This is a genomic window from Sphingomonas sp., assembly GCF_029239295.1.
In the GTDB taxonomy this organism is placed as follows: domain Bacteria; phylum Pseudomonadota; class Alphaproteobacteria; order Sphingomonadales; family Sphingomonadaceae; genus Sphingomonas.
Genome location: NZ_JAQZBC010000001.1, coordinates 111,728 through 168,705, shown reverse-complemented (window position 1 = coordinate 168,705; position 56,978 = coordinate 111,728). Strand labels below are relative to the sequence as shown.

At 65.2% G+C, this 56,978-nt stretch carries 53 protein-coding genes, 2 tRNA genes and 1 pseudogene (2 of these 56 running past the window's edge); 35 read left to right on the top strand and 21 right to left on the bottom strand.

Annotated elements, in window-relative coordinates; translation table 11 throughout:
- On the top strand, positions 1-362 hold the 3' portion of the coding sequence (locus K0S66_RS00850; RefSeq protein WP_301073180.1) for an MFS transporter. It extends 898 nt beyond the left edge of the window; the window shows 362 of its 1,260 coding nt (coding positions 899-1,260); the start codon falls outside the window, past its left edge; its stop codon occupies positions 360-362.
- Here the strand turns inward: K0S66_RS00850 and K0S66_RS00845 are convergent.
- From K0S66_RS00845 to K0S66_RS00820, 6 genes are all read right to left on the bottom strand, one after another.
- On the bottom strand, positions 349-885 hold the full coding sequence (locus K0S66_RS00845) for a (2Fe-2S)-binding protein (RefSeq protein WP_301073179.1): 537 nt from the start codon (positions 883-885) through the stop codon (positions 349-351). The two genes, K0S66_RS00850 and K0S66_RS00845, sit on opposite strands and share 14 nt — an antisense overlap.
- 71 nt (positions 886-956) lie before the next feature.
- Positions 957-2,078, bottom strand: coding sequence for a CaiB/BaiF CoA-transferase family protein (locus K0S66_RS00840; protein WP_301073178.1), 1,122 nt, complete (start codon positions 2,076-2,078; stop codon positions 957-959).
- A gap of 107 nt (positions 2,079-2,185) precedes the next feature.
- On the bottom strand, positions 2,186-3,298 hold the full coding sequence (locus K0S66_RS00835) for a CaiB/BaiF CoA-transferase family protein (protein ID WP_301073177.1): 1,113 nt from the start codon (positions 3,296-3,298) through the stop codon (positions 2,186-2,188).
- A gap of 10 nt (positions 3,299-3,308) precedes the next feature.
- The gene (locus tag K0S66_RS00830; RefSeq protein WP_301073335.1) at positions 3,309-4,493 is read right to left on the bottom strand and encodes an acyl-CoA dehydrogenase; all 1,185 of its coding nucleotides are present in this window, start codon (positions 4,491-4,493) and stop codon (positions 3,309-3,311) included.
- A gap of 139 nt (positions 4,494-4,632) precedes the next feature.
- Positions 4,633-4,977: a DUF6285 domain-containing protein gene (locus K0S66_RS00825; protein ID WP_301073176.1), complete on the bottom strand. Its 345-nt coding sequence runs from the start codon at positions 4,975-4,977 to the stop codon at positions 4,633-4,635.
- The gene (locus tag K0S66_RS00820; RefSeq protein ID WP_301073175.1) at positions 4,974-5,990 is read right to left on the bottom strand and encodes a phosphotransferase family protein; all 1,017 of its coding nucleotides are present in this window, start codon (positions 5,988-5,990) and stop codon (positions 4,974-4,976) included. Before K0S66_RS00820 ends, K0S66_RS00825 begins: the two co-directional genes overlap by 4 nt.
- A 90-nt stretch (positions 5,991-6,080) precedes the next feature.
- Between K0S66_RS00820 and K0S66_RS00815 the strand changes: the two genes are divergently transcribed.
- The 3 genes from K0S66_RS00815 (at position 6,081) to K0S66_RS00805 (ending at position 10,814) form a co-directional block, all read left to right on the top strand.
- Positions 6,081-7,448: an acyl-CoA dehydrogenase family protein gene (locus K0S66_RS00815; RefSeq protein ID WP_301073174.1), complete on the top strand. Its 1,368-nt coding sequence runs from the start codon at positions 6,081-6,083 to the stop codon at positions 7,446-7,448.
- Between the two features lie 154 nt (positions 7,449-7,602).
- Positions 7,603-8,598 (top strand): nitronate monooxygenase family protein, encoded by a 996-nt coding sequence (locus K0S66_RS00810; RefSeq protein ID WP_301073173.1) that lies wholly within the window; start codon positions 7,603-7,605, stop codon positions 8,596-8,598.
- 80 nt (positions 8,599-8,678) lie between these two features.
- Positions 8,679-10,814, top strand: a complete 2,136-nt coding sequence (locus tag K0S66_RS00805; protein WP_301073172.1) for a histidine kinase dimerization/phosphoacceptor domain -containing protein — start codon at positions 8,679-8,681, stop codon at positions 10,812-10,814.
- A 42-nt stretch (positions 10,815-10,856) separates the two neighbouring features.
- On the opposite strand, the gene K0S66_RS00800 is transcribed toward K0S66_RS00805, so the two are convergent.
- From K0S66_RS00800 to K0S66_RS00775, 6 genes are all read right to left on the bottom strand, one after another.
- On the bottom strand, positions 10,857-11,372 hold the full coding sequence (locus K0S66_RS00800) for a biliverdin-producing heme oxygenase (RefSeq protein WP_301073171.1): 516 nt from the start codon (positions 11,370-11,372) through the stop codon (positions 10,857-10,859).
- 45 nt (positions 11,373-11,417) lie between these two features.
- Positions 11,418-11,504 (bottom strand) — tRNA-Leu (locus K0S66_RS00795).
- Positions 11,505-11,630: 126 nt separating this feature from the next.
- Positions 11,631-12,002 carry a PilZ domain-containing protein gene (locus tag K0S66_RS00790; RefSeq protein WP_301073170.1) on the bottom strand — a complete coding sequence of 124 codons (372 nt, stop codon included), beginning with the start codon at positions 12,000-12,002 and terminating at the stop codon, positions 11,631-11,633.
- Positions 12,003-12,145: 143 nt separating this feature from the next.
- Positions 12,146-12,607, bottom strand: a complete 462-nt coding sequence (dksA, locus tag K0S66_RS00785; protein WP_301073169.1) for an RNA polymerase-binding protein DksA — start codon at positions 12,605-12,607, stop codon at positions 12,146-12,148.
- Between the two features lie 424 nt (positions 12,608-13,031).
- Entirely contained in the window at positions 13,032-13,580 is a 549-nt protein-coding gene (locus tag K0S66_RS00780) for a hypothetical protein (protein WP_301073168.1), read from the bottom strand.
- Between the two features lie 319 nt (positions 13,581-13,899).
- Positions 13,900-14,409, bottom strand: coding sequence for a host attachment family protein (locus tag K0S66_RS00775; protein ID WP_301073167.1), 510 nt, complete (start codon positions 14,407-14,409; stop codon positions 13,900-13,902).
- A gap of 137 nt (positions 14,410-14,546) precedes the next feature.
- Here K0S66_RS00775 and serS point away from each other — a divergent pair, with 137 nt between their 5' ends.
- From serS to K0S66_RS00750, 5 genes and pseudogenes are all read left to right on the top strand, one after another.
- On the top strand, positions 14,547-15,824 hold the full coding sequence (gene serS, locus K0S66_RS00770) for a serine--tRNA ligase (RefSeq protein ID WP_301073165.1): 1,278 nt from the start codon (positions 14,547-14,549) through the stop codon (positions 15,822-15,824).
- A gap of 22 nt (positions 15,825-15,846) precedes the next feature.
- Positions 15,847-16,914: a M23 family metallopeptidase gene (locus tag K0S66_RS00765; RefSeq protein ID WP_301073164.1), complete on the top strand. Its 1,068-nt coding sequence runs from the start codon at positions 15,847-15,849 to the stop codon at positions 16,912-16,914.
- Positions 16,915-16,971: 57 nt separating this feature from the next.
- Positions 16,972-18,198 carry a tyrosine--tRNA ligase gene (gene tyrS / locus K0S66_RS00760; RefSeq protein WP_301073163.1) on the top strand — a complete coding sequence of 409 codons (1,227 nt, stop codon included), beginning with the start codon at positions 16,972-16,974 and terminating at the stop codon, positions 18,196-18,198.
- A 145-nt stretch (positions 18,199-18,343) separates the two neighbouring features.
- Entirely contained in the window at positions 18,344-18,691 is a 348-nt protein-coding gene (locus K0S66_RS00755) for a metalloregulator ArsR/SmtB family transcription factor (protein WP_301073334.1), read from the top strand.
- Positions 18,645-19,150, top strand: a pseudogene (locus K0S66_RS00750) (rhodanese-like domain-containing protein); the annotation flags it as partial. The gene K0S66_RS00755 and the pseudogene K0S66_RS00750, both read left to right, overlap by 47 nt.
- A 41-nt stretch (positions 19,151-19,191) precedes the next feature.
- On the opposite strand, the gene K0S66_RS00745 reads toward K0S66_RS00750, so the two are convergent.
- Both K0S66_RS00745 and recG read right to left on the bottom strand, forming a co-directional pair.
- Complete coding sequence (locus K0S66_RS00745) at positions 19,192-20,190, bottom strand: linear amide C-N hydrolase (protein ID WP_301073162.1); 999 nt, start codon at positions 20,188-20,190, stop codon at positions 19,192-19,194.
- A 168-nt stretch (positions 20,191-20,358) separates the two neighbouring features.
- Positions 20,359-22,413, bottom strand: coding sequence for an ATP-dependent DNA helicase RecG (gene recG / locus K0S66_RS00740; RefSeq protein WP_301073161.1), 2,055 nt, complete (start codon positions 22,411-22,413; stop codon positions 20,359-20,361).
- A 113-nt stretch (positions 22,414-22,526) separates the two neighbouring features.
- On the opposite strand from recG, the gene K0S66_RS00735 reads away from it, so the two are divergent.
- A complete protein-coding gene (locus tag K0S66_RS00735; RefSeq protein ID WP_046411778.1) occupies positions 22,527-22,811 on the top strand; it encodes a succinate dehydrogenase assembly factor 2 in 285 nt (94 codons plus the stop codon).
- A 93-nt stretch (positions 22,812-22,904) separates the two neighbouring features.
- Positions 22,905-26,360 (top strand): transcription-repair coupling factor, encoded by a 3,456-nt coding sequence (gene mfd, locus K0S66_RS00730; RefSeq protein WP_301073160.1) that lies wholly within the window; start codon positions 22,905-22,907, stop codon positions 26,358-26,360.
- Between the two features lie 9 nt (positions 26,361-26,369).
- Here mfd and mutL read toward each other — a convergent pair whose 3' ends face one another.
- Positions 26,370-28,175: a DNA mismatch repair endonuclease MutL gene (gene mutL / locus K0S66_RS00725; protein WP_301073159.1), complete on the bottom strand. Its 1,806-nt coding sequence runs from the start codon at positions 28,173-28,175 to the stop codon at positions 26,370-26,372.
- Between the two features lie 140 nt (positions 28,176-28,315).
- Here mutL and K0S66_RS00720 point away from each other — a divergent pair, with 140 nt between their 5' ends.
- From K0S66_RS00720 to K0S66_RS00655, 14 genes are all read left to right on the top strand, one after another.
- Positions 28,316-29,356 (top strand): rod shape-determining protein, encoded by a 1,041-nt coding sequence (locus tag K0S66_RS00720; protein WP_301073158.1) that lies wholly within the window; start codon positions 28,316-28,318, stop codon positions 29,354-29,356.
- 16 nt (positions 29,357-29,372) lie between these two features.
- Complete coding sequence (gene mreC / locus K0S66_RS00715; RefSeq protein ID WP_301073157.1) at positions 29,373-30,293, top strand: rod shape-determining protein MreC; 921 nt, start codon at positions 29,373-29,375, stop codon at positions 30,291-30,293.
- A gap of 71 nt (positions 30,294-30,364) precedes the next feature.
- Positions 30,365-30,799, top strand: coding sequence for a rod shape-determining protein MreD (gene mreD, locus K0S66_RS00710; RefSeq protein WP_301073156.1), 435 nt, complete (start codon positions 30,365-30,367; stop codon positions 30,797-30,799).
- On the top strand, positions 30,796-32,889 hold the full coding sequence (mrdA, locus tag K0S66_RS00705; protein ID WP_301073155.1) for a penicillin-binding protein 2: 2,094 nt from the start codon (positions 30,796-30,798) through the stop codon (positions 32,887-32,889). The genes mreD and mrdA overlap by 4 nt, the downstream gene beginning before the upstream one ends.
- Positions 32,886-33,998, top strand: a complete 1,113-nt coding sequence (rodA, locus tag K0S66_RS00700; protein ID WP_301073154.1) for a rod shape-determining protein RodA — start codon at positions 32,886-32,888, stop codon at positions 33,996-33,998. Before mrdA ends, rodA begins: the two co-directional genes overlap by 4 nt.
- A gap of 81 nt (positions 33,999-34,079) precedes the next feature.
- Positions 34,080-34,155: transfer RNA gene (locus tag K0S66_RS00695), tRNA-Lys, on the top strand.
- A gap of 570 nt (positions 34,156-34,725) precedes the next feature.
- The gene (locus K0S66_RS00690) at positions 34,726-35,955 is read left to right on the top strand and encodes an FAD-dependent monooxygenase (RefSeq protein ID WP_301073153.1); all 1,230 of its coding nucleotides are present in this window, start codon (positions 34,726-34,728) and stop codon (positions 35,953-35,955) included.
- A 3-nt stretch (positions 35,956-35,958) separates the two neighbouring features.
- Positions 35,959-36,306 carry a nuclear transport factor 2 family protein gene (locus K0S66_RS00685; RefSeq protein ID WP_301073152.1) on the top strand — a complete coding sequence of 116 codons (348 nt, stop codon included), beginning with the start codon at positions 35,959-35,961 and terminating at the stop codon, positions 36,304-36,306.
- 14 nt (positions 36,307-36,320) lie between these two features.
- On the top strand, positions 36,321-37,436 hold the full coding sequence (locus K0S66_RS00680; RefSeq protein ID WP_301073151.1) for an acyl-CoA dehydrogenase family protein: 1,116 nt from the start codon (positions 36,321-36,323) through the stop codon (positions 37,434-37,436).
- 34 nt (positions 37,437-37,470) lie between these two features.
- On the top strand, positions 37,471-38,718 hold the full coding sequence (locus K0S66_RS00675) for an acyl-CoA dehydrogenase family protein (RefSeq protein ID WP_301073149.1): 1,248 nt from the start codon (positions 37,471-37,473) through the stop codon (positions 38,716-38,718).
- A gap of 177 nt (positions 38,719-38,895) precedes the next feature.
- Positions 38,896-39,399, top strand: a complete 504-nt coding sequence (locus tag K0S66_RS00670; protein WP_301073148.1) for a homogentisate 1,2-dioxygenase — start codon at positions 38,896-38,898, stop codon at positions 39,397-39,399.
- A complete protein-coding gene (locus tag K0S66_RS00665) occupies positions 39,399-40,073 on the top strand; it encodes a peptidylprolyl isomerase (protein ID WP_301073147.1) in 675 nt (224 codons plus the stop codon). The genes K0S66_RS00670 and K0S66_RS00665 overlap by 1 nt, the downstream gene beginning before the upstream one ends.
- A complete protein-coding gene (locus tag K0S66_RS00660; protein WP_301073146.1) occupies positions 40,070-41,077 on the top strand; it encodes an NAD(P)-dependent alcohol dehydrogenase in 1,008 nt (335 codons plus the stop codon). The genes K0S66_RS00665 and K0S66_RS00660 overlap by 4 nt, the downstream gene beginning before the upstream one ends.
- Positions 41,078-41,174: 97 nt before the next feature.
- Positions 41,175-42,401, top strand: a complete 1,227-nt coding sequence (locus K0S66_RS00655; protein WP_301073145.1) for a M20 family metallopeptidase — start codon at positions 41,175-41,177, stop codon at positions 42,399-42,401.
- A 53-nt stretch (positions 42,402-42,454) separates the two neighbouring features.
- On the opposite strand, the gene glmS is transcribed toward K0S66_RS00655, so the two are convergent.
- Both glmS and glmU read right to left on the bottom strand, forming a co-directional pair.
- Complete coding sequence (gene glmS, locus K0S66_RS00650) at positions 42,455-44,272, bottom strand: glutamine--fructose-6-phosphate transaminase (isomerizing) (RefSeq protein ID WP_301073143.1); 1,818 nt, start codon at positions 44,270-44,272, stop codon at positions 42,455-42,457.
- Complete coding sequence (glmU, locus tag K0S66_RS00645; RefSeq protein WP_301073142.1) at positions 44,273-45,628, bottom strand: bifunctional UDP-N-acetylglucosamine diphosphorylase/glucosamine-1-phosphate N-acetyltransferase GlmU; 1,356 nt, start codon at positions 45,626-45,628, stop codon at positions 44,273-44,275.
- Positions 45,629-45,688: 60 nt separating this feature from the next.
- Here glmU and K0S66_RS00640 point away from each other — a divergent pair, with 60 nt between their 5' ends.
- Both K0S66_RS00640 and K0S66_RS00635 read left to right on the top strand, forming a co-directional pair.
- Entirely contained in the window at positions 45,689-46,360 is a 672-nt protein-coding gene (locus tag K0S66_RS00640) for an HAD-IA family hydrolase (protein ID WP_301073141.1), read from the top strand.
- Positions 46,357-46,713, top strand: a complete 357-nt coding sequence (locus K0S66_RS00635) for a hypothetical protein (RefSeq protein WP_301073140.1) — start codon at positions 46,357-46,359, stop codon at positions 46,711-46,713. Before K0S66_RS00640 ends, K0S66_RS00635 begins: the two co-directional genes overlap by 4 nt.
- Here K0S66_RS00635 and K0S66_RS00630 read toward each other — a convergent pair.
- The 4 genes from K0S66_RS00630 to K0S66_RS00615 are packed head-to-tail and all read right to left on the bottom strand — an operon-like array spanning position 46,655 to position 49,205.
- Complete coding sequence (locus K0S66_RS00630) at positions 46,655-47,704, bottom strand: nucleotidyltransferase family protein (RefSeq protein WP_301073139.1); 1,050 nt, start codon at positions 47,702-47,704, stop codon at positions 46,655-46,657. The two genes, K0S66_RS00635 and K0S66_RS00630, sit on opposite strands and share 59 nt — an antisense overlap.
- On the bottom strand, positions 47,701-48,549 hold the full coding sequence (locus K0S66_RS00625) for an HprK-related kinase A (protein WP_301073138.1): 849 nt from the start codon (positions 48,547-48,549) through the stop codon (positions 47,701-47,703). The genes K0S66_RS00630 and K0S66_RS00625 overlap by 4 nt, the downstream gene beginning before the upstream one ends.
- Positions 48,546-48,809 carry an HPr-rel-A system PqqD family peptide chaperone gene (locus tag K0S66_RS00620; RefSeq protein ID WP_301073137.1) on the bottom strand — a complete coding sequence of 88 codons (264 nt, stop codon included), beginning with the start codon at positions 48,807-48,809 and terminating at the stop codon, positions 48,546-48,548. The genes K0S66_RS00625 and K0S66_RS00620 overlap by 4 nt, the downstream gene beginning before the upstream one ends.
- A 3-nt stretch (positions 48,810-48,812) precedes the next feature.
- Positions 48,813-49,205, bottom strand: a complete 393-nt coding sequence (locus K0S66_RS00615) for a hypothetical protein (RefSeq protein ID WP_301073136.1) — start codon at positions 49,203-49,205, stop codon at positions 48,813-48,815.
- 201 nt (positions 49,206-49,406) lie between these two features.
- Here K0S66_RS00615 and K0S66_RS00610 point away from each other — a divergent pair, with 201 nt between their 5' ends.
- From K0S66_RS00610 to K0S66_RS00575, 8 genes are all read left to right on the top strand, one after another.
- Positions 49,407-50,645: an ATP-binding protein gene (locus tag K0S66_RS00610; RefSeq protein ID WP_301073135.1), complete on the top strand. Its 1,239-nt coding sequence runs from the start codon at positions 49,407-49,409 to the stop codon at positions 50,643-50,645.
- Between the two features lie 55 nt (positions 50,646-50,700).
- Positions 50,701-51,744, top strand: coding sequence for a substrate-binding domain-containing protein (locus tag K0S66_RS00605; protein WP_301073134.1), 1,044 nt, complete (start codon positions 50,701-50,703; stop codon positions 51,742-51,744).
- Complete coding sequence (pstC, locus tag K0S66_RS00600) at positions 51,741-53,117, top strand: phosphate ABC transporter permease subunit PstC (RefSeq protein WP_301073133.1); 1,377 nt, start codon at positions 51,741-51,743, stop codon at positions 53,115-53,117. Before K0S66_RS00605 ends, pstC begins: the two co-directional genes overlap by 4 nt.
- The gene (gene pstA / locus K0S66_RS00595; protein ID WP_301073132.1) at positions 53,110-54,360 is read left to right on the top strand and encodes a phosphate ABC transporter permease PstA; all 1,251 of its coding nucleotides are present in this window, start codon (positions 53,110-53,112) and stop codon (positions 54,358-54,360) included. Before pstC ends, pstA begins: the two co-directional genes overlap by 8 nt.
- Positions 54,357-55,115: a phosphate ABC transporter ATP-binding protein PstB gene (gene pstB / locus K0S66_RS00590; RefSeq protein ID WP_301073131.1), complete on the top strand. Its 759-nt coding sequence runs from the start codon at positions 54,357-54,359 to the stop codon at positions 55,113-55,115. The genes pstA and pstB overlap by 4 nt, the downstream gene beginning before the upstream one ends.
- Positions 55,116-55,126: 11 nt before the next feature.
- Positions 55,127-55,801 carry a phosphate signaling complex protein PhoU gene (phoU, locus tag K0S66_RS00585; protein ID WP_301073130.1) on the top strand — a complete coding sequence of 225 codons (675 nt, stop codon included), beginning with the start codon at positions 55,127-55,129 and terminating at the stop codon, positions 55,799-55,801.
- The gene (phoB, locus tag K0S66_RS00580) at positions 55,801-56,493 is read left to right on the top strand and encodes a phosphate regulon transcriptional regulator PhoB (protein ID WP_301073129.1); all 693 of its coding nucleotides are present in this window, start codon (positions 55,801-55,803) and stop codon (positions 56,491-56,493) included. The genes phoU and phoB overlap by 1 nt, the downstream gene beginning before the upstream one ends.
- Before the next feature lie 156 nt (positions 56,494-56,649).
- A protein-coding gene (locus K0S66_RS00575; RefSeq protein WP_301073128.1) for a hypothetical protein crosses the window boundary here: on the top strand, positions 56,650-56,978 show its 5' portion. 13 nt of this gene lie beyond the right edge of the window; only the first 329 of its 342 coding nucleotides appear in the window; its start codon is at positions 56,650-56,652; its stop codon lies beyond the right edge, outside the window.

Genomic DNA, 56,978 nt, shown 5'->3' with positions numbered 1-56,978 from the left:
GCATCCTGGGTTGCCTGCTCACCTATCCGATCTTCGTTGCGCTTGAGACCGCGCGCAATCCGATCGTTGCAGGGCTGCTCGTGATGGCGGCGTTGGTGATCGTGACGGGGTACACGTCGATCAATGCCGTCGTGAAGGCTGAGCTGTTCCCCGCCAACATCCGCGCGCTGGGTGTCGCCCTGCCCTATGCGCTGGCGAATACGCTATTCGGCGGGACCGCGGAATATGTCGCGCTAAAGTTCAAGGACCTCGGATGGGAACGCGGCTTCTACTGGTATGTGACGGGAATGATTGGAGTATCTCTGATTGTCTACCTGCGTATGCGTGACACGCGCGCGAACAGCAGGATCACCGAGGACTGAGGGCCGGGATTGAACGTGCGGCCTCCGCCGGGTCCACTCCAGGGCGGGCGCCGGCGTTGATCGTTTCGTCGCCACGGGCAACGCGCGCCGCCTTTTGAACGGCCTCGACGAGGCGGGGATAGATGCCGCACCGGCACAGATTGGTGACCGACCGGCGAATATCGGCCTCGGACGGATCACGCCTGTCCTTGATCAACACCGCCGCGGCCATCACCATGCCGGGAATGCAGAAGCCGCATTGCACCACGTTGCCGTCGAGCATCGCCAGCTGAACCGGATGTGCGCGATCGCGGGACAAGCCCTCGATCGTCGTGACGAAGCTTCCCTCCACTTGCGCGATCGTCACCTGACAGGACCGTACCGCCCGGCCATCGACATCGACGGTACAGGCTCCACAGGCGCCGGTGCCGCAGCCATATTTGGCGCCGGTCAGATTGGACGCATCCCGCAGCGCCCAGAGGAGCGGCGTGTCTGGGTCGAGCAGATACTCGACCGCTTCATTATTGACGGTCAGCTTCGTCATACGCGCGTCTTAGCGGGAAATCCCGAGACGAACAGCGCCACCCCGACGCACGGTCGAGGTGGCGATCCCGATCAATAGCCGAGTGCGGCGATTTCGTCCGGTGCGAAGCCTAAGTCGCGGAGCACGGCGGCGTCCTGCCGCTCACCCCCCAGGTCGGGCGCCACGGTGCCGCTCTTGGAATAGCGCGGCGCCGGCGCCGGCTGCTTGATCCCGCCGGCCTCAACAAAGGTGCCGCGCGCCTGGTTGTGCGCATCATTATAGGCGTCGTCGAACCCGAGCACCGGGGCAAAGCAGACGTCATGACCCTTGAACGCGTCGACCCATTCGTTGCGCGACCTGGTCTTGAACAAGGCAGTCAGTTCGTCCTTCAGCGCCGGCCATTGCCGCTGGTCCATCTGCGCCGACCATTTGTCGTCACTCAGGCCCATGACCTTGCGGAACTCGGCGTAGAATTGCGGTTCGATCGCGCCGAGCGAGATGAACTTGCCGTCGCTCGTTTCATAGGTGTCGTAGAAATGCGCTGCGGTATCGAGCAGGTTGGTGCCACGCTCGTCGCTCCACCGTCCCATGCCGCGGAAGCCCCACATCATCGTCATCAGCACCGCCGACCCATCGGTCATCGCGGCGTCGACCACCTGTCCCTCACCCGTGCGGGCGGCATGAAGCAGCGCGGCGAGCATGCCATAGGCGAGGAACATGCCGCCGCCGCCGAAATCACCAGCGAGATTGATCGGCGGGGTTGGCTTCTCACCCTTGCGGCCGAAGGCATGAAGCGCGCCTGAAATGGCGATGTAATTGATGTCGTGACCCGGCTCCGACGCCATCGGCCCATATTGGCCCCAGCCCGTCATGCGCCCGTAAACCAGCTTCGGATTGTCGGCGAGCAGCACGTCGGGACCCAGCCCGAGACGCTCCATCACGCCGGGGCGATACCCCTCGATGATGGCATCGGCGTCTTTCACAATCTTGCGCACCGCGGCGATCGACTTCGGATCCTTCAGGTCCATGCCGATCGACTTGCGGCTGCGCAGCAGCGGATCCTTCTCCGCGACGCCATTGCCCTGCGTTTTGCCTGGACGATCGATACGGATCACCTCCGCGCCATGATCGGCCAGCATCATGCCGGCAAAGGGACCCGGGCCGATCCCGGCAAACTCGACAACACGGATACCGGCAAGGGGTGGCGTGCTCACGGATGCTCTCTCCTGTATAATTTACGGGAGGGGTATCGCGGCATGAACGCGAGCACAACAAAAGTTATGCCGCTTGACGTCGGTCGAGGGCGCGGCTTCTGCCTGCGTTAAGCCCGTGGCAGTGGCGGCGCGCCCTTGTCCAACGCAAGATCCGCGTCCGAGAAACGGATCGGCGTGCGTAGCCCAGCGATCGGTCGCGTTTCGTTCACCGGCAGCACCATATCGCGCGCCTGCACCTGCGGATCGTTCAGCGCCTGCTCGACGGTGTTGATCGGGCCCGCGGGTACCCCCGCCGCCTCCAGCTTTGCCAAAAGATCGTCACGTTCGAACGTGCGGCAGCGTTCCTCGATCAGCGCGAACAAGGGCGCGCGATGCTCGATCCGCCCTGCGTTGCTGTCCCAGCGCGGGTCCGGCCCAATGCCGACGATCGCGGCAAAGCGGTGATATTGCGCGTCATTGCCCACGGCGAGGATGAACCAGCCGTCGCTGGTCGGGAACACCGCATAGGGGCTGACGTTGGCATGGGCGTTGCCCATCCGCGGCGGGTTCTCGCCGCTGGCGAAGTAATTCGCCGCCTGATTGGCGAGCACGCCGACCATCGTATCAAGCAGTGCACAATCGACCTGCTGCCCGCGACCAGTCCGTGCGCGCATCATCAACGCCGCCTGGATGCCGATCGTCGCATAGAGCCCTGTCATCACGTCCGCGAAGGCAACGCCGATCTTCTGCGGCGCGCCGTCGGGCTCCCCGGTCAGCGACATGATCCCGCCCATGCCCTGGATGATGAAATCATAGCCGGCGCGATGGGCGTAGGGCCCGGTCTGGCCGAAGCCCGTGATCGAACAATAGACAAGGCGCGGATGATCGGGCGCGAGGCTCGCATAATCGAGGCCGTATTTGGCGAGCCCGCCGACCTTGAAGTTCTCGATCACTACATCCGCATCGGCGATCAGCGCCTTCACCCGTGCGACATCTTCGGCCTTGGTAAAGTCGGCAATGATGCTCGTCTTTCCGCGGTTGCACGCATGGTAATAGGCCGCCGCCCGGTCGCCATCGTGCTCCACGAACGGCGGGCCCCAGGTCCGCGTGTCGTCGCCAGCCGGGCTTTGCACCTTGACCACTTCGGCGCCGAGATCTGCCAGGATCTGCCCCGCCCAGGGGCCCGCAAGGATGCGGGCCAGCTCGACCACCTTGATGCCCTTGAGCGGGGTGTCCTTCATGGGTCGGCGCTCAGAACGCCGGGATGCCGGTGATCGCGCGGCCCAGGATCAGCGCGTGAACGTCATGCGCCCCCTCATAGGTGTTCACCGTTTCCAGGTTCATCACGTGGCGCATCACCTGATATTCGCCCGAGATGCCGTTGCCGCCGTGCATGTCGCGCGAAACACGGGCGATATCGAGCGCCTTGCCGACATTATTGCGCTTCACGATGGAGACCATTTCGGGCGCGAAGCGGCCCTCGTCCATCAGGCGACCCACGCGCAAGCTTGCCTGCAGACCGAGCGCGATCTCCGTCTCCATGTCAGCCAGCTTCTTTTGATATAGCTGAGTCGCGGCGAGCGGCCGGCCGAACTGATGCCGATCAAGGCCATATTGCCGCGCGGCGTGCATGCAGAATTCCGCCGCGCCCATCGCGCCCCAGCTGATGCCGTAGCGTGCGCGGTTGAGGCAGCCGAACGGTCCCTTCAGCCCCTCGACATCGGGCAACAGCGCGTCCTCGCCGACCTCGACATCGTCCATCATCACCATGCCGGTGATCGAGGCGCGCAAGGAGAGCTTGCCCTCGATCTTGGGTGCGGACAGGCCCTTCATGCCCTGTTCCAGCACGAAGCCGCGGATCGCGCCGCCATGCGCGTCGCTCTTCGCCCAGATGACGAAAACGTCGGCGATCGGCGCGTTGGAGATCCACGTCTTGCTGCCGCTGATGCGGTAGCCGCCGTCGGTCTTCACTGCGCGGGTCTTCATGCCGCCGGGGTCGGAACCGGCGTCAGGCTCAGTCAGGCCGAAACAGCCGATCCATTCGCCGCTTGCGAGCTTGGGGAGGTACTTTCGCTTCTGCTCCTCCGAGCCATAAGCGTGGATCGGGTACATCACGAGGCTGGACTGAACGCTCATCATCGAGCGGTAGCCCGAGTCGATCCGCTCCACCTCACGCGCGACGAGGCCATAGGCGACGTAGGAAGCGCCGACGCCGCCATATTCCTCCGGCACGGTCGGGCCCAGCAGGCCGAGCGCACCCATTTCGCGGAAGATTTCGGGATCGGTGTGTTCGTTGGCGAAGGCGTCGATGATGCGCGGCGCGAGCTTTTCCTCAGCGTAGGCGCGCGCGGTATCGCGCACCATCCGCTCGTCCTCGGTCAGTTGCTCGTCGAGAAGAAAGGGATCTGCCCAGTCAAACGCGCCCATGCCGGCCATAATCTGCTCCACCTACACCTAAATCGCCTCGCCGTGGTGGGCCGAAGTACCTTTCGCACCCCACTTGGGGTTGGCGTAAAGGCGCCATCGACATGCCGCGGCCGGCGTTGTCTGGAGCGGCTATAGCGACTGGAGCGAGTCAGCCAAGCGTATGGGCATATTTGGGCTGGTCGATCGCGATCGTATCGAGCGCCGTCGCCTTGAGATGCGCGACCAGCGCGGGATCATCGGGCGCAATCGTCCCGCTGCGAATTGCTGCGACCAGGGCGGCGTCCAGCTCGTCGCGCGTGCCGGTGCGATGCAACAGCGCGCGCATCCGCTCCACAGCGCGCTCGTCCGCCGCGGGGCTCATCGCCATGTCGCGCGCGGCGATCTCCAGCGCATTGCGCGCCACGCGCAGGCCAAAGACGCTGGCGCTGCCGTCGACCGGCAGCCATTGCGCGACGCCCGCCACCAGTTCCTGCGCGGTGGGATGCGTGATCATGCCGCGTTCCTTTCGATGATCGCCACGATGTCGGCCTCTGTTTCCGACAGGCGGCGCCCGATCACGCCTCGCTCGGGGCCGGCGGTCGGGTCAGAGGCGAAGCTGGCGTACATGCCCATCGTCATGACGCCCCACTTGAGGCTGCCGAGCATCGACCAGAAATCGACTCGAGCGGCGCTGATCGGCTCGCCGCCCGCTTCGGCATAGCCGTCGAGCAGGTCCTGCACCTCGCCGAAGCCGCCGACGTAACGGTCCGGGCGGCCGAACTTCCAGCTGTTGGTGCATAGCCAGCCCATGTCCTCGGCCGGATCGCCGACGTGCACCAGCTCCCAGTCGAGCACCGCGACCAGACCCTGTTCGGGATCGACCATGATGTTGCCGTTGCGGAAATCGCCATGGACGAAGCGTGACGTGACCTTCTCCTTCGGCAGCCTTTTCTCCAGCCAGCGGAACGCCGCCTCGATCGTCGGCCGTACGGCGCCAGTCGCGCGCCAGGTCGCCTCGTAATTGGCGAGGGTGGTTTCGGCGTCGGTCTGGTCCAGGCCGGACAGCGGCTCGACCGAATGGATCCGCGCCAAGGCCGCGCCGCATTGCCGCGCCAGTTTCCCGCGTGCCGGCTCGAACGCGGGATCGCCGGTGATCTTCTTCCCCAGCGTCTCGCCGCCGACCCGGTGCATGACATACGCCTCGTCCAGCCCGTCCGCCTCCTCGTCGCAGACATAGGTGACGATCGGTGCCGGCACGCCGGCCTCGACGGCGCGGGCGATCGCCTCCGCCTCGCGGCGCAGCGGCGGTTTCGACACGGCGGAATTTTCCACCATTCGCGTTCGTCGCCGCAGGATAAGCGGAGTCTTGCTCTCCCCCTCACCCACCGCATCGAACGCCCATGTCTCCATGCTCGCGCCGCCGGTCAGCCGTACCAGATTCTCGACGCGCCCGGCCCCGGGGGCCATGCGCGGTGCGAGCGCCGACAGTCGTCGCGCCAACTCGTCTTTCGAAAGCCTCTCCGCCATCGCCCCTCAGCTTGTTTTAATTAAGGGCTTTAAAATCCGTGAGAGGCCGCTACGCAAGTTAAAAGAGTCGACTTAATTCGGGAGAGGGCCATGGATTTCGGATTGCCGCAGGATCTGCTCGACTATCTCAAGGAGCTGGATGCCTTCATCGAAGCGGAGATCAAACCGCTGGAAGACGCGGACGATAATGTCCGCTTCTTCGACCACCGGCGCGAATATGCGCGGACCGATTTCGAGGCCGGCGGCCTGCCGCGCCACGAATGGGAAGGATTGATGCGCGAGGCAAAGCGCCGCTCGGACAAGGCAGGCCATTTGCGCTTCGCCATGGATCCCAAGTTCGGCGGCAAAGGCGGATCGAACCTGTGGATGTGCGTCATCCGCGAGTATCTCGCCGCCAAGGGCCTCGGCCTCCACAACGATCTGCAGACCGAGCATTCGATCGTGGCGAACAACCCGTTCGCCAAGATGTTCGACGATTTCGGCACCGAGGAGCAGAAGGAAGAGTTCATCACCGGCACGCTGAACGGCACCCGGCGAGTGACCTTCGGCCTGACTGAACCGTATCACGGCTCCGACGCGACCCACATGGAAACGCGTGCGGTACCCGAATCGCGTAACGGCGTGCCGGGCTATGTCATCAACGGCGAGAAGATGTGGACGACGGGCATGCACGTCGCGACGCATTGCGCGCTGTTCGCCCGCACCAGCGGCGATGATGGCGCGGCGAAGGGCATCACCTGCTTCCTGGTGCCGACCGACGACGAAGGCGTGAAGATCGAGGAATATCTCTGGACCTTCAACATGCCGACCGATCACCCGCGCGTCAGCTTCAGCGACGTGTGGGTGCCAGAGACGACGATCTTCGGCGATCCGGAGAACGGTCTGCCGGTCGCGCAGGCGTTCGTGCACGAAAACCGCATTCGCCAGGCCGCGTCATCGCTGGGCGCTGCGACCTACTGCATCGAGGAATCGATCCGCTACGCGCGCCAGCGCAAGCCCTTCGGTGAGGATCTCGCCCGCAATCAGGCGATCCAGTTCCCGCTGGTGGAACTCGCCACCCAGGCCGAGATGCTTCGCCTGCTGATCCGCAAGACCGCCTGGGAAATGGATCAGATGCCGCACCACGAGGTGGAAAAGCGCCTCTCGGACAAGGTCTCGATGTGCAATTACTGGGGCAACCGCCTCTGCTGCGAGGCGGCCGATCGCGCGATGCAGGTGCATGGCGGCATCGGCTATTCGCGCCACAAGGCGTTCGAGCACATCTATCGCCACCACCGCCGCTATCGCATCACCGAAGGCGCGGAAGAGATCCAGATGCGCAAGGTCGCCGCCTTCCTGTTCGGCTACCTTGGCCCCCGCCGGCAGGAGTTCAAGGAACTCGACTGGAGCGACGTCGACTATCGCAACAGCCAGATCCGCCCGCGCTCCGGCAAGCAGGCGCTCGGCAGCGTCTTCTGATCGGTAGCCACCGCCTGTCACCGCCGCGCCCAGACGACGTGCGGTGGCGGACAGGTCGGGGCGGCCCCACGCCGAGCGGACTTGCGACACCGCTACGTTCGGCATAACATCTGTTACGTTAGTGCGCCCGACGAGGCGCCCATGGGAGAGGGAAATGCTCAAGACGCGGTTCACCGAAGCGTTCGGGGTCGAATATCCGATCGCGCAGGGCGGCATGCAGTGGGTCGGCAAGGCGCATCTGGTCGCCGCCGTGGCCAATGCTGGCGCGCTAGGTTTCGTCACGGCGCTCACGCAGCCGACGCCGGAAGACCTGGCCAAGGAAATCCAGCGTACGAAGGATCTCACCGACAAGCCGTTCGGCGTGAACCTGACGATCCTGCCAACCATCACCCCCCCGCCCTACGCCGAATATCGCCGCGCGATCATCGAAGGCGGGATCAAGGTGGTCGAAACTGCCGGCTACAAGCCGCAGGAACATATCGATGATTTCAAGGCGCACGGGATCAAGGTGATCCACAAGTGCACCGCCGTGCGCCACGCGCTTTCGGCCGAGCGGATGGGCGCCGACGCGATCTCGATCGACGGGTTCGAATGCGCTGGCCACCCTGGCGAGGATGATATTCCCGGCCTGATCCTGATCCCGGCCGCGGCCGACAAGATCAAGGTTCCGATGCTGGCATCGGGCGGGTTCGGCGACGGACGCGGCCTGGTTGCGGCGCTCGCGCTCGGCGCGGACGGCATCAACATGGGGACGCGTTTCTGTGTCACGCAGGAAGCGCAGATCCCGGACACCTTCAAGCAGCAGATGGTGGAAAATGACGAACGGGCAACCGACCTAATCTTCCGCACGCTGCACAACACCGCCCGCGTGATGAAGAACAAGGTGAGCCAGGAAGTCGTCGCCATCGAACGCAAGGGCGGCGCCGAGTTCAAGGACGTTCAGCATCTGGTGGCCGGTGCGCGCGGCCGCGCCGCAATGGAGAATGGCGATACGCAGGACGGCATCTGGTCGGCCGGCATGGTGCAGGGCCTGATCCACGACGTGCCCACCGTAAAGGAGCTGGTCGACCGTATCGTGGCCGAGGCGGAGCAGATCATCGAGGGTCGTCTTCAGTCGATGATCAGCCGGTACGCCGAAGCCGCTGAGTAACAACGGATATAACCTGGATCAGTTGCGCGGCTCGTTCGAGTACGCCATGCGAACTCCTCTTGTGGTGTTAGGGGAAGGTCATGGCGAGCCTAAGCGAGCGGGCCGCGCCCCCATTGTCGGAATGTGATCGCGAGCCGATCCATATCCCCGGAGCAATCCAGCCACATGGCCTGTTGCTCATCGCTGATCCGGAAACGCTGACGGTCGTCGCCGGTGCGGGCGCGCTGGAAGAAGTGTTTGGCACCGGCTGGCTCGGTGCTCCGCTCGCGCAGCTACTGGCTCAGGATATCGCCGGACGGATGGCCGCCACCCTCGCTGGGCCTGGGGGGATCATTCGCGGCGATCCTCTGAAGATCGAAGATCGCCTGTACGACGTGGCAATCCATCGCGGCGGCGAGCAGGTGATCGTTGAACTGGAGCCGACCGGCGCGGAGCCGCTGCTCGCTGGCGACATCCTGTCATGGATGGACATCATCGCCGCGGGGTTCGAACGCGCGAGCAACCTTCAGATGTTGTGCGCGCGCGCGGCCAGCGCCTTTCGCGCTCTGACCGGGTTCGACCGCGTCATGGTGTATCGCTTTCTTGATGACGAAGCCGGCCGAGTGGTGGGCGAGGATCGCGATCCGACGCTGGGCACGTTCATGCACCATCATTTCCCCGCCGCTGATATACCGCGCCAGGCGCGCGCGCTGTACGTTCGCAATCGCGCCCGGGTGATCCCGGACGTGAGCTATTCGCCCGCGCCGATCCGCCCCGCGCATTATAGCGGCACGGATCTGAGCGACGCGTCGCTCCGCAGTGTCTCCCCCATCCACGTCGACTACCTGCGCAACATGGACGTCGGCGCCTCCGCGTCGATCTCGATCGTCAAGGACGGCGTGCTGTGGGGGTTGATCGCCTGTCATAACCGTACGGCCAAGCTGATGCCGATCGACATCCGGCTGGCCGCTACCACGCTAGCGGGCGGCCTCGCGCGGCAGATCCGCGCAAAAGAGGAGGCGGAAAGCTACCGCGAGCGGCTGGCGCTGCGTGCCGCGGAGGATTCGCTGGCCCCCGCCTTGACGCCGCCGCTGACGCGCGCGGTCGGCGATCGGCACGATGACCTTCAACGCATGCTGGACGCCGATGGCGTAGCATTGGTCCATGCCAAGGGCGTCGATTGCTATGGTCGATGCCCGGCAAAGCGCGACGTCGAGGCAATCGCCGAATGGCTGGCCGAGCGGAACACCACCGAAGCATTCGTCACGCACATGCTGGCGAGCCAGTACCCGCCTGCCGCTGAGTTTGCCGACAAGGCAAGCGGCCTGCTGGCGGTGCCGGTCCCGGAGGAGCAGGCGATCCTGCTCTGGTTCCGCGCCGAGGAGGTCGAAGAAATTGAATGGGCCGGCAACCCGCACAAGGGCGTCGGGCATGATCCGCTCGCTATCCTGACGCCGCGGACGTCATTCGAATCGTGGCGTGAGACCGTGCGGGGGCGCTCGCGCCGCTGGACGCTCGAACAGATAGAAGCGACGCATCGCCTGCGCCGGACGTTCCGCGACGCACGCGATTCGCGCGAGCGGCAGCGCCTGTTTCAGGAACTGGAGCGCGCCGTCGCCGACAAGGATAGCGCGCTGGCGCAGAAGGACGTGCTGATGAAGGAGGTGGACCATCGCGTCCAGAACAGCCTCCAGCTCGTCTCCGCCTTCCTCTCGCTACAGGCACGTGATGCCGGCCCGGGACAAGTTGCCGACCAGTTGACCGAAGCCCGATCCCGCCTGTCCGCGGTCGCGCTGGTCCATCGTCGCCTGTACCGCGACGATCAGATCGAGACGGTGGATCTCGGCCGCTATCTTGAGGAGCTGGTGCAGGATCTGCGCGGGTCGCTGGGGCATGAATGGGCCTCGCAGATGACGGTCGACCTGACGCCACTGCTGATTCCAACCGATCGGGCGATCAGTGTGGGACTGATCGCGTCGGAGCTGGTCATCAACGCGACAAAATATGCCTATGAGGGCACGACCGGCCCGATCGACATCGCGCTGGAGCAGTATCGCAATCGCTTCCGGTTGATCGTGGCGGATAATGGCGGCGGCGTCTCCGGCGACCGTGTCGGCTTTGGCAGCCGCATGATGCAGGCCGTTGTCGGGCGGCTCAACGGCACCCTGGATCATGCCGACAACAGCCCCGGCCTGCGCGCCATCCTGACCGCGCCGATCGAGGACGGTACGCTTTAGCGGGGAAGATCCCGCGCCCGGCCGCACGCAATGAACCGACGCTCATGCGGCGGGTTCATGCGCCGCAGCTTCGTACAGTTCGAAGGTTTGAAGCGCACCCGTGATCATCGCCTCGTGCCATTCGTCGTTCCGTCCCGCGGCGGCCTGATCGATTGCGGTCCGGATCGCCCGCCACTCCCCCGGCTCATGTACGGCCGACAGATACGCATGCGGCATACCGGCAGCGACACGTCGCGCGAGCAAACCACCGCCCAGCCGCGATCCCTCCACGACGTATAAGGCGCCCCACGCAGCCGCGACTGACGTCGACACGGTTTCAATCGGCAGGTCGACATTGACGCCCAGTGCGTCGAGGTCTGCGGCAAGCAGCGGCGTGCGCCGTCGCAGCACCGGCCACACCTGCGCGGCGCGCGCCTCCGCTGCGGGCAGCGCGCGCGCATGCGCCAATAGAAATCGGCGGTAGGCAGCGGGATCGGCAAAGTCATGGGCGGCAAAGGCCGAATCGACCGTGTCGTGAGCGGGGGCGGTACGGGAGCGAAGCAGGGAAATTGCGGACATTGGCCGCGCGATGCCCGATGGGGCCGCCGGCGTCGAGCCGGCTTGTGGTACGGGTGGTCGGACTCGAACCGACAATCTGTTGCCAGAGGCGGATTTTGAGTCCGCTGCGTCTACCAATTCCGCCACACCCGCGTGCCCGGAGCGCGCCTTTGGCATGAACCGGGTTATCCCGTCCAGCCCGCGATCGGCGTTGCTGTTACTTTATCGTTAGCCGCAACTCGCCTTCCCTATCTTCCCACCGGGGCGCGTGAAATCCGATCAGCCGGGGAAGCGCATCGTCCGTGGCTCGGACTGGTCAGGATTGCCGCTGCTGACCGGCTTGCGCGCGCGCTGCGGATCGATCGGGCGATCAAAGGCGATACCGGCCCGTCCCTCCGTCTGCCACGCGACCCGACCAGAGACCAGCCCAATCCCGCGCAGTTCGATCTGGACAGCAGACTCCGGCGACACCGGCTCGGGAAGCTCTGCCATCAGGCCACCGGCCGACAGGTTGCGCACCCGCACCGACAGGTCATTCGGCATGCCTTCCACCTTCAGACGCGCCAGCAGCAGCAGGCTGTCACGCCCGCGGTCGCCGGTCGCGGCCGTGTTGGAATCGTCCAGGAAGATGCTCGTGGAAGGGGAGTCCATGGGCGAGGACTATTCCAGCATGTGTTTACGAAATGCAAACGAACTGCCGCCAGACTGTGCCATTTAGGACCAGTCTTGAAATCGCACTCACGCGCCGTGGAATCGCAGCAATGCAGCGCGCAGCATCGCCCGAAAGGGCAGCGCTAGTCCTCGCGCGAAATCTTTTCGTTGCGTTCGTGCCGCTCCTGCGCCTCGACGGTCATGGTCGCGATCGGACGCGCCTCGAGCCGGCCCAAGCTGATCGGCTCCCCGGTCACTTCGCAATAGCCATATTCGCCATCGTCGATCCGCCGCAGCGCCGCCTCGATCTTGCCAATCAACTTGCGCTGCCGATCCCGCGTGCGCAGTTCGATCGACCAATCGGTCTCGCTCGACGCGCGGTCGTTCAGGTCAGCCTCGCGCAGCGAATCGACCTGAAGCTGCGACAGCGTGCCTTGCGATTCCCGAAGGATCGCATCCTTCCAAGCCAACAGCTTGGCACGAAAATATTCCTGCTGTCGGGGATTCATGAACGGTTCTTCCGGACTGGGACGATAACCGTCGTCGTTTGCAGCCCCTAGGGCTGCTGGGTCTATCTGATCCACGCGATTGTACGCCGTCGCCATCGACCTATCTCCCCGCCCGCGTCAGGGTGTCGTAGCACCACCGCGCCCCGGAGGGGGCCTATAGACGCGCAGCAGACAACCGACAAGCACTCGCAAGCGTATAAAAGTGCTTATTTGATATTCGCTTGCGCCGACATGAACGAATTAACGGCTCGATCGATGTCCCGGACTGACACGATGACGCAAAATTGCGCGCTGCCACTGCGGATTTTACGGGTTATTGGACGATAAGACGATCCATTGCTGTTGAGTTTAAGGCTTTGTTCTGCACCTTGAGCGCACAGGGGCAGCAACGCTTTTGAAGAACATAGGCGGCCTGAGGGTCACCACCAGAATGAGAAAGTGACATCATGTCGGTGCGGATGGCTTTGGCGAAACTCTGCGCTTGCACCGTTGGCGGTGCAATCGTGGGCGGGGGCGCGGTTCACGTCGCCGAAACCCAGAAGGCGCGCAGTTCGTACACCAAGTTCGTGAAAACCGCGCCGAAGAAGGTCGTCAAACGCGTACCGCGCAAGAGCACCGTCCGCCGCGTCGTCCGGGCGGCGACCCCGCCGGTCTGCGCGCCGACGGTCGTGACCGTCGCCTCGCAGGCGGCCCCCATTCCCGTTCCGCTGCCTCCTGCGCCATCGGTCGTATCGGGCGGCGGTGATGTCGCGCCGATCGTCGGCGGCGGCTGGGGCGGCGGCTTTGGCGGCGGCGGCTTCTTCGCTGGTGGGTTCTTCGGCGGATCGGGCGGATCAGGTTCGAGCGGGATCGTGATCTCCTCCACGTCCAGCTCCAGCGGCGGGTCAACCTCCACATCGTCGGGTGGGTCGTCCACCTCCACCGGTGGCTCATCGACCTCTACGTCCACCGGCGGCTCCTCGACATCCACCTCCACCGGCGGTTCGTCGACCTCGTCCTCGACGTCCACGGGATCGTCCACTTCCTCTTCGACGTCGTCGTCCACGTCGGGTTCGACTTCCGGCTCCACCTCGAGCTCATCCTACGGCTCGTCTTCGAAGGGCTGGGGCTCGTCGTCCAAGGGATGGGGTTCCTCGTCGAAGGGCTGGTCCTCGAACGGCGGGCATCATGGCAACAGCAGCGGCAACCCGTCGCCGGTCCCCGCGCCGCCGATGATGATCCTCTTCGGCGCGGCTGCCGCTGCCCTCGTCGCGCGGCGCCGCTTCGCCAAGAAGGTGCAGCCGGCCGGCTGAACGCTCCCTCACTTGGCGACATGGCGCAAGAAAGGGCGGCGCTCCTGATCGGGAGTGCCGCCCTTTCTGCATTAATCGGTCAGGCGCTGCGGTGGCTCAAGCGTCGAGCAGCGCCTTTTCGATATCGGTGATCGGGTGACCGGTCAGGTCCTTCGCAAGCTCTCCCGACAATCGATCGGTCACTTCCTTGTGATAGTGTTTACGCAATTCACCGAGCGTCTTGGGCGGCGCAATCACGATCAGCGAATCATATTCGTTGGAAAAGGCGCGCTTCTTCAGCAGCTCCGCGGCGTCGGCTGCGAAGCGGTCCTCCTCCAGCTGGTGGAAGTCGGTTTCGCCCAGCGAGCCTCGCGATGGCGCAAATTGCGCGCCGGAACCCTGCGCATGGTTCGACCCGTTGCGCGCGATCGACGGAGCGCCAGGGCCAGATTGGGTTGACGACGCCCGGCCTGCCTTGTCGGTCTTCTGATCAAGGTCTGACGGGTTGGGCCGTTCCTCGGCATGTTCGACCGTCAGGTTCGGGTGCACCTCGTCGCCCTCGTTGCGCAGGAACAGCAGCTTGCGGCCATCCGCGACCAGAACGACGGAATTGTGCGGCACGTGCATGAGCAAGGTCTCCTGTTTTATTGCCTGTCGTTCGAACCAACGCGCCGCCGGCCGGCCGGGTTGCCTCTTCGTCTCCTGTACAGGTGCCCTCCGCCGCCGCTTGCCTGAACCCCGCACCCTCGGCATAGCCCCCCGCCATGCTCGACATTCGCCTGATCCGTGACGAACCCGCCGCCTTCGACGCCGCCATGGCGCGCCGTGGCAAGCCTGCGGAGGCCGCCACCATCCTCGATCTCGATCGCCGCCGCCGAGAGGTGGTGACCGAGCTTCAGGTCGGGCAGGCGCGCCGTAACGAGGCGTCGAAGGCGATCGGTGCGGCCAAGGCGAAGAAGGACGAGGAAACCGCCGCGGCGCTGATGGCGGAAGTCGCCACGCTGAAGCAGCGCCTGCCCGAGCTGGAGGCTGAGGAAGCCCGGCTCGGCGGGGAGCTCGACAGCCTGCTCGCCGGCCTGCCCAATCTTCCGCTCGCTGACGTGCCCGATGGGGCCGACGAGAATGACAATCAGCTGATCCACGAACGCGGCCAGCCTCCGGTGTTCGACTTTGCAGTCCGCGAGCATGACGCGATCGGCCCGGAGCTTGGCCTCGATTTCGAAACCGGTGCGCTGCTGGCCGGCGCGCGTTTCACGCTGGTGCGCGGCCATGTCGCCAAACTTGCCCGGGCACTGGGCCAGTTCGGCCTCGACGTTCTGACGCGCGACTATGGCTATGAGGAAGTCATCCCGCCGCTGCTGGTGCGTGACGAGACGATGTTTGGCACCGGCCAGTTGCCGAAATTCGCCGAGGATTTGTTCCGCACCACCGATGGTCGCTGGCTGATCCCGACCAGCGAGGTCAGCCTCACCAACATCGTGCGCGAGAAGATCCTTTCTTCCACCGATCTGCCGCTGCGCTTCACCGCCCTCACCCCCTGCTTCCGCTCGGAAGCGGGCGCGGCGGGCCGCGATACGCGCGGCTTCATCCGCCAGCATCAGTTCGACAAGGCCGAGATGGTCTCGATCGTCGAGCCGGATCAATCGGAGGCGGAGCATGAGCGGATGACCGCAGCGGCGGAGGACGTGCTGGCGCGCCTCGAACTGCCGTTCCGCCGCATGAAGCTGTGCACCGGCGACATGGGCTTCTCCGCTGCCCGCACCTATGACATCGAAGTGTGGCTGCCGGGGCAGGACCGCTATCGCGAGATCTCCTCCTGCTCGACCTGCACCGATTTCCAGGCGCGCCGCATGAATGCCCGCTTCCGTCCGGAAGGCGAAAAGACAACCCGCTTCGTCCACACGCTGAACGGCTCCGGCCTGGTGATCGGCCGGACGATCGTGGCGATCCTCGAGAATTACCAGCAGGCCGACGGCTCGGTCGCCGTGCCGGCGGTCCTCCAGCCGTATCTGGGCGGGCTGAACCGTCTGGAGCCGCGGTAAGACTAGGGTTAATGCAGCGGCAATGACGAACCGGATCCCGCTCGCGCTGCCGCTCGCATTTGCGCTGGCGGGATGCATCCCCTCGGTCGATCGACCCAGCCGACCGGCACCGCCGCGGCCAGATTCCCGCGGCAGCCATACGCCCCCGCGCGGCGATCAGCGACCGCAGGAAGAGGTGGATCAGCTCCCGGCCCCGGCCCCGGCCTGGGAGTCGCGCGGGGTTCCCGACGATGCCCGCCAAATCGAGGAGCAGACCTATGTCGTCCGCTCGGGCGATTCGCTCCGCGCCATCGCCGAGCGGACTGGCGCCGGATCGGAGGCGATCGCCCGCGCCAACGGACTGTCCGCGCCCTTCGTCATCTACGCGGGGCAGCGACTCCGTATTCCCGGTGGCCGCTACCACCTCGTCCGCTCGGGCCAGACCGGAATCGCTATCGCGCGCACCTATGGCGTCGAATGGTCGAACATCGTCGCCGCCAACGACCTCAGCGAGCCGTACATCCTGCGAACCGGCCAACGGATCCTGATCCCCGGCGACTCGCGTCCGCGCAGTGCGGCCGAGCGCGCCGCCGCTTTCCGCCTCGACATCGATGACATCATCACCGGGGGTGAGCCGGCGATCGCCGAGAACCAGGCGCCAGCAAAACCGGTCGCAACACCGCGACGTGTCCTGCCCTCCACCGCGGCGGTCGCTGCGCCCACCAGCAGCCCCGGCCGCTTCATATGGCCGGTCGATGGCCGGATCGTCGCGCGCTTCGGCGCCGGCGCCAGCGGGCAGCGCAATAACGGCATCAAGATCGCGGTACCCGCGGAGACGCCGGTCAAGGCCGCCGCCGACGGAACGGTCGCTTATGTCGGTGACGGCATCGCCGCGCTGGGCGGGCTGATCATCGTGCGCCATGGCGAGAACTGGACCAGCGTCTATGGCCATGCGTCCAAGCTTCTCGTCCAGCGCGGGCAGGCGGTGAAGAAGGGGCAGACGATCGCACTGTCAGGCGAAACCGGTTTCGCTGATCAGCCCGAACTCCACTTCGAACTGCGGAAGGGCCGCAGTCCGGTCGATCCGACCGCTCAGCTCCCCAGGCGCTAGCGTCGCGCAGCCCGACCGCTTGCGGGAGCCGCGCCGGGAGGGCATGGGCGAGCGGTTATGACCGATCATCAGTCCGATCTGCTCCGCGTCCTCACCGACCGCGGCTACATCCACCAGACGACCGACGCGGCCGCGCTCGATGCGCTCGCGACGAAACAGGTGGTGCCGGGCTATATCGGATTCGATCCCACCGCGCCGTCGCTGCACGTCGGCAGCCTCGTGCAGATTATGCTGCTGCGTCGACTACAACAGACCGGGCACAAGCCGATCGTCCTGATGGGCGGTGGCACCGGCAAGATCGGCGATCCGTCGTTCAAGGAAGAATCGCGCCAGCTGCTGACGGAGGATCGCATCGGCGCCAATGTCGCCTCGATCCGCCGCATCTTCGAACGCTTCCTCACGTTCGGTGACGGCCCGACCGACGCCGTGATGGTCGACAATGCCGACTGGCTCGACAAGCTCGAATACATCCCCTTCCTGCGCGAGGTCGGGCAGCATTTCTCCGTCAACCGGATGCTGTCGTTCGATTCGGTGAAGCTGCGCCTCGATCGCGAGCAGTCGCTCAGCTTCCTCGAATTCAACTACATGATCCTGCAGGCCTATGACTTCCGCGAACTGTCGCTGCGCCACGGCGTTCGGCTGCAGATGGGCGGCAGCGATCAATGGGGCAATATCGTCAACGGCATCGAGCTTGCCCGCCGCATGGACGGCACCGAGGTGTTCGGCGTCACCACCCCGCTCCTCACCACCGCCGACGGACAGAAGATGGGCAAGACCGTCTCCGGCGCCGTCTGGCTGCACGAGGATCAGCTGCCGCACTTCGATTACTGGCAGTTCTGGCGCAACACCGGTGACCGCGATGTCGGCCGCTTCCTGCGCCTGTTCACCGATATGCCGGAAGACGAGATCGCCCGCCTCGAGAAGCTCGAGGGCGCGGAGATCAACGAGGCGAAGAAGATCCTCGCCAACGAGGCCACCGCCATGTGCCGCGGCCGCGAGGCAGCGGAGCAGGCCGCCGAAACCGCGCGCAAGACCTTCGAGGAAGGCGCCAGCGGCGACGCGCTCCCCACCTTCGCGGCGAGCGGCGACGTGGCGCTGGTCGATGTCCTCGTCGGCCTGGGTTTCTGCGCGTCGAAGGGCGAGGCCCGACGCCTAATCAAGCAAGGCGGCGCGCGCGTCGCCGGCGAGAAGGTGTCCGACGAGGCCGCCACCGTCACCGCGGGGAGCGAGCCGGTCCGCATCTCCGCCGGCAAGAAGCACCACGGCCTGCTCGTCGCGGGCTGACGCGAGGCCCCGCTGATCCACGATCCTCCATCCTCCGCCTGCCACAACCAACGGCAGGCGGCAGGACACTCGCGCCCTGGCACATACCTTAGCATTTACTATATTAGCGATTACTAACGGCGTAGCGACGATGCTGAAGCCGCCGATGGATCTGGCGACGTTCGAACAAAAAGCGGTCCAAGTCGTCGAAACGCTCAAGGCGATCGGCAACGCACGCCGACTGATGCTGCTGTGCAAGCTGGTCGAACATGGCGAAGTGACGGTCACGGACCTCTCTCGCGACGTCGACCTCTCGCAATTCGCCTGTTCGCAGCACCTCGCAAAGGTGCGCGACGAAGGCCTCGTTACCTTCCGGCGCGAGAGCCAGACCCTCTGGTACGCCATCGCCGATCCGAGCGTCGAAACGCTGCTCGCAACCCTCTTCCAGCTCTACTGCAAGGACGTTGATGGATGCTTCCCCCCTGTCCTCGCGCAATGCGCGCCAGGCCCTTGACCGCGGCGCCCGGCTGGTCGACATCCGCGACGCCGACGAACATGCGCGCGAGCGCATTCCCGGCGCGGTCAACCTGCCGCTCAATCGCATCGCCGCCTTGCCGCGCGATGAGTGCCCGGTGATCTTCCACTGCAAGTCCGGCATGCGCAGGGCCGCCAATGCCGCCGCGCTCGCCGCCGCTGCCGCAGGCGTGCAGGCCTATATTCTCGAGGGCGGAATCGATGCCCGGCGCTCGGCCGGTCAACCGAGGGTGGTGGCGCGCAGCCACTCGAGATCATGCGGCAGGTGCAGATCACGGCGGGTATGCTGGTGCTTGCGGGCGTGCTGCTAGGCCTGTTCGTCGCCCCGGCCTTCTTCGGCTTGTCCACCTTCGTCGGCGCTGGCCTAATGTTTGCCGGAGCGACCGGCTGGTGCGGCATGGCGAACCTGCTGCGCATCATGCCGTGGACTCGGAGCGCCGCGCGCACTGATACGATCACGATCGCCACGTTTCGCGCCGATCAGGGCAGGCCGGCGAACTGGAACGGCTTAGCCGGCTTGAAATCCTTGTTGGCCATGCCGGAGAAGATGTTCCGCTCATTGGGTCCAAGGTCCAGCTTCAACACCTTGCCCGTGCGCCTGCGCTTCTGATCGGAGACGGTGCGCCAGCGCGTGGCCGAAATATTGGGCTGGTTAGGCGTGCTGATGCCGATCGGCACCGAGACGTTGCGGATGATGCTGAAGGCGGTGGCGATGGTCTGCAGCGGATCGGATACTGGCGGAATAGACCTCACGTAGAAGGAGGCGCGCGCGAAGCGGTCGGCGGCACGGTTCGTGCCGGGCAGGAACACCGTGCCACCGATCTGCTGCCAATATTCCTCCATCGCCAACTGCCGACCGAACGTCGGCGAATTGGTCATCACCTGATAGTCGCGGCTGTGATGGATCAATTGCCGCCCGTTTACATATTCGATGATCGCGCTGTCGCCGCTGGGATCGGACAGCGCGAGGTGCAGGTTTGCCACCCTGTCCTGCCCCGGCACTTGCGCGGTGACGATGATGAACGGTTCCTTCGCCAGCGCGTCTACGGCCGCCTGCACGGTAGTGAAATTGTCGAGCACATATTGCGCCCAGGCGGCAATGCTGAGGCCTGGCTTGGAGCCGCTGTTGTCGGGGTATTGTGATTCCGCCAACCAGAGGATGTTCGCGACCAGCCCCGCCTCGTTCATCCCGTCGGATGTGGAATTGTCATACGCCGCCGCGATGACGCTGCCGTAGCGCGAGGTCCAGCGGATCGAGTTTGGGCCGACTTCCCCGTTTCGCGCCATACCGCGGGGAAACACCCAGAGGTTCGTCTGGATATCGCTCGCCCAGTCCATCGAACGGGCCGTAACCACCTGATCGTCGCCGCCGAAATAGACGAGGCGCGAGCAGGCCTGCGCCACCGGCGGCAGCGACATGCCGGCAGTCAGCAGCAGGCCCAGGCAGAATTTGAAGCGAGCGATCTTCTTTCTCGGCACGGCAACCTCCTGCAGAAGGCGTGATAAGGCCGGCGCGAGTTGGCGTCCTATACGTAGATCCGCGGTGACAAGCCGGTCCGGGGAGCAGTCGCGATGGTGGCGAGCGGCGGCAGGATCACCGACATGCTCATGCGCCTGCTCTACCCGTGATGCGGGCCTGCGCCGCGATCAGCCCGATCGCAGCAGCGCGACGCCAGCATCGCGCTCGAACAGATACAGCGCCACCCGCGCCGCCTGCCCGCGCGCGCCGGATAGCCCGCCATCGCGATCGATCAGCAGCCGCGCATCATCGTATGCGATCGGCAGCAGCTCATTGAGCAGCTCCGGGGTCGCCAGCCGGAATGCCGCCTCGCCCGATTGCCGCGTGCCGAGCAATTCGCCGCCGCCGCGCAGCCGCAGATCCTCCTCCGCGATCCGGAAGCCGTCATTGGTCTCACGCATCAGCGCCAGCCGCGCGCGTGACGTCTCGCTCAACGCCGCGCCCCGCATCAGCAGACAGCGCGATTGCCCGCCGCCGCGCCCCACGCGGCCGCGCAGCTGGTGGAGCTGCGCCAGCCCGAAGCGATCCGCATGTTCGATCACGATCAGCGTCGCATTGGGCACGTTCACGCCCACCTCGATCACCGTCGTCGCCACCAGCACACCAAGCTCGCCGCAGGCGAACCGCGCCATCACCGCGTCCTTCTCCGCCGGCCGCATCTTGCCATGCACCAGCCCCACGCGGTCGCCGAACCGGCCCGCGAGCGCCGCCGCCCGCGCCTCGGCCGCGGCCAGATCGCTCTTCTCGCTCTCCTCCACCAGCGGGCAGACCCAATAGGCCTGCTTGCCCTCCGCCAGATGCCGGCCGAGCGCATTGACCACCTCGTCCAGCCGCTCCTCGCTGATGACACGGGTCTCCACCGGCTCGCGCCCGGGCGGCATCTCGTCCAGCCGGCTCTGGTCCATCTCGCCGTGCTGCGCGAGGACCAGCGTGCGCGGGATCGGCGTCGCGGTCATCGCCAGCAGATGCGGTGTCGTTCTGCCCTTGGCCGACAGCGCCAGCCGCTCGGCCACGCCGAAGCGATGCTGCTCGTCGACCACGACAAGGCCAAGGTCGCGGTAAGTCACCGCATCCTGGAAGATCGCGTGCGTGCCGATCAATATGTCGATCGATCCATCCGCCAGCCCCATCAGCACGCCCTCGCGCGCCCGGCCCTTGTCCCGCCCGGTCAGCACCGCGATGTTCACCGGCAGGCCGGCCAGCGTCTCGCGCAGCGTGTCGTAATGCTGCCGCGCCAAGATCTCGGTCGGTGCCAGCAGCGCGCCTTGCGCCCCTGCCTCCACTGCGATCAGCAACGCAAGCGCGGCGACCAGCGTCTTGCCCGATCCTACGTCACCCTGCAGCAGCCGAAGCATCGGCGCGTCCTGCGCCAGATCGCCCTCGATCTCGCGCGCCGTCCGCGCCTGCGCGCCCGTCAGCGCATAGGGCAGCCGAAGCATGTCGCGCAGCCGCCCGTCACCCTTCAACGCGCGGCCACGCCGCCGCCTTGTGTCCTGCCGCACCAGCGACAGCGCCAGCTGGTTGGCGAATATCTCGTCATAGGCGATCCGCGCCCGCGCGACCGCATCGGCCGGATCGGCATGGACACGCGCCAGCGCCTCCTTCCACCCCGGCCAGTCGCGCTGCGCGAGCAAGCCCGGCTCGATCCATTCGCCAAGCTCTGGCGCCCGCGCGATCGCCTGGTCGACCAGCCCACCGACGCGCCGCGAGGTGATCCCTTCGGAGAGGGGGTAGATCGCCTCGCGCTCGCGGAAGCCATCCTCGCCATCCACGATCTCCGGGTGGATGATCTGGAGCTCCTGACCATAGGTCTCCAGCTTGCCTGACACGCGCACCGGCTCGCCTACGGTATAGAGCTTGCGCACCAGTCCGCTCGATCTCCCGAAATAAACGAGGCTGACGGTGTTGCCGTAGCCGTCTGCTGCCTGCACCCGTGTTGGCGCGCGCGGCGAGGAGGATACGCGAATGTCGCGCACGGTCAGCGTGATCGCGATGGTGCGCCCCGCATCCTGTGCCATCAGCTCGTCCCGCGGCAGCCGGTCGAGCCAGCCGCTCGGCAAATGGAACAGCACGTCAACGACGCGCGCCAGCCCCAGCCGCTCGAGCGGCTTGGCCAGCCCGGCGCCAACGCCCTTCAGCGCGGTGACTTCGGCGAACAGTGGATTGAGGATATCGGGTCGCATGACTATCTCTGGCGCCACGCCTAGCCGTTCGCATCGATCCTGTCAGGCGAGCAGGTGAATTATAGCAGCCGACCGTGCGAAACCACGGCCGGCCAACCGTCGTTGGAGCCATGATGGATCAAGAGACTCGACTGCGGCGCACCCGTTTCCGCGCTTGGCATCGCGGCACGCGTGAGGCCGATTTCATGATTGGCGGCTTCTTCGATGCGCATCACGCCAGCTGGTCCGAGGAGCAGCTTCAATGGTTCGAGCGGCTGCTGGAGGAGCAGGACGTGGACATCATGGGCTGGGCGATCGGCTCCATCCCGTGCCCACCTGAATGGGAGGGCGAGATGATGCAGACGATGCGCCGCGTCGATTTCGCGCTCGCCACCCCGGGGAGCCAGCCCGGCGCCTGACCCTTTCCTCTCCGGTCGTCCCGGGCGAAGCCGAGGGACGCGCGGAGTGACGCTGGTGCGCGATCAGCCATCACGATACGAACGGACCCGCATTTGCCCGACCTGAAGACGATCCTTTCCGCCAAGACGCCGCTCACCCTGTCGGGCGTGCCGACCGGCTTCCTGCCGAGCCTGCTTGCCGATCTCGCCCGTGCGGCGAAGACGCGCGCGGTCTTCATCGCGCCGGACGAAGCAGCGATGCGGGCGATTGCGGGCACCGCGCGCTTCTTCGCGCCGGAAATCGAGATCGTTGAATTTCCGGCGTGGGATTGCCTTCCCTACGATCGCGCCTCTCCGACGCTGCGCGTCATGTCGGAGCGGATCGGCGCCCTGCACAAGCTTCAGGCGACGCCAAAGGGGTCCCAGCTTGTCCTCACCACCGTCAACGCCGCGACCCAGCGAACGCTGACGCCGTTCCGCATCCGACAGCTTGTCGCCAACCTGAAGCCGGGTGAGCGGATCGCGCGTGACAAGCTGGCCGCCCTGCTGTCCGCCAATGGCTATGTCCGCACTGACACCGTGCACGATGCCGGCGAATATGCCGTCCGCGGCGGGCTGGTCGACCTGTTCCCATCGGGCGAGACACAGGCGCTTCGCCTCGATTTCTTCGGCGACGAAATCGAGAGCGTGCGCACCTTCGATCCTGCGGACCAGCGGACCACCGGCAACATCAACGGCTTCACCCTGCTCCCCGCGTCCGAGGCGCTGCTGGACGAGGAAAGCATCAAGCGCTTCCGCGCACGATATCGTGAAACCTTCGGCGCCACCGCCACCGGCGATCCGCTCTATCAGGCGGTCAGCGAAGGCCGTCGCCTCGCCGGCATGGAGCATTGGCTACCGCTGTTCGAGGAGCGGCTCGAGACACTTTTCGACCATCTCGGCGAGGATGCGCTCGTCGTCCGTGACGGCGGCGTGAAGGCCGCCGGCGAGGCGCGGTTCGAGGCGGTCGCCGACTATTACGAGAACCGCAAGCGCGCTGAGGCGGCACAGCCCGGCAGCTACCGCGCGCTGCCCGCCAAGACGCTCTACATGCCACCCAAGGAGTGGGAGGAGGCGCTCGCCAGCGCGACCGCGCACGTCACCACCCCGTTTCACGAGCCCAAATCGGCCACCGTGGTAGACTTCAACGTCGACGGACCGCGCGATTTCGCGCCCGAGCGCGCGGTCCACGCCAACGTCTATGAGGCGGTGGTCGACCATGTCGAGAAGCTGCGCAAGGAAGGGCGCACGCCCGTCCTCGCCAGCTATTCGACCGGCGCGCGCGATCGCCTCGGCAACCTCCTCAAGGACCATGGCCTCACCGGCGCAAAGCCGGTCGAGACGTGGCAGGCGGCACAGGGCGTCGGCGAGACCCAGGTCGCGCTGATCGTCCTCCCGCTCGACCACGGGTTCACCGCGCCCAAAGTCGCGGTTCTCACCGAGCAGGACATGCTGGGCGATCGACTGGTGCGCCGTGCGAAGCGCCGCAAGTCCGCCGATGCCTTCCTGGCCGAGCTCGCTACGCTCTCGCCCGGCGATCTCGTGGTTCACACCGATCACGGCATCGGCCGCTATGTCGGGCTGACTCAGGTCCCCGTCGCCAAGGCACCGCACGATTGCGTGCAGCTCGAATATGCCGGCGGCGACAAGCTCTACGTCCCGGTCGAGAACCTCGAAGTCCTCAGCCGCTATGGCTCGGGCGAGGAAGGCGCGAGCCTCGACCGACTCGGCGGCGAGGCATGGCAGCGCCGCAAGTCCAAGATGAAGGAGCGCATCCGCGAAATCGCGGGTGAGCTGATCGCGACTGCCGCGCTGCGCGCGCTGCGGCACGGCGAGGTCGCGGAGCCGGATTCCAGTGGTTATCCCAGCTTCGTCGATCGCTTCCCCTATCAGGAAACCGACGACCAGGATCGAGCGATCGAGGAAACGCTCGCCGATCTTTCAGCCGGCAAGCCGATGGATCGGCTCATCGTCGGCGACGTCGGCTTCGGCAAGACCGAGGTCGCGCTGCGCGCCGCCTTCGTGGCCGCCATGGCAGGAATGCAGGTAGCGGTCGTCTGCCCGACCACGCTTCTCGCGCGCCAGCACTACCAGAACTTCATGGCCCGTTTCGAAGGCTTCCCGATCCGTATCGGCCGCCTCTCCCGCCTGGTCGCGGCGGCCGAGACGAAGCGTGTGAAGGAGGGCCTCGCCGACGGTACGATCGATGTCGTCATCGGCACCCACGCGCTCCTCGCCAAGAATGTCGATTTCAAGCGACTTGGCTTGGTTGTCGTCGATGAAGAACAGCGGTTCGGCGTCACTCACAAGGAGCGGCTGAAAACCCTCCGCGCCGACGTCCACATCCTCACTCTTACGGCCACGCCGATCCCGCGCACGCTGCAGATGGCGATGTCCGGCCTGCGCGAACTTTCCGTCATTCAGACGCCGCCGGTCGATCGCCTCGCGGTGCGCACCTATGTCATGCCCTGGGATCCGGTCGTCCTGCGCGAGGCGCTGCTGCGCGAGCATTATCGCGGCGGCCAGAGCTTCCTCGTCACGCCGCGCATCGCCGATCTGCCCGACATCGAGGAATTCCTGCGGAAGGAAGTGCCGGAAATCCGCTACGTCATCGCGCACGGCCAGATGGCGCCGACCGAGGTGGAGGAGCGCATGTCCGCCTTCGTCGAGAAGAAGTTCGAGGTGCTGATCTCCACGTCGATCATCGAAAGCGGCATCGACATTCCGTCCGCCAACACGCTGATCGTCAACCGCGCTGATCGCTTCGGCCTCGCGCAGCTCTACCAGCTGCGCGGCCGCGTCGGCCGATCAAAGACTCGCGCCTACGCCTATATGGTCACCCCGCCAGAACGGCAGATGACCGATGCCGCGGAGAAGCGCCTGAAGGTTCTCAGCGATCTCGACAGCCTCGGCGCGGGCTTCCAGCTTGCGAGCCACGATCTCGACATCCGCGGCGCCGGCAATCTGCTGGGCGATGAACAGTCCGGCCACATCAAGGAAGTCGGCTACGAACTCTACCAGTCGATGCTGGAAGAGGCGATCATGGACGCCAAGGCCGGCGGCCTTGCCAATCGCCCGCGCGATTTCTCGCCGCAGATCACGGTCGACGCGCCGATCCTCATCCCTGAAGAATATGTACCGGATCTGGACCTTCGCATGGGGCTCTATCGCCGCCTCAACGAGCTGGACGAAAAGCGCGAGCTGGAGGCTTTCGCTGCCGAGATGATCGACCGCTTCGGCCCGCTGCCCGAGGCGACCGACAATCTCGTCAAGGTCATCGAGATCAAGATGAACGCCAAGACGGCCTGCGTCGCAAAGATGGACGTGGGGCCGAAGGGCGCGCTGGTCAGCTTCCACGACGATACGCCGCCCAACGTTCCGGGCTTGCTCGCCTATGTCGACAAGCTCGGCGGGATTGCGAAGCTGCGCCCCGATTCAAAGCTGGCGCTCACCCGCAACTGGGCCGATCCGGCGGCGCGGCTGCACGGCGCGCTCCAACTGTCAAAGGGGCTGGCGAAGGCGGCAAGCTGACGCCCGCCGCTACTTTCGGCCGAAAAGCTTCTCGACGTCGGATAGCGCCAGCTTCACCCAGGTCGGCCGGCCATGGTTGCACTGGCCGGAATGCGGCGTCGCCTCCATCTCGCGGAGAAGCGCGTTCATCTCGGCGACCGACAGCACGCGGCCGGCACGCACCGAACCGTGACACGCCATCGTCCCGGCGACGGCGTCGAGCCGCTCACGTAGCGACAGCGCCTCGTCAAAGGCGGCGAGTTCATCGGCAAGGTCGCGCACCAGGCCGGCCGGGTCGCCGCGCCCCAGCAAGGCCGGGGTCGCCCGCACCAGCATGGCGCGGGGGCCGAACCGCTCCAGATCCAGGCCGAGTTCGCTCAGTTCCGCCGCGCGCGACTCCATTCGATCGCAAGCCGGTTCGTCCAGCTCGACCACTTCGGGGATCAGCAAGGCCTGCGCCGCAACCCGCCCACCGACCAGCGCCGCGCGCATCCGCTCCAGCACTAACCGTTCATGCGCGGCGTGCTGATCGACGATCACCAACCCATCCGCCGCCTCGGCAACGATATAGGTTTTCGCCACTTGGCCGCGCGCTACGCCCAGCGGGTGATCGCCTGTGTCGGGGATAGCAGCGGTGGCCGGCTCGGCACGCGCCTGCGGCGGCGGCGAGAAGAAGGTCGGTCGCTGATCGCGCACCCCACCAAAACTGCCGATGCCAGGATAGACCGACGCCTCAGGCGTGAACGCCGCAGCACCCTGCGCTGCAAAGAATGAAGCGGCATCAGTGCTGCCCCCACTCGGCTCCGCCCGGAACATCGCCATCGCATCGGCCGGCGCGCGGTGCGCGACTCGGTGCCCCGCCATGTCCAGCGCGCGGCGGAGCCCTGAAACAATAAGCCCTCGCACCGTGGCAGGATCGCGAAAGCGGACCTCGGTCTTCGCTGGATGGACGTTCACGTCGACCTCGCCTGGCGGCACGTCGAGGAACAGGGCGACCACCGCGTGGCGATCACGCGGCATCATCTCGGCATAGGCGCCGCGGATCGCGCCCGTCAGCAGCCGGTCCTTCACCGGGCGGCCGTTCACGAAAAGATATTGGTGATCGGCAACGCCGCGGTGAAACGTCGGCAGGCCCGCCACCCCGCCCAGCACCAGACCTTCGCGCTCCAGATCGACCGCGACGCTATTCTCCTTCAGTGCCCGGTCGGTCAGCGCGGCAACGCGGGCCGGTCGATCCTCCGGCTGGAGCGCCGCCAGGACCCGCCGGCCGTCATGCTCCAGCAGGAACGCAACGTCAGGACGCGCCATGGCGAGGCGGCGGACCACGTCCAGGCACGCGGCATATTCGCTGCGGCCGGAACGCAGGAACTTGCGCCGCGCCGGCACCCGGGCAAACAGTTCCTCCACCAAAACGCGCGTGCCGGGCGGCAACGCCGCCGGGCCGTCAGCCACCACCACGCCATTGTCGGTAACCCGCGACCATCCATCCGCGCCGCGCACGCGGCTTTCCAGCGTCAGCCGCGCCACGCTGGCGATCGAGGGCAGGGCCTCACCGCGAAAGCCCATCGTCGCCACCTGATCGATCTCGTCCGTCGGCAACTTGGACGTGGCATGGCGTTCCAGCGCCAGCGCCATTTCGGCAGCGCTCATCCCGCATCCGTCGTCAATCACCTCGATGCGCGAGAGGCCTCCCTCCCCCAGCCGCACCGTGACTCGCGTCGCACCGGCGTCGAGAGAATTCTCAACCAGTTCCTTCAACGCACTGGCTGGTCTTTCTACCACTTCACCGGCGGCGATGCGGTTGATCAGATGTTCCGGGAGGCGACGTATTGACACCATCACTCCCCTAGCCCAATCGGCGCCATCCCGCGACCCCGTGACAGCACGATCAAAGCCCAACAAGCGACTTGCGGCCGCGGCGTCGGGATGATTGATGCACCTCGCTCCGGCGACTCGGGGACGGAATTAAGCTGAACATGGCCTTCTCGCGTTTCTTCAAGTTCATGTCCCATGACATGGCGATCGATCTCGGGACTGCGAACACCGTGGTCTATCTTCGTGGGCGCGGAATCGTGCTCAATGAACCGTCCGTGGTGGCGGTTGAGACGATCAACGGCATAAAGAAGGTCAAGGCCGTTGGCGAAGACGCCAAGTTGATGATGGGCAAGACGCCCGGAAACATCGAGGCGATCCGTCCGCTGCGCGATGGCGTTATTGCCGACATCGATGTCGCCGAGCAGATGATCAAGAGTTTCATTTACAAGGTTCATGGGCAGCGCAAGTTCATGCGCTGGCCTGAGATCGTGATCTGTGTCCCGTCGGGATCGACCAAGGTCGAGCGTCGCGCGATCCGCGATGCGGCGTCGAACGCGGGTGCAAGCCAGGTCTGGCTGATCGAGGAGCCGATGGCCGCCGCGATCGGCGCCGACATGCCAGTGACCGAACCGATCGGCAGCATGGTCGTGGACATTGGCGGCGGCACGACGGAAGTCGCGGTGCTGTCGCTGCGCGGCCTTGCCTATACGACGTCGGTGCGCGTCGGCGGTGACAAGATGGACGAGGCGATCGTCAGCTACGTGCGCCGCAACCACAATCTGCTGATCGGTGAAGCCACGGCCGAGCGAATCAAGCAGGAAGTGGGCATTGCCAAGCCGCCCGCCGATGGCATCGGCATGACGATCCACATCAAGGGTCGCGATCTGGTGAACGGGGTGCCCAAGGAAATCCAGATCAACCAGGGCCAGATTGCCGAGGCGTTGTCCGAACCGGTCGCGACGATCGTCGAGGGCGTCCGGGTTGCGTTGGAAAACACGGCACCTGAACTTGCCGCTGACATTGTCGACCAGGGCATCGTGCTCACCGGCGGTGGCGCGCTGCTGCAGGGCCTGGACGAAGTGCTCCGCGACGAGACCGGCCTGCCGGTGACGGTGGCGGAAGATCCGCTGACCTGCGTAGCGCTCGGCACCGGACGGGCGCTCGAGGATCCGATGTATCGCGGCGTGCTGCAAAGCGGCTGATCTGAAGGAATAGCGAATGGCGCCGCCGCGGGACCGGCGCCCGGGTTTCTCGCGACGGGCGCAATATACGCTCTTTTTGAGCTACATCCTGGCCGTCGCTGGTGCGTTGGTCGGTGCGGTGTTGCTCGTCCTCTCGCAATTCAATCCGCCCGCCTTCGCGGCGCTCCGATCTGCCGCGACCGAGATCACCGCTCCGGTCTCGACGGGGCTGTCGGCGATCGTGCGCGGCGTGGCTTCGGTCCCGGAAACGATCTCGACCTATTTCCGGGTACATGGCGAGAATGCAGCACTTCGCGCCGAAGCCGCAAGGACCAGGGATGCGCTGGTGCAGGCGCGCATCATCGTGCGCGACAATCGACGGCTGCGCGGACTGCTCAAGTTGCGCGAAGCCACGCCTGACACGGTAGCAACCGCCAGGATCGTCAGTTCCAGTGCGTCGAGCACCCGCCGGTTCGGCATCCTCAATGCGGGACGCTGGCAGGGTGTCCGCCCCGGCATGCCAGTACGCGGCCCCGACGGCCTGATCGGACGGATCGTGGAAGCAGGTCCCAATTCCGCACGGGTCCTGCTGACCATCGACGCCGAAAGCGTCATCCCGGTGCAGCGGATCGGCGACGGGCTCCCCGCTCTGGCGGCCGGCCGCGGCGACGGAATGCTCGAAATCCGCTCGGTAGGCACAACGAACGCCCGGCTGAAGCCGGGCGATCGCTTCATCACCTCTGGAATTGGCGGCCTCTACACGCCCGGCGTGCTGGTGGCGCAGGTCGTCAAGCCCGGTGCTGACAGCGCCCCGGCGCAACCATTTGCCGAAGCGAACACGTTCGACTTCGCGATCGTCAGCGCGCCATTCCTCCCGCCCCCGCCGCGTCCTGCATCCCGTGCCAGCGTTGATCAGGCAGGGCAGACCGCCCCGACCGAGGGCACGACAGCGCCGTGAACTTGGCACCAAAACCTTTTCAGGCGCCGATGCAGCAATCACCGGCGCGGGCGCTGCCGTGGCTGACGGTGATGGCGGGATCGCTGGTCACGATCATTCCGGTGGTAGCTACGCTGCCGCTGCTGCCGCCCTTCGGGCTGCTCATGCTGTTGTCGTGGCGCTTGCTCGCGCCGCTGGCGCTGCGGCGCTGGGCGCCGGCCCTGCTCGGTCTGTTCGACGATTGCCTGAGTGGGCAGCCTCTCGGCAGCGCAATGCTGCTCTGGACGCTCGCCTTCTTTCTCGTCGACCTGTTCGATCAGCGAACCATCTTCCGCGCGTTCGCACAGGATTGGCTGATCGCGGCGGTCGGGATTGCATTTTGTCTGATCGGCGGCCGTTTTCTGGCAACCCCCCTCGGCGCGCAGGTTGATAGCGTGCTAGTGGTCCAGATCATCGTGTCCATCCTCCTCTTCCCCCTCGCTGCTCGCGCCGTTGCCTGGGTTGATCGCCGTCGCGTTGCCGAATGAACCGGTCACCACGGATCGCCACCGAGGCGCAGCAAGGCTACACGTTTTCACGCCGGGCATGGCTGCTTGGCGCGATGCAGATCGGCGTCGGCAGCGTGCTCGCCGGCCGCATGGCGTGGCTCTCGATCGCCGAGAACGAACGCTATAATCTGCTGAGCGAGAACAACCGGGTCAACATGACCCTCGTGCCCCCGCGCCGGGGGTGGCTGGTTGATCGGCACGGACAGCCGATCGCAGACAATCGCACCGACTTTCGCGTTGATCTGATTCCCGACCGGATGGTTGACGAGGAACGGACACTCGCTGCGCTGCGCGACCTACTGGCGCTCACCGACGAGGATCTGCTGCGAGTTCGTGCCGACCTGAAGCGGGCTGCGGGTTTCCAGCCGGTCAAAGTAGCCGAGAATGTCAGTTGGGAGCGCTTTGCCGCGGTTCAGGTGCGCCAGCCAGAACTGCCAGGCGTCGCGCCGACGCGTGGGTTTGCGCGCAACTATCCCGGCGGTGCGGCGGTGGCGCATCTCACCGGCTATGTCGGCGGCGCCACGGCGGAGCAGTATAAGCAGACGCGCGATCCCTTGCTGCTCACTCCCGGTTTCAAGGTCGGCAAGGATGGTCTTGAAAAGACACTGGAACCGCAACTTCGCGGCAAGCCCGGCGCCAAGCGGATCGAAGTTACCGCACGGGGCAAGCTGGTGGCCGAGCTTGCCACGCGGCCGGACGTCCCCGGCAAGACGCAGAAGCTGACGATCGACTCGGGATTGCAGGAATATGCCGCTCGGCGGCTGGGCACGAACTCAGGTTCTGCCGTGGTGTTCGATTGCGAGACCGGCGAGATGCTCGCAATGGTGTCGATGCCGGCCTATGATCCCAACAGCTTTTCCGACGGGATCAGCCACCTGGAATGGAAGATGTTGTCCGCGGACGATCACGTTCCGCTGATGAACAAGGTGACGCAGGGCCTCTATCCGCCCGGATCGACCGTGAAGCCTATGAATGGCCTCGCGCTGTTGGACGCCGGGGTCAGTCCGGACGAACGCGTATTTTGCAGCGGGGCTATGCGGGTCGGAAGCGGCGTATTCCACTGCCACCGGCGGCGCGGGCATGGGCCGATGGACCTGCGCAGCGCGGTGGCGCAGAGCTGCGACATCTATTTCTACGAGATGATCCGCCGCCTCGGTTACGACAAGGTGGCGCCGGTGGCGCGCGCCGTCGGCATGGGCAAGAAATATGATCTGCCCTTCTCCACGCAGCGCTACGGCACGGTGCCCGACAGCGTGTGGAAGGAGCGCAAGTACAAGACGAAGTGGACGGTCGCGGACTCACTGAACGCGTCGATCGGTCAGGGCTATGTCCTTGCCAATCCGCTTCAGCTCGCTGTGATGGCGATGCGGATCGCGTCCGGTCGGCAGATCCAGCCCACCCTGTTGATGGACCGCCTGCGGCATAGCGCGCCGCCCCTGCCCTATAAGGAAGAGCATCTCCGCATCGTTCGCGAATCGATGTGGAAAGTGGTCAATGGCGGCGGCACGGGCGGTGCCTCACGATTGTACCTTCCGGGCATCGAGCTGGCGGCGAAGACCGGCACGGCGCAGGTGCGACGTATCACCATGGCGGAACGTCGGTCCGGCGTACTTAGCAATGGCCAGCTGCCGTTCAAGCTGCGCGACCACGCATTGTTCATCTGCTTCGCGCCCGCGGACAAGCCGCGCTATGCGGCAGCCATCGTGCTCGAGCATAACGGCCACGTCATCCGCAATCTCGACACGCCGATGATCGGGCGGGACATCATGACCTATCTGTTCGACAAGGAACGCGCGCTAAAGGCGCTTGCCGAAGTCGAGCCGACCTGGGGTGGTGACATCCGGACGCGCATGGCTGCACAGGAGGCCGCCTATCGCGCGGCCGCGAACGCGCCCTCCCCCGCACAAGCGGCCGCCACGGAAACCGACGCACCGGCGCCGACACGCGCGCCTGCCGTGCGTCAGGCAACCGACGCGCTGAATGCCGCGCAGGAGGCGACCGTCAGCGACATTGCCAATGGCGCAGGCCCGGCGAGCGTCGGCACCACCGAACCGTCGGATCCGCAATGAGCCGCCCGTCGATCGTTCCTGCACCGTTGACGCGGCTGCCGTGGCGCATGTTGCTGCTGGTCATCGCAATCGGCGGCTTCGGCCTTGTCATCCTATATTCCGCCGCCAGCGGAAATGTGCGCCCGTGGGCTCTGTCGCAAGGCGTCCGGTTCGTGGTGTTCCTGTGCGGTTCGATCGTGATCTCGCGCGTGCCGGAGGATGTCTGGCGGCGCGGCGCCCTCCCCGGCTATGTTCTGATCGTCGTCCTGCTTTTCGCCGTCGAACTGCTCGGCGCGGTACGCGGTGGCAGTCAGCGCTGGCTCGATTTCGGCTTCATCAGGCTGCAGCCCTCAGAATTAATGAAACCGGCAATCGTCCTCGCCTGCGCGCGCTTCTACGAACTGTTGCCGCCCAATGAGACCCGGCGTTTTGGCGCGATCTGGCCCGCTGCGATCCTCATCGGGCTGCCGGCCGCCCTCGTCATGCTGCAGCCGGATCTCGGTACGGCGCTGATGATCACCGGCGGCGGGCTGACGGTGATGTTCCTGGCGGGCGTTCCGCTGCGGCTCTTCGTCGTTGGCGGGCTGGCGCTCGCGATCGCGGCGCCACTGGCCGTGAACTTCCTGCTGCACGACTATCAGCGCAATCGCGTGCTCATCTTCATGGACCCGGAAAGCGACCCGCTGGGCACCGGATACCATATCAGCCAGTCGAAGATCGCGATCGGATCAGGCGGGATCACCGGCAAGGGGTTCCTCAACGGCACCCAGAGTCATCTCGATTACCTGCCAGAAGGGCATACCGACTTCGTGTTTGCGACCATGGCGGAAGAATGGGGGTTGCTCGGCGGCCTCTTCATCATCGTCGCCTATCTTCTGGTCATCCGCTGGGGCATCAACGTCGGCACGCGCGCGCGCACCCGCTTTGCCAAGCTGACCGCCGCCGGCCTCGCGACCACCATCTTCTTCTATGTCGCGATCAATCTCGCGATGGTGATGGGCCTCGCGCCGGTCGTAGGGATCCCGCTGCCGCTGGTCAGCTTTGGCGGCTCCGCGCAGATGACGGTGTTCCTGTGCCTGGGCATCCTGATGTCGATCGACCGCAGCAATCGCGGCGAACAAAATTGGTGAGCGCCGAAAAAAGTGGTTGCGTCCCGCGGGAGCGATGCTAATGACGCGCCTCCCGGCGGCGGCAGCAGCCTAAACCGGAACGGACGCATAGCTCAGTTGGTAGAGCAGCTGACTCTTAATCAGCGGGTCCTTGGTTCGAGCCCAAGTGCGTCCACCACCTTCTTTCCGTTTGATAGCAATGCCTTGCGCGGCATTGCTCCGGCTGAGAAGGAACGTTTCTCCTAATCAACGATACGGTGGGCCGGCGCTAGCGCGGCGCACGCAGCCTTTCTGTCACGACGCGTGTCTGCATGTCACCTCGTTATCGAAGAGAGCGAGAAGCCCCGCCGCATCGCCCCCGCTATTGCCGATCGCACCTCTCTCAGCACCCTCGCTACGGGACTTTACTGAATGCATGGTCGGGCCAGGCCGGTGATGATCTTTGCCCCGGCGCCAGCGCCGCTGCGAAGGATGGTCGACCATGCCGAAGGTATCGGGAACCAACGTCTTGATCTTTCTGGCCGCGATCGGCCTGTGCATGGTCGTCCTGCTCTACCTCGTATTCTGACCATCGCGTCGTGGCCGTTAGGCCAGCCATCATGCCTTCTTCCCCATCGATCCGGCTTCGGGTCCAGCGGCCATTGACTCGTCCCCCGCCAGGCTCGTACCTGTCAGGCGATTAGGTCGATCGACTTAATCCGCACCGATCGCGCAGCTCACGATGGCCGCCGACGGCAGGAGAGCGTGCATGACATACGACCTCATCATCGTCGGAGGCGGCATCGGCGGATCGGCGCTGGCGGCGACGATGGCGCGGGCGGGCCGCTCTGTGCTGCTGCTCGAAAAGTCGACGGTCTATGAGGACAAGGTGCGCGGCGAATGGATTTCGCCCTGGGGTGTCACCGAGACGAAGCGCCTCGGCCTCTACGACGTGCTGGTCGCCGCGGGCGGTCATCACCTGACCAGCCACGTGACCTATGACGAGACGCGCGATCCCGCCGCCGCGGAGGCTGCCGCCATGCCGCTCGGCATGTTCGCGCCTGACGTGCCGGGCCCGCTCTGCCTGCGCCATCCGGTTCATTGCCAGACGCTGTTCGACACCGCCGCGGCAGCGGGCGCCGAGACCCGGCGCGGCATCAGCATCACCTCCGTCACGCTCGGCGCCTCGCCCGGCGTGACGTACCTGATGGAGGGTGTCGAGCATGACGCGCGCGCACCGCTGATCGTCGGGGCCGAGGGTCGCCAGTCCGGCGTTCGCCGCGCGGCGGGCCTGGCGCTTCATCAGGACAAGCCGCACCATTGGTTTGCGGGCCTGCTGGTCGACGGCGTCGCGGGGTGGGACGATTCGCGCCAAGCCATCGGAACGGAGGATGATTTCGGCTTCCTCGCCTTTCCGCAGGGGAAGGAGCGGATGCGCGTATATGGCGGCTGGTCGCTGGCCGACACGCGGCGCTTTGCCGGGAATGACGGACCGGCACGGTTCCTAGACGCCTTCCGCATGAAGTCCGCGCCGCATAACGAGGCGATCGCATCGGGCACGCCGGCGAGCCCCTTGTTCGCGTATTACAACAATAGCAGCGCGGCGCAGCAGCCCTATGCGCCTGGCGCGGTGCTGGTCGGCGACGCGGCCGGCTGGAACGATCCCATCCTCGGCCTGGGCCTGTCGATCACCTACCGCGACGTGCGCCTGGTTAGCGACATCCTCAAGGAAACGCCTGCTTCAAGCGCGCCCGACTTCCGCCCTTATGCCGAGGAGCGAACAGAGCGGATGCGCCGGCTGCGCATCGCGGCCGAGATGCAGGCGACGCTCGACATGGAGTTCGGGGAAGCCGCGCGCGCGCGCCGACACCGCTACTACGAGGCGACTGCCGCTGATCCGATGCTGGGCCTCCACGGGGTTGCGACCCTTGCTGGCCCCGAAGCGGTACCGGCAGAGATTTTCGAGCCTGCGCATGTTGCGCGCGTAGTGGGAGCCTGATCGATGGACATCGCGCGCTTCAACGCCGATTGGCTCGCGGCCTGGACCGCCAAGGACGTGGAAACCCTGATAGGCTTCTACGCGGCGGATTGCCGCTATTTTGATCCGCAGACCGCCGCCGGGATCCAGGGGCATGATGCGCTGCGGCCGTATCTGACCGGCCTGTTCGGCGCGACTCCGGCGATGACCTATACCCCCGACGAGACCTGGCCGATCCCCGGCGGCTTCTGCGGCCGCTGGTATTGCGACGTGGCTGGCGCCGGGCGGCTCCGCGGGTTCGACATGGTCCTGCTCGATGGAGACAGGATCTCGCACAACGAAGTCTACGTGCACCAGTTGCCGCAGGAATAAGAGGGAGGGGATCGATGCAGTTCGATTTCAACGAACAACAGAATGAGTTCCGCCAGGAGGCTCGCCGCTTCCTTGCCGCAGAATGCCCGCCGGATCGGGTGCGCAAGGCGCTGGAGGGGGGCGGTTTCGATCGCGACCTGTGGCGCGGCGTGGCGGAGATGGGCTTCCTCGGCATCGCCATTCCGGAGGAGCATGGCGGCCTTGGCTTGGGCTATCTGGAGCTTTGCGCCGTCGCGGAGGAATTCGGACGCGCCCTGACGCCGCTCCCGATCCTCTCGTCCGTCTATCTGGTGGCCGAGGCGATCAAGTCATTCGGCACGGCGGAGCAGCAGGCCGCGTGGCTGCCACGGATCGCCGCCGGCGCCGCGATCGGCTGCCTGGCGGCGGCGGAGGGCGAGCGCGTCAGTGACACGTCCGTCCGCACTACCTTCGTCGGCGGCAAATTGTCCGGCAAGAAGGCACCTGTGCTCGATGGTGACATCGCTGATGTGGCGGTCGTGCTTGCCAAGGACGGTGACCGCCTCAGCCTGGTGCTCGTCGATCTGGCGCAGGACGCCGTTGCCCGTCGGTCGCTGGATACGGTCGATCCCACGCGCGGCCAGGCGGAACTGACATTCAACAATGCCGATGCCGAGCGGCTGGGCGAAAAGGGCGAAGGCTGGTCGCTATACCAGACGCTGCTCGATCGCGCCGCCGTACTGGTCGCGTTTGAACAGATCGGCGGCGCCGATCGCGCGCTGGAGATGGGGCGCGACTATGCGCTCGAGCGAATGGCTTTTGGGCGCCAGATCGGCAGTTTCCAGGCGATCAAGCACATGCTGGCGGACATGTACGTGTCGGCCACCCTCGCCCGGTCCAATGCCTATTATGGCGCCTGGGCGCTCTCGACCGGCGCTGCGGAATTGCCGCGCGCGGCTGCGACCGCGCGCGTGTCCGCCACCAACGCGTTCCGCCATTGCGCCAAGAACAACATCCAGGTCCACGGCGGCATGGGCTTCACGTGGCAGATGGACTGCCACCTTTACTATCGCCGCGCCACGCAGCTCGGCCTGGCGCTGGGCAGCCTTCCCGACTGGGAAGAGAAACTGGTCAGCCGCCTGGCTGCCGCCAACGAACCCATCGCTGCCTGAGCCAAGCCACGGACAAGATCGGAGGCCCAAAGCCATGAACTTCGACGACACTCCCGAAGAAGCCGCCTTCCGCGCCGAAGCGCGCGCCTGGATCGATGCCAACGCGCCCAAGCACCTGTACCCGATCCTGTCGGGTTCCGGACACGGCACAGCTGGCGACATCGCCGATTTCGACATGCTGGCCGAAAGCAAGGCATGGCAGAAGAAGAAGTACGATGCCGGATGGGCGTGCCTGCACTGGCCAAAGGAATATGGCGGCCGCGGCGCGACACCGATGCAGCGCGTCATCTGGAACCAGGAGGAAGGCGTTTATGCCACCCTCTCCTTCACCTTCATCATCGGCCAGGGAATGTGTGGCCCGACCGTGATGGCGTGGGGGGGTGAGGAGGATAAGCAGGCATTGCTGCCGCCGCTCGCCGCCGGGGAGGATATCTGGTGCCAGATGTTCTCGGAGCCTTCGGCGGGCTCGGACCTCGCGGGCCTGCGGACGCGCGCAGTGAAGGAAGGTGACGAATGGGTCATCAACGGGTCCAAGATCTGGACCTCGGGCGCGCATATCTCGCAATATGGCATCCTGCTCACCCGTACCGACCCCACCGTCGCCAAGCACAAGGGACTGACGATGTTCTGGGTCGACATGCGGTCGCCCGGCATCGAAGTGCGTCCGATCCTTCAGGCCCACGGGCAATCCGGCTTCAACGAGGTGTTCTTCACCGACCTTCGTATCCCCGACAGCCAGCGTCTGGGCGGCGTGGGTCAGGGCTGGACGGTGTCGCTCACCACACTGATGAACGAACGGCTGTCGATCGGGTCCGGTATGTCGACTGGGTTTGAGACACTGCTCGACTATGCAGTTCGGGCACCGGGGCGTGATGGCGGCCGGCTGGTTGACGATCCATCGATCCGCTCGCGCCTCGCCGACTGGGCGACCAAGGCAAGCGGCCTGAAATACACCTCGATGCGCGCACTCACCGCGCTGTCGAAGGGTGAAGAGCCGGGCCCCGAAAATTCGATCGGCAAGCTGGTCGCTGGCGCCACCAGTCAGGACATCTCCACCTTCGCGATCGACCTTCAGGGCGAAGCCGGGGTGCTGACGGATCCAGCCCAAGCGGCACATGCGGCACGCTTCCAGGCGACGCTGATGCGCAGCCCGGCAACGCGGATCGAGGGTGGCACGGACGAAATCCTACGCAACATCATCGCCGAACGTGTGCTCGGGCTGCCGGGTGACGTGCGCGTCGACAAGGATGTGCCGTTCGAGAAAATCCCGACCCGGGCCTGAGCCACCGTCTGGAGCGGCCCGTCGTTGTCATCTGCAGGAATCACCATCCGCAGGCGGCCGCGGCGGGCTCCCACCCGTGCTGCAGACCGTGGCAGCGCATTGATCACGCTCATCTTGCTCCCTTGCGTCGCTTCGCACGTTGAACGACGATATAAGCGAGCAAGAAAGGAACCTTGAGTGATCCGTGCTTCAGTTGCCGGCCTTCTACTGGCCGCCTCTCCAGCCATTGCCCAGGATGCCGCGCAGGACCCGGCCTGCAGCAATGTTCGTGTCGCCATCCCGGCGGAGCTTGCCGCCTGGTCGAAACAGACGCCCGTGGCGGCCGGCATAAAGGCCGGCGGCGGCGCATCCGTAATGCCTGGCCAGTCGCTGCTGGTCTCGCTTCACCCCACCGGGCTCGTCACGCTGGCGCCTGCGGCCAAGGACACCAATGGTCACGCGGGCACGCTGACGCTGACCGTGCAGGACAGCGGAACGTACCGCGTGGCGCTGGGCGGGCGGGCATGGGTGGATCTGGTACAGGAGGGAGGCGCCCTCCCCTCTACCGCGCACAGCCATGGGCCGAAATGCACGGGGATCAGGAAAATGGTGGACTTCACGTTGAAACCGGGACGCTACACGATCCAGCTATCGGGCAGTCAGGCGGACAGCATGCCCCTGCTCGTGGCGAAGGTCGGCTGATGCGCGCGATCCTTTTTTGTGCTGCCCTTCTGCTTCCGTCCGGCCTTGCCGCACAGGGCGCCCCTGCACCCTCGTCTGCCGCGGCCCCGGCTGCGCCTGAGGCAACGCCCGCCCCTGCACCGCGCAAGGCAGCGACATCATTGGTCACCCTTTCTACCGCAGCCGGTCCGATCGTCCTGGAGATCGAAACCGAACGGGCACCGGTGACAGCGGCCAATTTCCTGAAGTACGTCGAGGGCAAGCGACTGGATGGAACGACATTCTATCGCACGGTGAAGGTGCAAGCGGAGCCGCGCTACGGCTTCATCCAGTTCGGCACCCAAAACGATCCGAAACGCACGCTGCCGCCGATTGCACATGAGCCGACGACCAAGACCGGCCTCAGCCATGTGGACGGCGCCATCTCCATGGCCATGGCGGAGCCTGGCACCGCGCGCGGCGATTTCTTCATCATCGTCGGCAACACGCCGGCGATGGACGCGGAGGGGGCAAACCCCGGCTATGCGGTGTTCGGCCGCGTCGTGCAGGGCATGGATGTTGTCCACCGCATCATGGACATGCCCACATCGCCAACCAAGGGAGAGGGAATCATGAAGGGGCAAATGCTCGAACCGACCGTCCCGGTCACCGCGGCACGGCGCAGCGTGCCCAGCCAGACGAGCAACCAGCCATGAGGGCGATGACCCTATCGCAGCCGGGCGGGCTTGATCGACTGAGCCTGACCGATGCAACTGATCCGGGCAAGCCGGGCGCCGGCGAGGTCCGCGTTTCGCTTCATGCCAGCTCGCTCAACTTCCATGATTATCTGGTGTGCTCGGGCAAGTCCCCCGCGGCTGATGGCCGCATCCCTCTCGCCGACGGCGCCGGCGTGGTTGAGGCGGTCGGCGACGGCGTGACCGATTTCGTCGCCGGCGACCATGTCGTGTCGGTATTCTTCCCGGATTGGCAAGCGGGCCCGCCAAAGGTAGCCGATTTTCGCCGGGTGCCCGGTGACGGCATCGACGGCTTCGCCCGCGACGCCGTCGTCCTGCCGGCGACCGCCTTCACCAAGGCGCCGCGCGGCTGGAGCCACAAGGAAGCGGCCACGATCACCACCGCCGGGCTCACCGCCTGGCGCGCGCTGATCGTCGATGCCGGCCTGCGCGCGGGCGATACAGTGCTGTTGCTCGGCACCGGCGGCGTCTCGATCTATGCCTTGCAGATTGCGCACGCGATGGGGGCGGAGGTGATCGTGACATCCTCCTCCGACGAGAAGCTGGCGCGCGCGAAGGAACTCGGCGCCGATCACATCATCAACTATCGCCAGGAGCCGAAGTGGGGCCGCAAGGCCCTGGAGCTGACCGGCGGCCGGGGCGTCGACGTTGTGGTCGAGGTCGGTGGTCCCGGAACGCTCGGCCAGTCGATCGAGGCCGTTCGTATCGGCGGCCATATCGCGCTTATCGGCGTGCTCACCGGCGTTGGTGGCGAGGTGCCAACCGCATTCCTGATGGCGAAACAGGCGAAGCTGCAGGGACTGATCGTCGGCAGCCGGGAGGAGCAGGAGGATTGCGTCCGCGCCTTGGAAGTCACTGGCATCCGACCGGTCGTGGACAGGACGTTCGCGCTGGAGGAACTGGCGGACGCGTTCCGTCATCTAGAATCCGCCAGCCACTTCGGGAAGATCGCGGTCGCTTGGTAGCACCGGGCTTTTACGATCTAGCCGACACTGCCGGCGCAGCGGCCGACTTGCGCCGGCGGCGATCCGATTTAGGTACGAACCAAGGAAAGGATCGCCCATGAACGCCCCACTCACCCTTGACGATTGGCAGGCCGCCGGCGTGGCGCAGCTCGACGACACCATCACGCTGCGACGCGCCATTCATGCCGAACCCGAGATCGGCCTTCACTGTCCACTGACCACCTCGAAGCTGAAGGCGGCGCTTGCTGGGCTGCCGCTTGAAATCCACGACAGTACCTCGACGACCGGCTTCATCGCGATCTTGCGCGGCGGTCGCAGTGGCTCGGGCGATAACACGCGAACCGTGTTGCTGCGCGGCGACATGGATGCGCTACCGATGGCTGAGGACACCGGGCTTCCATTCGCGTCCACCATCCCGGGCGCGATGCACGCCTGCGGCCACGATGCCCATTCCGCCATGCTCGCGGGCGCAGCGCGCGCCTTGTGCGCCCGCAAGGATGAGCTGCCGGGAACGATTGTCTTCATGTTCCAGCCGGGCGAAGAGGGTCATCACGGCGCGCGCTGGATGATCGACGACGGGCTGCTCAACATTGCGCGCCCTGACGCCGCCTTTGCGCTTCACATCTTCCCCAACGCTCCGGCGGGTGTCTTCGTCGGCCGCGAAGGGCCGCTTCTTGCCTCCACCGACACGCTGATCGCGACCATCAAGGGCAAGGGCGGCCATGCCGCCATGCCCCATGACTGCATCGACCCAATCCCGGTCGCTTGCGAGATCGTCACGGCGCTCCAGAGCTTCATCGCGCGGCGCATCCCGGTCGCCGATCCTGCTGTCCTGACGGTGACTCAGATCCATGCCGGCAGCAGCCACAACATCATCCCCGATGAGGTGAAGTTGATGGGTACGCTACGCACCTTGTCGGAGACTACCCGCGAAAAGGCCCGCGCGGCCTTCCATCAGATCGCGGGTGATATTGCCTCGGCTCATGGTTGCGCTGCGGAGACAAGGATCGAGGAGGGCTACCCCGTTACCTTCTGCGATCCGCGTGTGACCGCGATGATGCGTGAACTTGCCAGTGACATTTCAGGCGAGCACGGCTGGACGACCATGCCTGCGCCGATGATGGGCGGCGAGGACTTCTCCTACGTGCTACGCGAAGTGCCCGGCGCGATGGCGTTCATGGGCGTCGCGCCGGACGGCAGCGATCCACGCACAAACCCGCCGCTGCATAATGTGAAGATGACGATCGAAGAACGAGTGATGGCCGACGGGATCGCCATGCACTGTGCCTTGGCCGAGCGGTTTCTCAATCGCGGCTTCGACTAGGCAGGTGTTGATCATTCCCCTCCCGCCGCATCATACGGCGGGAGGGGCTCCGATCATTCGACCGTGACGGATTTCGCCAGATTGCGCGGCTGATCGACGTCCGTGCCTTTCGCAACCGCGACGTGGTAGGCCAGCAACTGAACCGGCACCGCATAGACCAGCGGCGCGATCAACGGATGAACCTTCGGCATCTCGATCGTCGCGATCGTGTTTTCGCCCGCCTGCGCGATCCCTTCCGCGTCGGAGATCAGAACGACCTGCGCACCACGCGCCTGCGCCTCCTGCATGTTGCTGACCGTCTTGTCGAACAACGGGCCGGAAGGAGCGATCACGATCAGCGGAACGGCCTCGTCAATCAACGCAATCGGCCCGTGCTTCATTTCACCTGACGCATAACCTTCTGCGTGGATGTAGCTGATTTCCTTCAGCTTAAGCGCGCCTTCAAGCGCGAGTGGATATTCCGGACCACGGCCAAGATAAAGCACGTCGCGCGCTGCCGCGATCTTCGGCGCCATCGCCTCGATCTCTGCATCATGGCTGAGCGCCATGCTCATGGCTTCGGGCACGTGCTGCAGATGCTTCACGATTTCCGCTTCGTTGGCCAGACGACCTCGCGCCCTCGCAAGGTTTGTCGCCAGAGCCGCCATGACGGCCAACTGGCAAGTGAACGCCTTTGTCGAGGCAACACCGATCTCCGGTCCGGCGTGGGTCGGGAGCAGAAGGTCAACCTCTCGGGCCATCGAGCTCGTCGGCACATTGATGATGCCTCCGGTGGTCACCCCGCCGGCCTTCATGTGCCGCAGCGCGGCAAGCGTATCCGCCGTCTCGCCGGACTGCGATATCACCAGCCCCAGGGTGTTCGGCAGCAAAACAGGATCGCGGTAGCGATACTCGCTTGCCACATCGACCTCGACAGGGATCCTCGCCAGGCTCTCGATCCAGTATTTGCCGATCATGCCAACGTAGCTGGCCGTGCCGCAGGCTACGATGACGACCCGCTCCACGGTTGACAGGTCGAACTCTATATCGGGAAGCGAAACCTGCGCCTCGAGCGGTCGGAGGTACGAGCGAAGGGTCTGAGCGACCACCACAGGCTGCTCGTAGATCTCCTTCTGCATGAAGTGGCGGTGATTGCCCTTGTCCATCAACTGCCCCGAGGCACCCGAGTTAACGATCGGGCGCGAGACGCGCTGATTGTCGCAATCGTAGATTTCGACCTCACCATGGGTGATCGCAACCCAATCGCCCTCTTCGAGATAAGCGATGCGCTGCGTGAGCGGTGCCAGCGCCAAGGCGTCCGAACCCAGGAAGTTCTCACCGTCCCCGTAGCCAACCGTCAGCGGTGCACCGAGTCGGGCGCCGAGCAGCAGGTCCGGGTGCGTCCGAACCATTACACCCAGCGCGAACGCGCCGTGCAATCGCGGCAGTACGGCCGCCAGCGCAGCGCGCGGCTCCGCACCGCCCTCGATCTCGCGCGCGATCAAGTGCGCAACCACTTCACTATCTGTCTGACTGAGAAATGTCCGCCCCTCCGCAATAAGTTCCTCGCGCAAGGGTTTGAAGTTCTCGATAATTCCGTTGTGGACAACCACCACATCCCCAACGATGTGTGGATGCGCATTGTTCTCCGTCGGTGCGCCGTGCGTCGCCCAGCGGGTATGCGCGACGCCGCTTCGCCCCGGCAGCGGGTCTTCCGCCAGGCACTGGGCCAGATTGCGCAGCTTGCCGGGGACACGGCGGCGCTCGAAGGCGCCGTCGCTCACGGTGCAGATGCCGGCAGAATCGTAGCCGCGATATTCAAGCCGCTTCAGACCGTCCAGCAGGCGATCAGCCGCCGGCTCTTGGCCGATAATTCCAACAATACCACACATTTATCGGGATTCCTTCCGAGCGCGCATCACGCTCCTGAACTTCGCCGCCCAACCGGGCTTGGCAGTTTGCGGCGGCCGCACAAGCGCCAGTGAGTCCTTTTCGACATCCGACACTACCGTCGACCCCGCCGCCACGATCGCGCCATCACCAATCGTCACCGGCGCCACCAGTGCAGAGTTGGATCCGATAAAGGCTCCAGCACCGATATGCGTCTTGTATTTGAAGAAACCATCGTAATTGCAGGTGATTGTTCCTGCCCCGATGTTCGCCCCCGGTCCGACTTCAGCGTCGCCGAGATAGGTCAGGTGGTTCGCTTTCGCGCCCTCTCCGAGCACCGCCTTTTTCATTTCGACGAAGTTGCCGACCCGGGCTCCCTTCTCCATTACGGCACCTGGTCGCAGCCGGGCATAGGGGCCCACAGAGGCGCCCTCCCCGATCGTAGCGCCTTCGATGTGGCTGAAGGCGTGAATTATGGCCTTGTCGGCGACCGTTACGCCCGGGCCGAAGACGACATTCGGCTCAACGATGACGTCGCGACCAAGACGCGTGTCATGACTGAACCAAACCGTCTCCGGCGCAATCAAGGTCACTCCCTCATCCATCGCTTGCCGGCGGCGCTGCTCTTGCCACACTAGTTCCAGCGCGGCGAGTTCGGCTCGGCTGTTCACCCCCGTTACTTCCGCGACACCCGTCTCGATGACAGCCGACGGACGTCCGTCGGCACCCGCCAGCATGACGACATCCGGCAGATAATATTCGCCCGCTGCATTATCATTGCCGACGCGGCGAAGGAGATCGAACAGATCTTCGCTGCGCACTGCCATCAACCCGGAATTGCATAGCGTTTCCGCCCGCTCCTCGGCGGATGCGTCCTTGAACTCGACCATGCGTTCGATGCGCCCCCCGCGGTCGGCGATCACACGTCCGTACGCACCCGGATCCTCCGGTCGAAAGCCAAGAACGACCACTGCCGGCGCCTCGTCGCTGTGCAAACGATCGATCATCCGCCGCATGGTCGCCTCTGTCACTAGCGGGACGTCCCCGTACAGGATCAGTACGTCGCCGACGAAGGTCCCAAGGGCATTCTCCGCCTGCTGCACCGCATGGCCGGTGCCCAGTTGCTCCACCTGCTGTGCCACGGTCACCCCCAGTGGAACGACCGCCGCCTCCACCTGCTCACGGCCTGCGCCGACGACCACTACGGTCTTTGCCGGTGCAAGCCCTTCAACGACGGACAGCAGATGAAGCAGCATCGGCCGCCCCGCCAGTGGGTGCAGCACCTTGTGCGTGTCCGATTTCATGCGCGTGCCCTTGCCGGCGGCAAGCACGATTACGGCGAGAGGTCGGCTCGTCATCGCGCGCCTGTGCCACCGGTGGCTTGCTAATTCCATAGGGAGCCTTCAACTCGCGTATCGATGCAACCATTTCATTTTGACACGGTCGGCTTCGACCTTGACGGCACGCTGATCGACACCAGCGGAGATCTGGCCGCGGCAGTGAACTATGCGCTGGCGCAGGACGGCCGCTCGCCCTTGAGCGTTGAAGCGATCAAACCGATGATAGGCGGCGGCGCGCGTCACATGCTCGCCCAAGGGCTAGCTGCTACTGGAGGCGGCGACGACGCACTTCTGGATCGGCTCCATCAAGTGCTGCTGACCTATTACGAGGCGAACATCTACGTTCACAGTGTGCCGTTTCCCGGAGCGGTGCAGGCGCTGGACGACCTTGCTGCCCGCGGAGCCAAGGTCGCTGTCGTGACCAATAAGCTGGAGCGATTTGCCCTTGAGGTGCTGCGCGACGCCGAGCTGCTCGATCGGCTTACCTGCGTCATTGGCGGAGACACTTTGGGACCGGGCAAGTCGAAGCCCGCACCTGATCCGATCCAGGAAATGATCCGCCGCGCTGGTGGTGGAACAGCGGCCTTCGTCGGCGATTCGATCTACGATGTCGCCGCCGCGCACGCCGCGCGCATCCCGGCGGTGGCTTGTCGTTTTGGCTTTCTCATGCAGCCCGTTGAGGAACTTGGCGCCGACGCCATCATCGATCATTTCGATGAGCTGGTACCCGTGCTGGATAAGCTATCGTGACAGCATCATCCCGCCTGGTTTGGCGGTTGATCCTGCTGCTGGCGCTGGTGTTCGCTGTCACCATGGCGCTGCTGCCGCATCCTCCCAAGGTGCCGATCGACGGCGACAAGTATCAGCACATGCTGGCGTTCGGCACGCTGACCGTTTTGTCGGTCCTGTCGTTCCCCAAGTCGCCCCTGCTGCGGATCGGCGAGCGCTTGTCCTTCCTTGGCGCGATGATCGAGGTGGTTCAATCAATCCCTGCGCTGCATCGCGATTGCGACATCATGGATTGGGTCGCGGACACCGCTGTGATTACTGGGGTGCTGGTCGTGGTGGCAATTGTTCGGCGGCTCCGCTCCTCCGCCATTTGATCCACAGGTGCCGTGCCAGCAGAAGCGGTGGCATCCTTAGCCAGTGGGAACGGATGTAAAAGGCAAGCCGCGTCCCGGGACGAGTCGCGCGTCCCCAGCCATCGCGCGCCAGCAGACGGCGGAGATATAGCCGGTCCGTGAGGCCCAGTCCACGATCAGTCGGGGGGACCGGCGTTGCAAACAGGTGATGGCTCAGCCGCAGCGCGCGCGCGATTACTGGAACAACGCCATGTTGCTGCGCACGATGTGTCAAGCGGTCCCAATATTCCGGATCGTCGTCGGCAAACTCGCGCAGCAGCCGATCGATATCCCATAAATTGCGCAGCCCGCCCGCCAGATCGCCGTCCGCCAGCAGGTGAATGGCGGCATGCAAGACAACATCTTCTCGGGACAGCATCGCCAGCCCGTTTCCCAGCGGCTCGGCATCCTTGATCAACAACACAGCGTCCGGTTTCTGCCGCGCCGTCAGCGGGAGGATGGTGTGATGAACGTCGATCATCCGGTCCCGCTCCGGATGGATCATCGGCGGCAACTCATGCATCCACTGCCGATAATAGCGATCATCATAGGAGTCGGACTTCACCCACATCCACCCATGCGCCAACAGGGCCGCCTCCACCCGACCGATCGCGTCACGCGGAACCAGGATGTCGAGGTCCCCAATCCCTCGCCCGCTGCCCGCCGATCGCCCGGCCGCAGCAAAGGCAGTCCCCTTGAGCAGGATGAGCGGCGCAACGACACCGTGAAGCGCGCGCCGCGCCATCTCCGCTTCCCACAATGCCTGACGCCGGCCTTCCTTCGCCGCAGCCTTTGCGTCCGCAAGGATCGCAGCAGCCCCGACGGGTGCGAGATCGCCGACGCGCGCTGCCAGCGTACCCATCATCTGCTCAGCACGGGCTACAGCCAGTATTTGCGTCCAGCGGTCACTATCGAGCGCAGCAGCCCTGGCTGGCTCCACCAGCACCGAAACCAGATCACGCGCGGCGCTCACAGCAGATCCTCGATCATCGATGCGGCGGTATCAGCGTCCGGGTAATCGATCGCTACACGGGTCACTCTGGTCACCAGCGTAGTCAGCGCCCGATAGCCGCTCTCACCCAGGCCGACGTAATTGGTAGATGCTTGGGTCAGCCGCACGAACGCTTCGCCGGCGCCAACCGGCCGCTGATCCACCCCACCTCCGAAGCGAGGAAATAGCAGGAGCGCAGGCGTGGCCGGAACCTGCGCAAATGCCAGAGCGCCAGCCTCGGGGATGAGGTGCCGGATCGTGCCCTTCGGCGTGCCGGCCATGGTTGGGCCCCATGTCGCCGTCGGGAGCGCCGCTCTGACGACGTCTATCGCGGCGTTCTTCAGGCTGATCGGCCGGGGAAATGGCAGAACCTTTCCAGTACTCGGTTCCACGAGGACGAACTCATCCGCCATCAAGCGCCAGCCCCTTGCCTGTAGCAGCGCGGCCAGCGTGGATTTTCCTGCGCCCGACTCCCCGGTCATGATCACGGCGCGACCATCGCGTTCGACGGCTGCGGCGTGAAGAAGCAGGAAGCTGCGAAGCCCCAACGCCATCTGGAGGTTCATCGCCATCTCTGCGGCCAAGACGCCTTGAGACAGGGGCAGAGGCGCAGCGTCGGGAATCACGAAGTCGCCCGCGATGCGTACGGCTGGTCGCACATACCGGCGCCAGGGGCGCTCCGGTTCGAGCCGGACGGTGAAATCGGGCACTCCAACCGCTTGCGGGTAATCGCGATACAGCATGCGAAGCTGGTCGATCGGCTGCCGCCATGCCGATCCGACGCGAAAGCCCACGGGCCCGACCTGAACGCGGAACTCGTTGTTCATGCCTGCTCGATCAGCCCAGTGACGGCCAGTTCTTCAAGCAGTGCGACCAGATCCTGGCGGTCGCCGTCAAGAATGTCGAACGTCTCTTCGATCTCGGCAGCCGACATCCAGCGATCGGCGAGCGCCTCCAGCAACTCCGGCACGGGTGACGCTACCAGATGCGTGATACCCGACGCGTGATGAAACAGCGCCACGATCTCGTCCATCGGCGTCGCGATCAGATCGGCCGCACGCGGCGCGCGATAGCGCGTCGCCTCCATCACCTAGCGCCGGGGCATCTGCAACGATGCAAAACAGGTGAATCCTGTCGTTCCACTGCGCAGGCTCTGAACGTATTTGAGGTATGCCCGGCTGCGTTCATAGTCGGCGCCCGGTAAGTTGCCGCCCGATGCCAAGGCGCGACGAATATCCTCACCCTTCAGCGGACGGCCCGGGGGGGCATAGGCGCCGGGAGTACCGGCAGGCACCACTTTGCCGTTCTTGTCGATGAACCCGCCCGCACGGCCGGGATCCGGGACGGGAATGTCGCACGTCAGAACCGAGCCATACGCCTGCGCCATCGCAGGCCGGATCGACACGACAGCCACGGCCCCCGCAGCGCCGAGGCGCAGCGCGCGCCGCCGGCCCGGTTGGCTGGGTTGATCCTGATCGCTCATGATGGGCGCCTATCCACGATATCGCCCTTCCATAATCCTAATGGCCGCACAAGCTGCGCCACCGCGGCGTATCGAAGCGGGACAATGGTGCAGGTGGTCGTCATACGTGATCGCCACGCATCCGGGCATCTTCACCGCGCTGGACAATTGCACGTGCCTCACCATAACCCTCGGCGACAGCGTCACTCGCCGTGGGGTTATATGGACGATATCATTTCCCCGCGCGGCTGGGCAGCCATCGCCATCGTCATCATCACGGGCGCTATCCTTGCCGTCATCGGTGCCGGGCTGGACACCGTCGCCGTCAGCATCGTTGGCGGTATTGTCGCCGTAGTGGCGCTCATGGCCGGCGGGAACGACTCGGCCGAACCTTCCGAGAATATCTCCACCCCCACACCGTCGGCGGAGGTGGATGCTGTCCTGGATGCGCTGGCCGAACCCATCCTCATTCTCCAGGGCTCGCGCGTCAATTATGCGAACAAGGCGGCGCGCGGTCTGCTGGGCGCGCATGTGATCAACGAGGACGCGCGCACCGCCATCCGCCACCCGGCAGCTGCACGCCTTATCAGCGATCACGCCAGCACCGCGACCGCATTTCTCGCTGGCCTTGGCGCTCCGAACCAGCGGTGGGAAATGCACCTCGCGCCGCTCGACGATGGCCGCCGCCTCGTGCATCTGTCGGACCATAGCGGCAGCCACGCGGCCGAGCGGATGCGAGTGGATTTCGTCGCCAACGCCAGTCACGAACTGCGCACCCCGCTCGCGTCGATCCTGGGCTATGTCGAAACGCTGGCCGACACCGCTGGTGAGGATCCGGTGACACGCTCCCGCTTCCTCAAGATTGTCTTTGACGAGGCGCGGCGAATGGATCGTCTGGTCGACGATCTGATGAGCCTGTCTCGGATTGAGGCCGACAAATTTCGCGCGCCGGGCGAATCCATCGATCTTGCCGGGCTTATCGAAAAGACTCGAGCGGAGCTCGCCGACGCACACAACGGGCGCGGCAAGGACATCGTTTTCGAGCAGGAAGCAGAGCCGTTTGTCGTCGTGGGGGATCAGGCGCAGCTGTCCCAACTGCTGCACAACCTGATGGGCAACGCGATGAAATATGGTCGCCCGGGCACCCCGATCCGCGTCTCGCTCACCCGCGTCGACGAGATGGTCCGGCTGGTCGTTGCGGATCAGGGCGAAGGCATTCCGCCACAGCACCTTCCGCGCCTTACGGAGCGGTTCTACCGGGTGGATCCGGGCCGCAGCCGCTCGATCGGCGGCACCGGCCTGGGCCTCGCCATCGTCAAGCACATAGTGGAGCGCCACCGCGGGCGGCTGGAAATCGCCAGCCAGGTTGATGAAGGCACGCGAGTGTCCGTAACGCTGCGTTCGGTCAGCCCCGATGTTCTACCGATTGATCCGCCGGGGGGCACTGTCATCAAGCAGTAATGGTGGTGTCACACAGGCGCGATCGCCGCGTGGTGCGGCGCTTTCGGGATGTTGAATGATTCGCGCCGCTGTGATCGTCGCGCTCCTCGCGCTCACCACCGCTTGCCATGACCAGGCGAGCGGTGGCGCTGGCGCCCGTGCGCAGATCAAAGCCGTCGGATCGTCGACCGTCTACCCCTTCACCACCATCGCCGCCGAACAGTATCTCGCGAACAATCCCGACGCCCGGCCGCCGGTGATCGAATCCACCGGAACGGGCGCCGGGATGCGACTTTTCTGTGCCGGGATTGGCGCCGCCTATCCGGATATCGTGAACGCCTCCCGCCGCATGAAGCAAAGCGAGTTCGAGGATTGTATTCGCCACGGCGCGAACGAGGTGCTGGAGGTGCAGATCGGCATCGACGGCGTCGCCTTCGCCGAGGCGAAGAATGGGCCAAAGATGTCGCTGACGCCCGCCGACCTGTATTTGGCGCTTGCGGCCACGCCAAACGGAAAACCCAACAAGCGGCGCACCTGGCGTGACGTTAACCCCGCCCTTCCGGCCATTCCGATCCAGATTTACGGCCCGCCTTCTACCAGCGGCACGCGCGATGCGCTCGCAGAGCTAATCATGGCGCACGGCTGTCTCGACAGCGATCCCGAGGCAGCCCGGCTGAAAGAAACCGATGAGGATGCCTTCAAGGCACGCTGCCAACGTGTGCGCGAAGACGGGGCCTATATTGACGCAGGCGAGAACGATAATCTGATCGTTCAGAAGCTCACCGCCAATCCCAACGCGATCGGCGTGTTTGGCTATTCCTACCTGGAAGAGAATGGCGGCTCGGTCGTCGGCGTTCCGATCGGCGGGGTCGTGCCCACCACCTCGACGATCGTCGATGGCCGCTACCCCGGTGCCCGACCACTATATATCTACGTGAAGAAGCAGCACATGGACGCTGTCCCCGGCCTGCGCGCGTTCGTGCGCCAGTATACACGCCTGTGGGGCGCTGAGGGGCCCCTCACCCGGCGCGGGCTGATAGCCGCGCCAGCCACTGTGCAGCAGCGCTCCTCAGAGATCGTGCAGACCGAGACCCCGCTTTCGTTGGACGCACTGAAATGAGCGCCGGCGCGTTGCTCTTCGTCATCGTCGCGCTCGGCCTGATGGCCTGGTTCTTCGCGCGTGCCCGCGCCGCAGCGTTCCGCAAGGGCAACACCCTGCGGTTCAGTTCGCTGCCAAGCCACTATGGCGCGTATGTCGCACTCTGGACGCTCCTGCCTCCATTGATGTTCTTGGGCGTCTGGTGGTTCGTCTCTCCCGCACTGGTGACTGATGCGGTCCTGACGACGCCCGCCGCCGCCGCACTCCCCCCCGCTGGGTTCGAACGCGCAGCGATCCTGTCGGAAGCGCGCAATCTGTCACGCGGCGACGCTTTTGGCGCCTTCCATGACCTCGCAGAGGTGCTCGCCCCGGCATACGCCAGCGCGCAGAGCCGCTATAATTGGATCGGAACCGCACTGGCGGCAGCACTCGCCTTCTCCGGTTTCGCCTTTGCCTTTGCACACGTGCGCCCGGGGTTTTCCGCTCGCACGCAGGTGGAGCGCATTGTGATGGTGCTGCTGCTCGGGGCGTCGCTGATCGCGATCCTGACCACGGTCGGCATCGTCGGCAGCCTCCTGTTCGAAAGTGCGCGCTTCTTCTCGATCGTGCCCATCACCGACTTCCTTTTCGGTACGCACTGGTCGCCGCAAGTCATCGATCCTCGCGATCCAGGGGCAAGCCTGGGCGCCGTGCCGCTGTTCTGGGGAACCTTCTTCATCGGCGCCGTGATCGCGATGATGGTCGCGATCCCGTTCGGGTTGATGAGCGCCATCTACCTCACCCAATATGCGCGCCCCGCGACCCGGCGCTGGATGAAGCCCGTGCTCGAAGTGCTCGCCGGCGTGCCGACGGTTGTTTACGGTTATTTCGCCGCGCTGACGGTTGCCCCAGCGGTGCGCGATCTGGCGGTGTCCCTCGGCATTACCTGGGCCAGCAGCGAAAGCGCGCTAGCTGCGGGGCTCGTCATGGGCGTCATGATCATCCCCTTCGTCTCCTCCATGGCAGACGATTCGCTGGCAGCAGTTCCCGGCTCGATGCGCGACGGCAGCCTGGCGCTGGGTGCCACCCCGTCGGAGACGATCAGCCGCGTGCTGGTGCCTGCGGCCCTGCCCGGCATTGTCGGCGGAGTCCTCCTCGCCGTCAGCCGCGCCATTGGGGAGACCATGATTGTCGTGATGGCGGCGTCGGGTGTGGCGCAACTCACGCTCAATCCCTTTGCCAGCACGACGACCGTCACCAAGCAGATCGTCGACCTTCTGACCGGCGAGGCGGAGTTCGACAGCGCCAAGACACTCGCAGCGTTCGCGCTTGGCCTGACGCTGTTCGTCGTCACGCTCCTGCTCAACATCTTCGCCCTCATCATCGTGAGGAGGTACCGCGAGGCTTATGACTGATCGCGCGCCCACCGATTGGCGGACCGACGCGATGCGGCGTCGGATTGCCCGGCGCTATCGTTCTGAACGGCGTTTCCGCGCGCTCGGATTAGGCGCCATCATCATGTCGGTGAGCTTCCTCGCCTTCCTGATCGTGACGATGATGGCGCAGGGGCTGGGCGGTTTCACCGAGACCCGCCTGGCCCTGCCGATCGACTTCGCTGCGGCGGATCTCGCCGTCCAGCCGGCGCAGCTGCGCGGCAATCGTGCGGACCTTGCGCTCGCCGGGGCCGGGCTGGAAAGCGTTGTCGACGCTGCCGCAACGGCCGCTTATCCGCGGGAGGGAGGCGCTGCCCTCCTCTCAGACGGTGCCTGGCTCCGCGTTCGTGATGCGCTGAAGGCGAATCCGTCGCTTCTGCGCGGCCGGGCCGTGCTCGAGGTACCGGTCGCGAGCGACATCGACATGGCGTACAAGGGCGATGGTACCCCTGCGACGCGGCGGATCGTCGCCGAGCTTGGCGATCACCTCTCCCGCGGGATCAACTGGGACTTCTTCGTCAGCGCAGATGCGACCGATCCAACACGGGTGGGCATTTGGGGGGCGCTCAAGGGATCGTTGCTGACCATGCTGGTCACATTGGCGCTCGCCTTCCCCATCGGCGTCCTCTCGGCCCTATACCTCGAGGAATATGCACCCAAGAATCGCTGGACCGACCTGATCGAGGTTTCGATCAACAACCTCGCAGCGGTTCCGTCGATCATCTTCGGACTGCTGGGCCTCGCCGTCTTCCTCGGCACCCTGGGTCTGCCGCGATCGGCACCGATTGTGGGCGGGCTGACGCTGGCGCTGATGACCATGCCAGTAATTGTCATTGCCGGACGCAATGCGATCAAAGGTGTGCCACCCTCGATCCGCGATGCCGCCCTCGGCATCGGTGCCAGCCCGGTACAGGTCGTCTTCCACCACGTTCTCCCTCTGGCGCTGCCCGGTATTCTCACTGGCACGATCATCGGCATGGCACGCGCGCTGGGCGAAACCGCGCCCTTGCTGATGATCGGCATGCGGGCGTTTATCGCTGCCCCGCCCGAAGGGCTCACCGATCCTGCCACCGTGCTGCCCGTTCAGATCTTCCTCTGGTCGGACGAAGTGGCACGCGGCTTCGTGGAGAAGACATCTGCCGCTATCATCGTCCTTCTGGTCGTGCTGCTCTCAATGAACGGTCTGGCCATCTATCTTCGCAACCGCTTCGAGACCCGCTGGTGACCCACAAGATCACGGCCCGTGACGTCAACGTCTTCTACGGCGACAAACAGGCAATACGCCACGTATCGATCGACATTGATCAGGAGGATGTGACTGCCTTCATCGGCCCATCGGGCTGCGGCAAGTCCACGTTCCTGCGCACGCTCAACCGCATGAACGACACGGTGCCCAACGCCCGCGTCGAGGGCGAGATCTGCCTGGACGGTGAGAACATTTATTCCAAGGACATGGACGTCGTGCAGCTGCGCGCGCGTGTCGGCATGGTGTTTCAGAAGCCGAACCCGTTCCCCAAATCGATCTACGAGAATGTCGCCTATGGCCCCCGCATCCACGGCCTGGCCAGCGGCAAGGCGGAACTCGACCGGATCGTGGAACAGTCGCTGACCCGCACGGGCTTGTGGAACGAGGTGAAGGATCGCCTGACCGACAGCGGCACCGCGCTGTCCGGTGGTCAGCAGCAGCGTTTGTGCATCGCACGCGCCATAGCGGTCGACCCCGAGGTGATCCTGATGGACGAGCCGTGCAGCGCGCTCGATCCAATCGCCACCGCCCGGATCGAGGAGCTGATCCACGACCTGCGCGGCCGCTATGCGATTGTGATCGTCACTCACAACATGCAGCAGGCCGCCCGGGTCAGTCAGAAGACGGCCTTCTTCCACCTCGGCGAACTGGTGGAGTACGGCGAAACCAACAACATCTTCACCAACCCGCGCGAACAGCGCACCACCGATTACATCACCGGCCGATACGGCTGAGGAACCAGGCTATGGCAGATCACACGGTAAAGGCGTTCGACGAGGACATCGGTCGGCTGCGCGGGCTCATCAGCCAGATGGGCGGCCTCGCCGAGCAGGCGATCGACCGAGCAATGCGTGCGCTTCAGCGCGGCGACCTTGAACTCGCAAAACGCGTCCGCCGCGACGACAAGCAGATCGATGCGATCGAGGCGGAGGTCGAGCGGCTCGCGGTTCGCATCATCGCGCTTCGTGCTCCAATGGCCAACGACCTGCGGGAAGTGGTCGCCGCACTGAAGATTGCTGCCGTGGTCGAGCGGATCGGCGATTACGCCAAGAACATCGCCAAGCGCGTCCCAATGATCGAGAGCGAGCATCGCATTGAGCCAATCTCCGTCATCCAGGCGATGGCGCGAATGGCAGCGGAAATGGTACACGACGTGCTCAACGCCTTCGCAGCGCGCGACGCGGCTGCCGCCGTCGAGATCTGCGAGCGCGACAAGGCGGTCGACGATTTCTACGACTCGATCTTCCGCACCCTCGTCACGCACATGGTCGAAAACCCGAAGACCATCAGCGAGGTCGCGCATCTGCTGTTCGTCGCCAAGAACCTGGAACGCGTCGGCGACCATGCGACCAACGTTGCCGAAATGGTGTATTTTGCCGCCACTGGTACCCAGATGGCGGATCGCGAAAAGGGGGAATGATGCCACGCGCACGCATGCTCTTGGTCGAGGACGACGCCTCGCTCGCCGAATTGCTGGTCTGGCATTTCAAACGCGAGGATTTCGACGTCGTCCACACGATCGACGGGGAAGAAGCACTGCTGTTGGCCCGCGAGAAGGTGCCCGACATCGTCCTGCTCGACTGGATGGTAGAGGGCCTCTCGGGCATCGAGGTGTGCCGCCGCCTGCGACGCAGCGCCGAGACGGCCAACGTGCCGATCATCATGCTCACTGCCCGGGGCGAGGAAGAGGATCGTATCCGAGGGCTCGAGACCGGCGCGGACGATTATGTGACGAAGCCGTTCAGCCCGCGGGAACTGGTGGCCCGTGTATCAGCGGTGCTCCGCCGCGTGCGGCCTGCCCTTGCCGGAGAGGCGTTGAGCTATGCCGATCTCGAGATGGATACCGTCGGTCACAAGGTGCGCCGCAGCGGAGAAGTAATCCCCTTGGGGCCAACCGAATTTCGCCTGCTCAAGCACTTCCTTGAACATCCCGGCCACGTCTTTTCGCGTGAACGTCTGCTCGACAGCGTCTGGGGCCATGATAGCGACATCGAAAGCAGGACCGTGGACGTCCATATCCGTCGTCTGCGCAAGGCGATCAACGAAGGTGGACGGCCCGACATAATCCGCACGGTGCGGTCTGCCGGTTACGCGCTGGATGCCGGCCATTAGGAAGGCGTCGGCATGGTCTTGAGGGATGTAGCCTAAGGGTTTTCCCTGGTCTCTCCAGTGTCGAATCGCCAGCGAAACAAAGGATACATCTTCCAGTCAGCGCGTTGGATGGCCTGCGTTTGTACGCAATTGAGCGTTTTCACAGGAGATTTCCTCATGAAGTCCTTCCTTCTCGCCGCCGCCGCACTCATTGCCGCTCCCGCTATTGCGCAGGATCAGCCGGCAATGGCGGACCAGGCCGCGACGACCCAGTCCGCACCCGCCGCTGGCACGATGCAGACCAGCACTGATCCCAATGGCATGCGCATCATCGAAACTCCCGGTGGTTATGAGCCTGCTGGCTCTCCGCTGAAGGGCACGCCGGAGCCGGGCTCGAGGATCGTGTTCCAGCCCGCGCCGCCGCCGTCGGTGGCGTTCCCCCCGCCCCCCCCGCTGCCGAGCTACCCGCCGTGCAAGAAGGGTCAGTACAACAACTGCATGCAGCG

What these genes read in the sequence shown, in the direction of transcription:
- K0S66_RS00610 (WP_301073135.1), top strand. Translation starts at nt 49,407, where the DNA reads ATGGACGATATCATTTCCCCGCGCGGCTGGGCAGCCATCGCCATCGTC.
- pstA (WP_301073132.1), top strand. Translation starts at nt 53,110, where the DNA reads ATGACTGATCGCGCGCCCACCGATTGGCGGACCGACGCGATGCGGCGT.
- mreC (WP_301073157.1), top strand. Translation starts at nt 29,373, where the DNA reads ATGGCGCCGCCGCGGGACCGGCGCCCGGGTTTCTCGCGACGGGCGCAA.
- K0S66_RS00765 (WP_301073164.1), top strand. Translation starts at nt 15,847, where the DNA reads ATGACGAACCGGATCCCGCTCGCGCTGCCGCTCGCATTTGCGCTGGCG.
- K0S66_RS00775 (WP_301073167.1), bottom strand. Translation starts at nt 14,409, where the DNA reads ATGCACGTGCCGCACAATTCCGTCGTTCTGGTCGCGGATGGCCGCAAG.
- K0S66_RS00640 (WP_301073141.1), top strand. Translation starts at nt 45,689, where the DNA reads ATGCAACCATTTCATTTTGACACGGTCGGCTTCGACCTTGACGGCACG.
- phoU (WP_301073130.1), top strand. Translation starts at nt 55,127, where the DNA reads ATGGCAGATCACACGGTAAAGGCGTTCGACGAGGACATCGGTCGGCTG.
- K0S66_RS00620 (WP_301073137.1), bottom strand. Translation starts at nt 48,809, where the DNA reads ATGGAGGCGACGCGCTATCGCGCGCCGCGTGCGGCCGATCTGATCGCG.
- recG (WP_301073161.1), bottom strand. Translation starts at nt 22,413, where the DNA reads ATGCGACCCGATATCCTCAATCCACTGTTCGCCGAAGTCACCGCGCTG.
- dksA (WP_301073169.1), bottom strand. Translation starts at nt 12,607, where the DNA reads ATGGCGACGGCGTACAATCGCGTGGATCAGATAGACCCAGCAGCCCTA.
- K0S66_RS00835 (WP_301073177.1), bottom strand. Translation starts at nt 3,298, where the DNA reads ATGAAGGACACCCCGCTCAAGGGCATCAAGGTGGTCGAGCTGGCCCGC.
- K0S66_RS00805 (WP_301073172.1), top strand. Translation starts at nt 8,679, where the DNA reads ATGGCGAGCCTAAGCGAGCGGGCCGCGCCCCCATTGTCGGAATGTGAT.
- K0S66_RS00820 (WP_301073175.1), bottom strand. Translation starts at nt 5,990, where the DNA reads ATGGCGGAGAGGCTTTCGAAAGACGAGTTGGCGCGACGACTGTCGGCG.
- K0S66_RS00655 (WP_301073145.1), top strand. Translation starts at nt 41,175, where the DNA reads ATGAACGCCCCACTCACCCTTGACGATTGGCAGGCCGCCGGCGTGGCG.
- K0S66_RS00605 (WP_301073134.1), top strand. Translation starts at nt 50,701, where the DNA reads ATGATTCGCGCCGCTGTGATCGTCGCGCTCCTCGCGCTCACCACCGCT.
- K0S66_RS00800 (WP_301073171.1), bottom strand. Translation starts at nt 11,372, where the DNA reads ATGTCCGCAATTTCCCTGCTTCGCTCCCGTACCGCCCCCGCTCACGAC.
- K0S66_RS00625 (WP_301073138.1), bottom strand. Translation starts at nt 48,549, where the DNA reads ATGAACAACGAGTTCCGCGTTCAGGTCGGGCCCGTGGGCTTTCGCGTC.
- K0S66_RS00675 (WP_301073149.1), top strand. Translation starts at nt 37,471, where the DNA reads ATGAACTTCGACGACACTCCCGAAGAAGCCGCCTTCCGCGCCGAAGCG.
- K0S66_RS00720 (WP_301073158.1), top strand. Translation starts at nt 28,316, where the DNA reads ATGGCCTTCTCGCGTTTCTTCAAGTTCATGTCCCATGACATGGCGATC.
- K0S66_RS00735 (WP_046411778.1), top strand. Translation starts at nt 22,527, where the DNA reads ATGGATCAAGAGACTCGACTGCGGCGCACCCGTTTCCGCGCTTGGCAT.
- K0S66_RS00825 (WP_301073176.1), bottom strand. Translation starts at nt 4,977, where the DNA reads ATGATCACGCATCCCACCGCGCAGGAACTGGTGGCGGGCGTCGCGCAA.
- glmS (WP_301073143.1), bottom strand. Translation starts at nt 44,272, where the DNA reads ATGTGTGGTATTGTTGGAATTATCGGCCAAGAGCCGGCGGCTGATCGC.
- K0S66_RS00790 (WP_301073170.1), bottom strand. Translation starts at nt 12,002, where the DNA reads ATGGACTCCCCTTCCACGAGCATCTTCCTGGACGATTCCAACACGGCC.
- pstC (WP_301073133.1), top strand. Translation starts at nt 51,741, where the DNA reads ATGAGCGCCGGCGCGTTGCTCTTCGTCATCGTCGCGCTCGGCCTGATG.
- rodA (WP_301073154.1), top strand. Translation starts at nt 32,886, where the DNA reads ATGAGCCGCCCGTCGATCGTTCCTGCACCGTTGACGCGGCTGCCGTGG.
- K0S66_RS00685 (WP_301073152.1), top strand. Translation starts at nt 35,959, where the DNA reads ATGGACATCGCGCGCTTCAACGCCGATTGGCTCGCGGCCTGGACCGCC.
- serS (WP_301073165.1), top strand. Translation starts at nt 14,547, where the DNA reads ATGCTCGACATTCGCCTGATCCGTGACGAACCCGCCGCCTTCGACGCC.
- K0S66_RS00660 (WP_301073146.1), top strand. Translation starts at nt 40,070, where the DNA reads ATGAGGGCGATGACCCTATCGCAGCCGGGCGGGCTTGATCGACTGAGC.
- K0S66_RS00665 (WP_301073147.1), top strand. Translation starts at nt 39,399, where the DNA reads ATGCGCGCGATCCTTTTTTGTGCTGCCCTTCTGCTTCCGTCCGGCCTT.
- K0S66_RS00680 (WP_301073151.1), top strand. Translation starts at nt 36,321, where the DNA reads ATGCAGTTCGATTTCAACGAACAACAGAATGAGTTCCGCCAGGAGGCT.
- K0S66_RS00830 (WP_301073335.1), bottom strand. Translation starts at nt 4,493, where the DNA reads ATGGCCGGCATGGGCGCGTTTGACTGGGCAGATCCCTTTCTTCTCGAC.
- K0S66_RS00810 (WP_301073173.1), top strand. Translation starts at nt 7,603, where the DNA reads ATGCTCAAGACGCGGTTCACCGAAGCGTTCGGGGTCGAATATCCGATC.
- glmU (WP_301073142.1), bottom strand. Translation starts at nt 45,628, where the DNA reads ATGACGAGCCGACCTCTCGCCGTAATCGTGCTTGCCGCCGGCAAGGGC.
- phoB (WP_301073129.1), top strand. Translation starts at nt 55,801, where the DNA reads ATGCCACGCGCACGCATGCTCTTGGTCGAGGACGACGCCTCGCTCGCC.
- mreD (WP_301073156.1), top strand. Translation starts at nt 30,365, where the DNA reads ATGGCGGGATCGCTGGTCACGATCATTCCGGTGGTAGCTACGCTGCCG.
- mrdA (WP_301073155.1), top strand. Translation starts at nt 30,796, where the DNA reads ATGAACCGGTCACCACGGATCGCCACCGAGGCGCAGCAAGGCTACACG.
- K0S66_RS00815 (WP_301073174.1), top strand. Translation starts at nt 6,081, where the DNA reads ATGGATTTCGGATTGCCGCAGGATCTGCTCGACTATCTCAAGGAGCTG.
- K0S66_RS00690 (WP_301073153.1), top strand. Translation starts at nt 34,726, where the DNA reads ATGACATACGACCTCATCATCGTCGGAGGCGGCATCGGCGGATCGGCG.
- tyrS (WP_301073163.1), top strand. Translation starts at nt 16,972, where the DNA reads ATGACCGATCATCAGTCCGATCTGCTCCGCGTCCTCACCGACCGCGGC.
- K0S66_RS00755 (WP_301073334.1), top strand. Translation starts at nt 18,344, where the DNA reads ATGGATCTGGCGACGTTCGAACAAAAAGCGGTCCAAGTCGTCGAAACG.
- K0S66_RS00615 (WP_301073136.1), bottom strand. Translation starts at nt 49,205, where the DNA reads ATGAGCGATCAGGATCAACCCAGCCAACCGGGCCGGCGGCGCGCGCTG.
- K0S66_RS00845 (WP_301073179.1), bottom strand. Translation starts at nt 885, where the DNA reads ATGACGAAGCTGACCGTCAATAATGAAGCGGTCGAGTATCTGCTCGAC.